The organism is Bradyrhizobium sp. CCBAU 25360 (genome assembly GCF_028128695.1).
Lineage (GTDB): Bacteria > Pseudomonadota > Alphaproteobacteria > Rhizobiales > Xanthobacteraceae > Bradyrhizobium > Bradyrhizobium ottawaense.
The window spans coordinates 57,522-113,842 of record NZ_LBJA01000028.1 but is presented as its reverse complement, the minus strand read 5'-3'; the positions used below and the strand labels follow the sequence as shown (position 1 = coordinate 113,842).

The window sequence follows — 56,321 nt, the reverse complement described above, 5'->3', positions numbered from 1 at the left end:
GGGCATCCAGCTCGTGGTGATGTCGATCGTGTTGGCGTTCATCGACCGCATTTTCATGACGGCCAGGAGACCCATGCCGGCCATTGCGACCAGCAGGAACGCCACGACACTGATGATCTTGGCGCGGATGGAAATGGTGGCAAGCATAATCGGGTCTCTTTGTGCTGGCGCGGTGCGCGTCCGGAGGTATTACGAATCAACCAAAGGGAGCAGCACCAACATCCAACACCAGAGCACCTGCGCAGATGTTAACTACGACTCCGTACGAGTACGGAGCCTCAAAGAGATGAACACGTCGCTAAAAATGCTCTGCGCTCAGCGCATGAGCCTAAGCGCGTCGGAGAAAAATTCAGCGCCGCCGAAGTTTCCGGACTTCAGAGCGAGCAGCATGTCGGCTTGCGCGCCCACCGCATGCAGCACCGGGACACCTGCCGCGATTTCCACTCCGACGAGAAATCCGGGAATCTTCAACCGATCGACCACCGCACCGGAGGTCTCGCCGCCGGCAACGATCAGTCGCCGCACGCCTGATTTTACAAGGCTTTCCGCGATGTCGGCCATGGTCTGCTCGATCGCCTGGCCGGCCGCGTCGCGACCGTGCCGCGCCTGCAGTGCGGCGACCTGATCGGGCGTCGCGCTCGAGGCGATCAGCACCGGCCCCTCCGCAAGCCGCGGTCTCGCCCAGTCCAGCGCACGCTGTGCTTCGCCGCCCCCCGTAATGATACGGTCCGGATCGAGGTGAAGCACCGGCATGACGCGTTCGGCGTTGGCGATCTGCTGAAGCGTCGCCTGAGAGCAGCTCCCGGCGAGGCAGGCCGCCGGTCCGCCGACGGCAATGCCGGTCTCGCCGTTCGCCCCGGCCGATTTGACTTTACCCGTTGACACCAGCGCACACGCGAGCCCGAGGCCGATGCCGGAGGCGCCGACCGACAGCCGATGTTCGGCGGCGACGAGGCCGATGGTCTCGAGGTCGCGGTCGAAGACCGCGTCGATGATGGCAGCGCCAATGCCCTTGCCCGCCAGCTCGGCCAGCCGCGCCCGCACGGCATCTGCGCCGCGCGTGACGGTGGCGAGATCGACGAGACCGATCTGCGTCCCGCTCTGGCGCGCCAGCACGCGCACCAGGTTGGAATCGTGCATCGGGTTGAGCGGATGGTCCTTCAGCGGGCTCTCGTTGAGCGGCACGGCACCGACGAAGAGGTTGCCCTGGTAGACGGTGCGGCCGGTCTCCGGGAAGGCCGGCGTCACCAGCACGGCACCTTCGCCGCTATCGGCACGCAGCGCGTCCATCACCGGGCCGATATTGCCGGCGTCCGTGGAATCGAAGGTCGAGCAGATCTTGAACAGCACGTGGCCGGCGCCGCGGCCGCGCAGCCACTGATCCGCCGCGCGCGAACGCGACACGGCAAGGCCGGCCTCGATCGAGCGGCTCTTCAGCGACACCACGACGGCATCGACCTCGGGCAGTGCGAGATCGTCGGCGGGCACGCCGATGGTCTGCACGGTGCGCAGGCCCGCGCGCGTCAGCGTGTTGGCGAGATCGGAAGCGCCGGTGTAATCGTCGGCGATGCAGCCCAACGCAAGTGTCACGGCTTCACTCCAGCGTAAGGCTTGAACCAGGCAAGGCCATCCGTGGTCTTGCCGCGCGGATTGTACTCGCAGCCGACGAAGCCGGCATAGCCGAGGCGGTCGAGCTCTTCGAACAGGAACGGATAGTTCAGCTCCTCCCCGTCAGGCTCGTTGCGCGAAGGGATGCTGGCGATCTGGATGTGGCCGATGATCGGCATCATCTCGCGCAGCCGCATCGTGACGTCGCCATGGATGATCTGGCAGTGATAGATGTCGAACTGGAGCTTGAGGTTCGGAAGCCTCAGTTCCTGGATCAGATCGCGCGCAAAGCCGAAATCGTTGAGGAAGTAGCCGGGCACGTTGCGCGCATTGATCGGCTCGAGCACGATATCGATGCCGTGCGGGGCGAAGAACTCCGCAGCCCATGCCACCGATTTGTAGAATGCCTCGATCGCGACGCGCTCGCCGCGGTTGGCGATGCCGGCCATCAGGTGCAGGCGCTTGACGCCGGTCGCCTTGGCGTAAGGCAGCGCCGTCTCCAGGCCCGCCTTGAGATCGGAGAAGCGCGAGGGGAGCGCCGCAAAGCCCTTCTCGCCGGCGTTCCAGTCGCCCGGCGGCAGGTTGAACAGCGCCTGGGTCAGGCCGTTGCGCTTGAGGCGGTCGCCGACCGCCTCGGCCGGATGCTCATAGGGAAAGAGAAACTCGACCGCGGTGAAGCCAGCCTGGGCTGCGGCATCGAAGCGATCGAGGAACGGCACCTCGGTGAACATCATCGAGAGATTGGCGGCGAAACGGGGCATTGGCGTCCTCTTCGTTACTTGTCGCCGGGCAGCTTGACGCCGGTGACCTGCGCATACATCCGCGCCACCGAGGCGTCGTCGTCCCGGCCCATGCCCGCGGCCGATGTCATCAGGAACATCTGGAGCGCGGCGGCGGAGACCGGCACCGGGAATCGCGCGCTGCGCGCCATGTCCTGGATGATGCCGAGATCTTTCACGAAGATCTCGACGGCGCTGCGCGGTGTGTAGTCGCCGTCGAGCACGTGCGGCATGCGGTTCTCGAACATCCAGGAATTGCCGGCGGAGGCCGTGATCACCTCATAGACCTTGCGGATGTCGAGGCCCTGCTTGGCGGCGAATGCCATCGCCTCCGAGGCGGCGGCGATGTGCACGCCGGCGAGCAGCTGGTTGATCATCTTGAAGGCGGCGCCCTGGCCGGCGGCATCGCCGAGCTCGTAGAGCTTTGCGGCCATGGCATCGAGCGCAGGCCGCGCCTTCGCGAACGCTGTGGGGCTGCCGGAGGCGAGGATCGTCAGCTCGCCTTGCGCGGCGCGCTGCGCCCCGCCGGAAATCGGTGCATCCAGATAATGCCGGCCGGTCGCCTCCAGCTGCTTGGCAAGGCGTCGTGCCACGTCGGGGTCCATCGTGGCGGAGGATACGAAGACGCTGCCTTCAGGCATGGTCTCGGCGGCCCCATCCTTGCCGAACAGGACGGCTTCCGTCTGCGCGGCATTGACGACGACGCTGACGACGATGTCCGCGCTCTTGGCCGCCTCGGCCGGCGTTTTGGCACCCGCACCGCCATCCTTGACGAAACGCGCCACCGCCTCGGCCGACACGTCGCAGCCGGTGACGGCGTGGCCGGCGCGCTTCAGCGAGGTCGCCATGCCAAACCCCATCGAGCCGAGCCCGATGACCGCGATGCGCTGATTTTGTGACGTGGAGGCGGACATGCAACTAACCCTTGCGAACGTTTCCCGGACGGCCGGCTTTTGCGGCGGCTCGGCGAACCGATATCACGCCTTGGCCGCGCTGCCAAAGCGTGAGACAAGCGGGCATGACGGCCATGAAACCTGAAGCGAGCAACGAGACGCGGCTGCGCGAGGACATCTGCCGCTTCGGACGGTCCCTGTTCGAGCGCGGGCTGACGCCCGGCTCCTCCGGCAATATCAGCGTCAGGCTGGACGGCGGCGGCTGGCTGGTGACGCCGACCAATGCCTCGCTCGGTTTCCTCGATCCTGCGAAGCTGTCGCGGCTGGACGAGAAGGGCCAGCTGGTGTCGGGCGATGCCCCGACCAAGGAAGTTCCGCTGCACACCGCGCTCTATGACACGCGCGGCAGTGCCCGCGCCATCGTGCATCTGCACTCGACACACTCGGTCGCGCTCTCGATGCTGCCCGAGATCGACCCGCGCGCCGCGCTGCCGCCGATGACGGCCTATTATCTGATGAAATGCGGCGCCACCGCGCTCGTGCCGTACTACCGCCCCGGCGATCCCGCGGTCGCGGATGCGATCAAGGGCCTGGCGGGGAAATATTCATCGGTGCTGCTCGCCAATCACGGCCCGGTCGTTGCCGGCGACACGCTGGAAGCCGCGGTGTTCGCGACGGAGGAGCTGGAGGAGACGGCGAAGCTCTATCTGCTGCTGCGGGGGATGAACCCGCGCTATCTGTCACCGGAGCAGGTGGCGGATCTGGTGAAGGTGTTTGGGGTGACGTTGCCGGAGCATGGGCACGGTCATTGAACCACACCCACCGCCGTCATCCTGAGGTACGAGCCTTGCGATGCGATGCATCGCAAGGTGAAGCCTCGAAGGATGGGCTACGGGCGCTCGCGGCTCATCCTTCGAGGCGCGCAAGAGCGCGCACCTCAGGATGACGGCGGAGATTGCGGCGACGGCGTCAACGCCTACAGCCCCAGATACGCCTTTCTCACGTCGGGATTGCCCCTGATCTCAGCCGCGGGCCCCTGCATCAGCACGCGGCCGGTTTGCAGGATGTAGGCGCGGTCGGCGATCTCCAGGCACTCGGCCATGCGCTGCTCGACGATCAGCACGGTCATGCCGGCGTCGCGGATGCGCTTCACCGCCTGGAAAATCTCGTCGACAAGCTTTGGCATGATGCCCTGCGAGGGCTCGTCCAGCATCAACAGACGCGGGCGCGTCATCAACGCGCGGCCGATCGCGAGCATCTGCTGCTCGCCGCCGGAGAGCGTCTCGGCGCGCTGCTCCAGACGCTCGGCCAGGCGGGGAAACAGCTGGAAGACGAGATCGAGCGGCCCCTCGCGGTTCGCGTCACCGCGGTAGAGATAGCTGCCGAGACGCAGATTGTCGCGCACCGACAGGCGCGGGAACAGGCGGCGATTCTCCGGCACATAGGCAATGCCGGTCGCCGTGATGTGGTGCTGCGCCATGCCGTCGAGGCGCTTGCCGTCGAACGTCACCGTGCCGGAACGCGGCCGCTCGGCGCCGGCGATGGATTTGAGCAGCGTCGATTTGCCCGCGCCATTGGCGCCGGCGACGCAGACGATCTCACCCTTCTGGACCTCGATCGAGATCGCGGAGATCGCGACCAGGCCCTGATAGGCGGTCGTGACTTCACGCACGCTGAGCATGACGATCTCCCAGATATGCGCTGATCACCTTGGGATCGCGAACTACATCGGCGGGCTTGCCCTCGACCAGCACCTTGCCCAGATCGAGCACGATGGCGCGATCGACCAAGGGCATCACGATCTCCATGACGTGCTCGACCATCAGCACGGTGATGCCGGCATCGCGCACCTTGCGCACCAAGGCGACGCCGGTCTGCGCTTCGGTCGGCGTCAGGCCGGTGAGGACTTCGTCGAGCAGCAGCAGTTTCGGTTCGGTCGCGAGCGCACGGGCAACTTCAAGACGGCGCTTCTCGGCGGGCACGAGGTCGCTGGCAAGCACGTCGGCGCGCGCGGCAAGGCCGGTGAACTCCAAGACCTCGTGCGCCTTGCGACGGGCCTCGCGCATCACGGTGTTGCGCACCAGCGCGCCAACGATGACATTGTCGATCACCGTCATGGTCTCAAAACTCTTGACGACCTGGAAGGTGCGGCCGACGCCGCGCTGGCAGCGTTCGGCCGCCGGCATGTGGGTGACGTCCTCGCCGTCGAAGAGAATCGAGCCTTGCGTCGGCGGCAGAACGCCTGCGATGAGATTGAACAGCGTCGACTTGCCGGCGCCGTTGGGGCCGATCAGGCCGACGATCTCGCCGCGGCCGACCGAGATCGAGACGTCGCTGTTGGCGACGAGGCCGCCGAACCGCTGCCAGACGCCGCGGGTTTCAAGAAGCGCGGTCATCGTGCGGCCCCCGTCTTCTTCCGGCGTGAAAACAGGCTGAGCAGTCCCCGCGGCAAGGCCAGCGAGATCAGGACGATCAGCGTGCCGTAGACGATGAGGTCGACACCGCGCCCGGAGCCGCCGAACTTGAAGCGGGTCAGCTCCGTCAGCGGGATCAGGATGGCGGCCCCTAACACCGGCCCCCACAGGGTGCCGATGCCGCCGAGCACGGCGGGCAGCGCCATCAAGAGCGAGAACTGGAAGCCCATGACGCTTTCAGGATCGATGTAGGAGACGAACTGGGCATAGAAGCTGCCACCCACCGCGACCAGGAAGGCGGAGACGGCGGCCGCGCCCATCTTGGAATTGAACACGTCGACACCGAGGCTCTCGGCCGCGTCCGGATTGTCCTTCACCGCACGCCACCAGAATCCCCATTTTGAGTTCTCCAGCCACCAGGTGACGAACCAGGCGAGGCAGCACAGCGCCAGCGCGAAATAGAAGTATGGCAGCTTGGTGCGCAGGAACTGGAATTTCAGCCAGCTGTCGCCGCGGATTGGAATGGTGATGCCCATCGCGGCGCCGGCCCATTCCCAGTTGTGGAACAGAAGCAAGCCGATCTCGGCGATGACGATGGTGGCGATCACGAAGTAATGGCCGCGCAGGCGGAAGAAGGGATAACCGAGCCCCATCGCGATCAGCGCCGACACCACGCCGCCTGCCAGCATGCCGAACCAGGGCAGCACGCCGAACTTCGTGAACAGCAGCTCGGTGGTGTAGGCGCCCAGGCCGAAATACAGCGCGTGCCCGAGCGAGATCTGCCCGCAATAGCCGGACAGGATGTTCCAGCTCTGCGACAGGCCCGCATACATCAGCGTCAGGATCAGGATGTTCTGGACGACGACGTCCTTCACGAACAATGGCGTCGCTGCGGCAATCGCGGCGAGCACCGCGGCGATGATGAGGTCGCGGCGGCGCCGCGCTGCAAAATCCTTGTCCATCAGATCGATCCGAACAGGCCGCGCGGCCGGATGAAGACGACCAGCAGATAGACCGCGTAGATGCCGACCGATTTCAGCGACGGCGGCAGCACCAGCGCGGTGGTCGCTTCGACGAGGCCGACGATGATGCCGCCGGCGAAGGCGCCGAACACGCTGCCGAAGCCGCCGAGCGCCACGGTGACATAGGCGATCAAGGCAAAGGACGCGCCGACATCGGGATAGATATAGAAGAAGCTCGCCATGATCGCGCCGGCGAGACCGACCAGCGCGGCACCAAGGCCCCAGCCGAACGCGAACACGCGGTTCTTGTCGATGCCGACCAGCGCGACCGCACCGGGATCTTCGCGAGTGGCTTCCAGCGCGCGGCCGAAATCGGTGCGATGGATGAAGAAGTAGAGGCCGGCAAAGGCGAGGATCGAGACCAGCGCGCCGACCAGCTGCGGCTCCGGCAGGAAAATGCCGGCGACCGAGATGGTTTTGCCGCCGAGCCAGGAATGCGGAATGCTGCGATAGTCGGGCGTGAAGAAGAACTGCGCCAGGCCCCGCATCACGATGGCGAGGCCGAAGGTGGTGAAGATCTGCACCATGCCGGCATTGGCCTTGGCCCGCATGGCAAAACGTACAATGAGCAAGTAGACCACCGCTCCGAAGATAAAGAGCGCCGCGGCGACCAACGGCGCCGACAGCAAGGGGTCGATGGCGAAGAATGCGAACAGGAAGAAGGACAGGTACATCGCGATCATCAGGAACTCGCCATGGGCGAAGTTCGTGACGTCCATCAGGCCGAAGATCAGCGCGAGGCCGACCGCGATCAGTCCGTACAGCAGGCCCATGAGGAGGCCGCTGGCGAGACTCTGGATAATGGCTTGGGCTGTCAAAAGTCTGTCCCCCGAAATAGATCCTCATCCCGAGGAGCGCGCACAAGCGCGCGTCTCGAAGGATGGCCCAGCCCTCGTCCTTCGAGACGCGGGCTGCGCCCGCTCCTCAGGATGAGGGCGGGAGCTGCATCCGAGCTCCCGCGTCCCAGTCTTACTTCATCGGCCAGACCGCCTCGGCGATCGCGGCCTGCGGCGGGAAGATGGTGACGAACTTGCCGCCGATATATTGCAGCAGCACCGGGTCGGCGTCGTTGTTCTGGCCCATCTCGTCGAACTTCACGCGCTTCCAGGGCATGATGGTCTGCTCGCCCGGGATGTCGGTCGCCGCCAGCGCATCGCGGATCTTCTCGCCGTCGGTCGACTTGGCGCGGCTGATGGCGTCGGCGAGGATGATCAGGCCCATGAACTGGCGCGAGGTGAGGTCGTTGAAGTCCTTGCCCGACCGCGTCTTGAACATCTCGTTGATCTTGCCGACCATCGGGCGCTTCTGCGCGAGGTCGAGCGAGAAGGTGCCGCGCGAGATCACGCCTTCGAGCTTGTCGCCGACGGCATCATAGAGCGCCTTCTCGGAGAAGCCGGCGTCCTGCGCCACGATCGCATTCGGCTTGTAGCCGAGCTCGGCCATGGTCTTGACCAGGAGGATGCCGTCGGTGGTGTAGCTCGAGGGCATCAGCACGTCGGCATTCGCGGACTTGAGCTGCTGCACCTCGGCCGAGAGCGAGGGCGAGTTGGCGCGATACTTGATGTCGGTGACGATCTTGTAGGCGCGCTCGCCGGCGATCTTGGCCTGGGCGTTGCCGGAATCGGTACCGAAGATAGTGTCCTCGTGGAACAGCGACAGCGTCTCGATCTTGGTGCCCTTCTTCTTCATGGCGTCGAAGAAGTCGAACATGGCGGCCGAATACATCTCGTCATGCGGCGCGGCGCGGAAATAGTACTTCAGGCCGCGGCGATGCAGGCTGGGCGAGGAATTGTCGGCGGACACAAACGGAACCTGGTAGCGCTCGCAGATCTGGCTCACCGTGACGGCGACGGCGCTCTGATAGGTCCCGATGATGGCTGAGACCTTCTCCTGCGTGATCAGGCGCTCGGCTTCGGCGCGGCCCTTCTGCGGATCGGCCTGGTGATCGGCGAACACGAGGCGGACCTTGGCGCCGCCGAGGCCCGGCAGGCCCTCGCCCTTCGCCAGCGGCAGGTCGAAATCGGTGTCCTTGTTGATGACCTCGAGCGCGGTCTCATAGGCCTTCTGCGCATCGACGCCCTGCTGCGCGCTGCCGCCGGAGAACGGATAGATGACGCCGATCACGACTTCGGAAGTCTGTGCGCGCGCCGCCAGCGGCACCAGTGCGGCAGTCGCGGTGGCTCCCAACAACACGTCGCGGCGAGTGATCGTCATGGCAAAGTCCCCTGTACTGAATTTCGGCTGATCGAATGAAGCGATTGATGGATGCAGTAAAGCCCTAACATGCAGCATACGCTGCCCATTAAATCACGGCCATGGTCCTGTTCTTGAGATCCGTCACCAGCATCAGGCCGGGCGAATGCGTGATCGCGAACGGGAGCTTGGCGGCGTTGATGACGGATTGCGGCGTCACGCCGCAGGCCCAGAACACCGGAATCTCGTCGTCGGCGACCGGCACCGGATCGCCGTAGTCCGGCTTGGCGATGTCCTTGATGCCGATCAGATGCGGATGGCCGAGATGGACGGGCGCGCCGTGCACGGCGGGATAGCGCGAGGTGATCTGCACCGCGCGGATCGCATCCGAAGGCTTGAACGGACGCATCGACACCACCATGGGGCCGGCGAACGGACCGGCCTCGCCGCAGGCGATGTTGGTACGATACATCGGCACGCGCACATTGCGCTCGATGTGCCGGATCGGCATGCCCTCGTCGAGCAAGGCTTCTTCGAACGAGAAGGAGCAGCCGAGCACGAAGGTCACGAGATCGTCGCGCCAATGCTTCGTCACATCGGTCGGCTCGTCGACGACCTCGCCGTCGCGCCAGACGCGGTAGCGCGGCACGTCGGTGCGGATGTCGAGATCGGCGCCGAGCGAAGGGATGTGCGGACTGCCGACATCGGACATGCCGATGATCGGGCACGGCTTCGGATTGAGCTGGCAGAAGCGATGAAAGGCGCTGGCATATTCCGCCGGCAGGATCGCCAGATTGCCCTGGACGAAGCCGGGGGCGACGCCTGCGGTGGAGGCGACCAGCCCTTGCCGGTAGGCAAGCCGCGCCTTGCGGCTCGGAAGGGCGTCGGGCGTTTCAGTTTGCTGCACTGCCACCAAAACAGTCATGTAATCGACCTGCCTATAAACTCGACAAAGACAGCCAACACCAAGCGTGCTATAAAGTCTAATCGTCCTTTCTAATCGATATCGATAAATCTATTTTATCGGCAAGGAAAATCCTTTCAATGCTGGACTTCAGGTCGATCGAGACTTTTCTCTGGGTCGTAAAGCTCGGCAGCTTCCGCGGCGCCGCAGCACGGCTCAATACGACCCAGCCGGCGATCTCCCAGCGCATCGCCCAGCTCGAGCGCGAGATGGGCGTCAAGCTGCTCAACCGCGACCACCGCGTCGCCTCGCCGACGCCGAGCGGCCGGCAGATGATGGTCTATGCGGAGAAGCTGATCGGCCTGCGCGCTCAGATGATGGCGGAGATCGGCGACCGCTCGGCGATGCGCGGCGTGATGCGGCTCGGCGTCGCTGAGACCATCGTGCACACCTGGCTGCCGCGCCTCGTGAAGAGCGTGAACCAGGTCTATCCGAATCTATCGCTCGAGATCGAGGTCGACATCACGCCCAACCTCACCGCGCGCCTGCTCGCGCAGGAGATCGAGCTTGCCTTCGTGGTCGGACCGTTGTCGGCGTCGGGCGTGCATAATCGCGTGCTCGCAGATTACCCGATCGGCTTCCTCGCAAGCCCTTCGCTCGGCCTCGGCAAAGGCCGGGTGACACCGGCGGAGCTTGCGCGGTTTCCGATCATCACCTTCCCGCGCAAGACCAAGCCTTACGAGGTCGTGCGCGAGGTATTCGACCGGCCGGAGCTGCCGCCGATCCGGCTGCACGCGTCCGCATCGCTAGCGACCGTTATCCACATGGCGGTCGAAGGCCTCGGCGTCGCCGTGATCCCCGACGCGATCGTCGAGAACGAGCTCGCCGACGGGCGGTTACAGCTGCTCGACACCGATCTTGCGATCGCACCGCTGACGTTCACCGCTAGCTGGCTCGCCTCGCCCGACGTCGTCGCCGTGGAGCGCGTCGCCGAGCTTGCACGGCAGATTGCGCAGAGCAGCCTCGCAGTTGACGCGCCCGCGCTGGCGCGTCATTGAAAAAGGCGCCGGACAACCTTCAACGTCATTCCGGGGCGATGCGACAGCATCGAACCCGGAATCTCGAGATTCCGGGTTCGGCTCTTCGAGCCGCCCCGGAATGACAACTGAGAGACTGACCGCATGAGCCGAGCCGCCACCAATCTGCAAATCGATTCCGCCCGCCTCTGGGGCTCCATCCACGAGACCGCGCAATTCGGCGCGACGGCCAAAGGCGGTGTGCGGCGGCTAACGCTGAGCAGCGAAGACAAGCAGGTACGCGACTGGTTCCGCCAGGCCTGCGAGGACGCTGGTCTCGAAGTGCACACCGACGCACTCGGCTCACAATTCGGCCTGCGCAAGGGCCGCGACATGTCGAAGCCGCCCGTCGGCATCGGCTCGCATCTCGACACCCAGCCGACCGGCGGCAAGTATGACGGCATTCTGGGCACGCTCGGCGCGCTGGAGGTGATCCGCACGCTGAACGATGCCGGCGTCGAGACCGAAGCGCCGATCTGCGTCGTGAACTGGACCAACGAGGAAGGCTCGCGCTTCGCACCTGCGATGATGGCTTCCGCCGCCTATGTCGGCGACTTCACCACCGACGACATTTTGTCGCGCAAGGACGCCGAGGGCACGACCGTCGGCCAGGCGCTGGACAGCATCGGCTATCGCGGCGACAAGCCGGTCGGCTTCCAGAAGCTCGGCTGCTTCGTCGAATTGCACATCGAGCAGGGCCCGATTTTGGAGGCCGAAGGCAAGACCATCGGCGTGGTCGATTCCGGCCAGGGCGTGCTGTGGTACGACGGCAAGATTTCCGGCTTCGAGAGCCATGCGGGATCGACCCCGATGCCGCTGCGGCGCGACGCGCTGGCGACGCTGTCGGAGATCGTGCTGGCGATGGAGTCCATAGCGAAGAAGCTCGGACCGAACGCGGTCGGCACCATCGGCGAAGCCGTGATCGCAAATCCCTCGCGCAACGTGATTCCCGGCGAGATCGCCTTCACCATGGATTGCCGCAGCGCGGACGGCGCCATCATGGACGCGCTCGATCGCGATCTGCGCGCCGCAATTGCCGAGATCGCCGCGCGCCGCAAGGTCGAAGTCAAGATCGACCTGGTCTGGCGCAAGCCGCCGACGCATTTCGATCCCAAGCTGATCTCGGCGGTCGAGAACGCGGCAAAGACGCTCGGCTATTCCTCGCGCCGCATCACCTCCGGCGCCGGCCACGACGCCTGCAACCTCAACACGATCATGCCGGCGGCGATGGTGTTCGTGCCCTGCAAGGACGGCATCAGCCACAACGAGCTGGAGGATGCGACGCAGCCGGACTGCACTGCTGGCACCAACGTTCTCATGCATACCGTGCTGGCGATCGCCGGCGTCGCGTCCTGACCGGAGAGAGCCATGCGCGGAGTTTTCGTCGACGCCAATGAAGCGCTAGCCGTGATCATGGAACGGCTGGAGAAGCCCGGGGATCCCAAGGTGCGGATCCACCGGGATCCCGACATCAAGCCCGAGCAATATCCTGACATCCTCGATGGCGCCGAGATCGCCATCGTCGATCACACCGCGCTGCCGACCGAGGTGGCGAAGAAGTGCACCGGCCTCAAGCACGTCGTGTTCCTCGGCACCGGCGCGCGCAGCTACATGAACCCTGAGGAGCTGGCGGAACTCGGCATCTCCGTGCATCTGATCAAGGGCTATGGTGATACCGCGGTCGCCGAATCCGCAATCGCGCTGATGTGGGCGTCGGCCCGCGGCATCGCGATGATGGACCGCGAGATGCGCGTCGGCAACTGGCTGCGCGAAGACGGCATGCAGCTCACCGGCAAGACACTCGGCCTGATCGGTTTCGGCGGCATCGCCGCCGAGGTCGCGCGCATTGCGTCCGGCAGCGGCATGAAGGTGATCGCCTGGAATCGCTCGCCGAAGAGCCATCCGGGCGTGGAATTCACCGATCTCGACAGCGTGCTGGCAAGGAGCGACGTCGTGTCGCTGCACCTGCTGCTCAACGACGAGACGCGCGGCATGATCACGCGCGAGAAGATCGCAAAAATGAAGCGTGGTGTCATCCTCATCAACACCGCCCGCGCCGCTGTCGTCGACGAGGCCGCCATGATCGACGCGCTGAAATCCGGCCACATCCGCCATGCCGGCCTCGACGTCTTCAACATCGAGCCGCTGCCCGGCGATCATCCGCTCACAAAACTGCCGAATGTGACGCTGTCGGCGCATTCGGCGTTCCGTACACCGGAGGCGAGCGAGAACCTGATTGGCGCGGCGTGGGAGCACTGCCGCCGGATCGTGAATTCGTAGGGTGGGTTAGCCCTGCAGTACGCGAAGCGCATCTGCAGGGCCTAACCCACCTCTGTCTATTCCGCGGAGACTGAAGAGGCGGGTTACGGCTTCGCCTAACCCACCCTACGTCCTCCCCCCGCCAAATTGTGAAGGGATAAGAGCAATAACAATGGCCGACTATCGCACCATCAAGGCAGAGCCGCTCACCAACGCCATTCGTGCCATCGTCAAGGCGGGCGGGTCTTCGGACCGCGAAGCCGAGCTCGTGGCCACCAATCTGGTCGAGGCCAACCTCAAGGGCCATGACTCCCATGGCGTCGGCATGATCCCGCGCTATGTCCAGAGCGTCACCAATGGTGGCCTCGCGGTGAACGCGCACGTCAAGATCGTGCTCGACACCGGTCCGCTCCTCACTCTCGACGGCCTCACCGGCTACGGGCAGGTGATCGGTCATGAAGCAATGGAGCTGGCAGCCGAACGCGCTAAGCGAAACGGGGTGTGCCTCGTCGGCCTCTCCAATTCGCATCACATCGGTCGCATCGGCCACTGGGCTGAGCAGTGCATCGACCACGGACTGGTCTCGATCCACTTCGTCAACGTCATTTCCCGCCCGATCGTGGCGCCCTGGGGCGGCAGCGATGCGCGCCACGGCACCAACCCGTTCTGCGTCGGCATCCCGCGCGCCGGCAAGGACCCGATCGTGCTCGACTTCGCCACCAGCAGGATCGCACAAGGCAAGACCCGCGTCGCCCACAACAAGGGTGTCGCGCTCGAGCCTGGCACCATCATCGACAATGAAGGCAAGCCCACCACCAACCCGCGCTACACCGTGATCCCGCCGCACGGCGCCATCCTCCCCTTCGGCGAGCACAAGGGCTCCGGCCTCGCGCTGGTCTGCGAAATCCTCGGCGGCGCGCTCTCCGGCGGGCAGGTGGTCAAGGGCCCCTCCGACGGCAAGTACAACGTCCTCAACGGCATGCTCTCGATCGTCATCGATCCCGGCAAGCTCGGCACCGGCGAAAACCTCGCGCGCGAAGTCGAGAGTTTTGTTGCCTGGCAAACCGGCTCGCCGCCTGCCCCCGGCGTCGACAAGGTCAGAATCGCCGGCGAGCCCGAGCGCGAGACCAAGAAGAAGCGCCTTGCCGAAGGCATTCCGGTCGATCCGACAACCTGGCAGGAGATCATCGAGGCCGGGAAGAAATTCGGGCTGGATCAGACGGCGATCGAGGACATCGCTGGCTGATCGAGAACGAAATAGAAATCGTAGGGTGGGTTAGCCGCAGGCATAACCCACCACCTTCTTCGCCGAGAGGTGGGTTACGCCAAGCAGATGCGCTTTGCGCATCTGCAGGGCTAACCCGCCCTGCGCATTCTCCGTCAATCCACCATATCCGCGACGGCCTTGCCGCAGGCCGTGGTGTCGGCGTTGCCGCCGAGGTCCTTGGTGCGGAGCGTGCGTTCGGCCAGCGTGCGCTCGATCGCCTCGACGATCGATTGGCCGGCTTCCTTCTCGCCGAGATGCTCGAGCATCATGGCGCCCGACCAGATCGCACCGATCGGGTTGGCGATGCCTTGGCCGGCGATATCAGGCGCCGAGCCGTGCACCGGCTCGAACACCGAGGGGAAATCGCCCTCGGGGTTGATGTTGCCTGACGGCGCGATGCCGATCGTGCCGGTGCAGGCCGGACCGAGGTCGGAGAGGATATCGCCGAACAAATTGGAGCCGACCACGACGTCGAACCAATCCGGATGCAGCACGAAGTTCGCGGTGAGAATGTCGATGTGGTACTTGTCCCACTTCACCCCCGGAAACTTCTTGGCCATCGCCTCCACGCGCTCGTCCCAATAGGGCATGGTGATGGAGATGCCGTTGGACTTGGTCGCCGAGGTCAAATGCTTCTTCGGCCGCGACTGCGCGAGCTCGAAGGCGAACTTCAGGATGCGGTCGACGCCGGTGCGGGTCATCACCGTCTGCTGGGTGACGAACTCGCGGTCGGTGTCGGGGAACATGCGGCCACCGACGGAGGAATATTCACCTTCGGTGTTCTCGCGCACCACCCAGAAATCGATATCGCCGGGCTTGCGGCCCGCCAGCGGCGACGGCACGCCGGGCATCAGCCGCACCGGGCGCAGGTTCACATACTGGTCGAACTCCCTGCGGAATTTGATCAGCGAGCCCCACAGCGAGACGTGGTCCGGAATCTTGGCCGGCCAGCCGACCGCACCGAAATAGATCGCATCGTGCTTGCCGATCTTGTCCTTCCAGTCATCGGGCATCATCTGGCCGTGCTTCTCGTAATAGTCCCACGACGAGAAGTCGAAATGGTCGAAATGCAGGGAGACCCCGTGCTTCTTCGCCGCCGATTCCAGGACGCGCAGGCCCTCAGGCATCACTTCCTTGCCGATGCCGTCACCGGGAATGACCGCGATCCGGTATTGTTTCTTGCTCATCGAGAACGTCCTTGGTTGGTCCGGCAGCCGCCGCCTTTTGACCGCACTGCAATGGACCAAACGCAGCGGCAGCGCAACGCTGCACTGCAATGTTGACCATGGCGCGGCCAAGCGCCTACTGATTTTATCCTGTTCCTATCCTGCGAGTAACCTCATGGATCTGCATCTGCGTGGCAAGCGCGTCCTGATCACGGGCGCGTCCAAGGGCATTGGCGCCGCAGCCGCCGAAGCGTTTGCCGAGGAAGGCGCACACCTCCTGCTCGCCGCCCGCGACGGCGACCAGCTCAAGGCGCTGGCCGAGCGCCTGCGCTCCGCCCACCAGATCGATGCCGCAACGAGCATCGTCGATCTTCGCAAGGCTGAGGATCTGGCGCGGCTCGCGAAGGAAGCGGCCGACATCGACGTGCTCGTCAACAATGCGGGCGACATCCCCGGCGGCTCGATCGACAAGATCGACGAGGCGACCTGGCGTCACGCCTGGGAATTGAAAGTGTTCGGCTATATCAACCTGACGCGGCAGATCTACGCGCAGATGAAGGCGAAGGGCGGCGGCGTCATCGTCAACGATATCGGCGCGGCCGGCGAAAAATTCGACGCCAACTACATCTGCGGCAGCGCCGGCAATGCCGCGCTGATGGCCTTCACCCGCGCGCTCGGGGGAAAAAGTCTCGCCGACAACATCCGCGTGGTCGGCATCAATCCCGGCCCCGTCGGCACCGATCGCCACGTCACCCTGCTGAAGACGCGGGCCAAGCACCAGTTCGGCGACGAGAACCGCTACAAGGAATTCCAGAAGAGCCTGCCGCTCGGCCGTCCCGCGCATGCGCGCGAGATCGGCGACCTCATGGCGTTCCTGGCGTCGGACCGCGCCGGGTATACGTCGGGTGTGATCTACACGGTCGACGGCGGCATCAGCGCTGGATGGGGTTAACTGACCTCGGGGACCGTCGTTCCGGGGCGATGCAAAGCATCGAACTATGGTGCGCGATTGCGCACCTGAGAACCTCGAGATTCCGGGTTCGCCCTTCGGGCGCACCGGAATGACAATCTAGAGCTAGGAGTACAATAATTGTCTCAAGACCTGATCCGTGAAACCGCCTGCGCCGTCGTCGACAAGCTGCGGTCCGGCGATGTCTCGCCGCTCGAACTGCTGGATGTCGTGGAGAAGCGCATCAGTGAAGTCGACGGCAAGGTGAACGCGCTGCCGATCCTGTGTTTCCAGCGCGCGCGGGACAGCGCCAAGGCCTTGATGCGGAAACCCGCCGGCGCGCGGGGGCTGCTCGCGGGCCTGCCGGTGCCGATCAAGGATCTGACCGACGTTGCGGGCGTACTGAACACGCAGGGCTCGCCGATCTTCAAGGACAATATCCCTGCCAAGTCCGACCTCATGGTCGAGAACCTCGAGGCCAACGGGGCGGTCGTCTACGCCAAATCCAACACGCCGGAATTCGGCGCCGGCGCCAACACCTTCAACGAGGTGTTCGGCGCGACCCTCAATCCCTGGGATACTTCAAAATCCGCGGCGGGCTCTTCCGGCGGCGCGGCCGTGGCGCTGGCCACCGGCATGGCCTGGCTGGCGCAGGGCTCCGACATGGGCGGCAGCTTGCGCAGCCCCGCGGCTTTCTGCGGCGTCGTCGGCATGCGCCCGAGCATCGGCCGCGTCGCGCATACCCCCAAATCCGGCATCGATCGCAATCTCGGCGTGGTCGGCCCGATGGCGCGCAACGTCGAGGATCTCGCGCTGCTGCTGGATGCGATGAGCGGCGACTACGCGGACGATCCGCTGTCGCTGCCGGCGCCCACGACCTCATTCCTGTCGGCGGCTCAGTCCGGCAAGAAGCCGAAGCGCATCGCCTATTCGCCCGATCTCGGCATTACGCCCGTCGATCCCGAGGTGAAGGCGATCACGCGAAAGGCGGCGGAACGCTTTGCCGAGGCCGGCGCCATCGTCGAGGAAGCGCATCCGGACTGGCGCGAGGCGCATGAATGCTTCCACGTGCTGCGCGCCTTCGATTTCGCGATCACCAAGGCCAATCTGCTGCGCACCAAGCGTGACCTGCTCAAGCCCGAGGTGATCTGGAACATCGAGGAAGGCCTCAAGCTCACGGTCGAGCAGCTCGAACGCGCCGAGGCCCAGCGCGTCGGCATGACTGCGCGGGCGGTCGAGTTCTTCAAGACCTACGATTTGTTGCTGACGCCCACCACGATCGTGCCGCCCTTCCCGATCGAACACCGCTATGTCGCCGAATGCGCCGGCAAGAGGTTCGACAATTACGTCGAGTGGCTCGGCATCGTCTACGCCATCACGCTCGCCTGCTGCCCCTCGCTGTCGTTGCCGTGCGGCTTCACGGCGTCTGGCCTGCCGGTCGGCGTGCAGGTCGTTGGCGCACCAAGGGGCGATGCGCAGGTGCTCGCGGGCGCGAAGGTGCTGGAGGATATTCTGGGCCTGCGCGGCACGACGCCGATCGATCCGAAGGTGCAAAAATAATCTCACTCTCGTGCCCCGGACGCAGCGCAGCGCCTCTTCGGCGGTGCGCTGCAGAGCCGGGGCCCATCCTTCCACGACTTCCCGTGCATCTTCTGGGTCCCGGCTCTGCGGCACAGCGCTGATGCGCTGCGCCTTGTCCGGGACACGAGATCCTCACGTTCGACTCGTCGCCTCGAGGCTGCGGCTGTAGCGCGACATTGCGAAGCAGAAGATGAAATAGATCGAGGCGACGAAGATGTAGACCTCGACCGAGAACTGCTGCCAGGCGGGATCGATGATCGCCGTCTTCGCCGTCGTCAGCAGATCGAAGATGCCGATGATCAGGACGAGGCTGGTGTCCTTGAAGAAAGCGATGAAGGTGTTGACCAGCGGCGGAATGACATGGCGGATCGCCTGCGGCAGGATGATCAGCCGGTTCTTGCGCCAATAGGACAGCCCCAGCGCATCGGCAGCCTCGTATTGCCCGCGCGGCACGGCCTGAAGGCCGCCGCGGATGACTTCGGCGAGATAGGCACCCGCAAACAGGATGATCGCGATCTGTGCGCGGAGCAGCTTGTCGATATTGAATCCACTGGGCATGAACAGCGGAAACATCACGCTTGCCATGAACAGCAGGCTCACCAGCGGCACGCCGCGGATCAGCTCGACATAGAGCACGCTGAGCGAGCGGATCGCCGGCAGCTTCGAACGCCGGCCGAGCGCGACGAGAATGCCGAGCGGAAACCCGAATGCAAGGCCAAACGTCGCCAGGATCAGCGTGACCGGCAGGCCGCCCCAACGATCCTGCGAAACGAAGGAAAGGCCGAGCACGCCGCCCCACATCAGTACGCTGATCAGCGCGAGCGCTCCGACCCAGAGAAGGACCAGCTCGCGCCGCCACAAAGCGCGGCGGGTGGAGAGGTAGAACAGCGCGATGAACAGCAATACCGACAGCGCCGGCCGCCACTGCTCGTCGAACGGATAGGTGCCGAACAGGATGAAGCGGTACTTTTCGGGAATGATCGCCCAGCAGGCGCCGAGGCCACGCACCGCGCGGCAGGCACTGGAATCGTTCGCCGGGGTCAGCCACACGGCGTTGGCGATGCCCCACTGCACGAAACTGAAGATGCCCTTGGCGAGGATCGCCAGCAGCACGACGGTGAGGATACCGTTCGGGATCGACGAGAACAGATTGGTGCGCAGCCAGCGCAACGCCGGATTTCCCGTCTGCGGGCGGCGGGCGGCGCGCGGCACTTCCGGCATGTCGGCGATCGCGGTCATGTTCAGCGCTCCACCAGCGCGATGCGCGAATTGTACCAGTTCATGAAGAAGCTGATGGAAAGGCTGATGGTCAGGAACACCGCCATGATCAGCGCGATCGCCTCGATCGCCTGCCCGGTCTGGTTCAGCGTGGTGTTGGCGATCGAGACCACGTCCTGGTAGCCGATCGCGACCGCGAGCGAGGAATTCTTGGTCAGGTTGAGATACTGGCTCGTCATCGGCGGCACGATGACGCGCAGCGCCTGCGGCAGGATGATCTGTCGCAGCATGAAGCTGCGGCGCAGGCCAAGCGCGTTGGCGGCATCCCACTGTCCGCGCGGCACCGACTGGATGCCGCTGCGCACGATCTCGGCAATGAAGGCCGAGGTGTAGGTGACGAGCGCGATCAGCAGCGCGAAATATTCCGGGGCAAGCGTCAGCCCGCCGACGAAATTGAAGCCGCGCAGCTCCGGCCATTCGATTGTCCAGGACACGCGAAGCAGTACTGACACCAGCACGGGCAACGCGAGGATGAAGCTCACCGCAAAGGGCCATACCGGCCGCGGCTTGCCGTCGCGCATCTGCTGCGCGATCAGCCATCGCCGGATGAGATAGACCACGGCAAGGCCGAACACCGCCGTGCCGAGCACCCAAAGCTGCGGCGGGCCAAGCGGAATGGCCGGCAGGATCAGGCCGCGATTTGACAGGAACACGCCCTCGATCGGCCGCCATGCCGCGCGCGCGGCCGGCAGCGCCTGCATCAGCACGTACCAGAACAGGAGCTGAAGCAGCAGCGGGATGTCGCGGAGCGTTTCGACATAGACGGCGGCGAGTCGTGACAGCAGCCAGTTGGCCGACAAGCGCGAGATGCCGATCAGCGTGCCCAGGATGGTCGCGAGCACGATGCCGATCACGGCGACGCGCAAGGTGTTGCCGACGCCGACGACGAAGGCCCAGAGATAGGTGTCTCTCGGATTATAGGCGAGCAGGCTGTCGGCGATCGGCATGCCGGCCTCGCGGCCGAGGAAGGCAAAGCCGGTGGTGATGCGGCGCGCCGAGAGGTTGGTGACGGTGTTGGACCAGAGAAACGCGATGACCGCGACCGCGATCCCGACCACCAGCACCTGCCAGAACAGGCCCTGCAGCTCGCGGCGTCCCCATGCGCCGAACAGGCGGCGGCGCGGCGGTCTCCGAGCGTCCGTGGTCACAGCGCAAAAATCCTTCTTGAAGAGCGACGATTTCCGGCCAGCGCACGTCAACTGTTGCACCAATCTATAATTCGTGCAACAAATGTTTCATGGCCGAGCCCGCGAAATCCTCGCCGCTGAGCGAACTGCGCATTGCATTGCCATCGCTGCCGATGCGGCTGCAGGAAGTCGGGCGCTTCGTCGCCGCCAACGATTATGACGCCACCACCCGTTCGATGCGCGACCTCGCGGCCGAAGCCGGTGCCGATCCCGCCGCGTTCACGCGGCTCGCCAAGGCGATCGGTTATTCGGGCTGGGACGAATTGCGCGCGGCGCTGACCGAGGCGCGGCGACCATCGCAGACTTCGCCCTTCTCCGGCCGCGCCAGAAGCCGCCGGCCCGGCCCGAATGCCGATGTCGCGCTGGTCACCGACAAGCTCGAGGCCGAGGCCGCCGGCCTTCCGCGCATTCCGGCGCAGCCGATTGCGGAGGCCGCGCGCTCCCTGCATGAGGCCAAGCGGATCTGGATCGCCGGCTATCGCAGCTGCCGCAGTGTCGCTGAGTTGCTGAACTACGAGCTGCGGCTGTTCCGCCCCGAGCAGGTGCAACTCGTCGGCGTATCCGGTCCCGACGATCTCGATCTCGGCGCCTTCCGGCCCGGCGAGGCCGTCATCGTCATCGGCTTCCTGCCTTACACGCATGCGAGCGTCCGCGTCGCGCAAGCCGCCCATCACAGCGGCGCAACGCTGATTGCCATCGCGGACAGCCTCTCTGCGCCGATGGCCGAGGGCGCCGACCACGTGCTGCTGTTCGAGGCGGCCTCCTCTCCCGGCTTCTTCCCGAGTCTCACCGGCGCCATCGCGATCGCGCAGTCGCTCGCCGCGGTGACGTTCTCGCTCGGCGGCGTGGCTGCGAAGAAGCGCCTGGAGACTACCGAGGCGCGGCTCACTGCTCCCTCCATCTACGTCTCGGAGAAAGGTTGACCCATGGCCCCTCGCACCAGCCGCGTGCTGCACCGCTCGCTCCGCGAGACGCCGCCCAAGGCGATCGGCGGCGAAGGCGTCTATCTCTTTGCCGAGGACGGACGCCGCGTGATCGACGCTTCCGGCGGCGCAGCGGTCTCCTGCCTCGGCCATCAGCATCCACGCGTGATCGCGGCGATGGCGAAGCAGGCCTCGACGCTAGCCTATGCGCATACTGCTTTCTTCTCGTCCGAGCCGGCCGAGGCGCTCGCCGAGACGCTGGTCGGCCACGAGCCCGGCGGTCTCGCTTACGCCTACTTCGTCAGCGGCGGGTCCGAGGCGATCGAAGCCAGCATCAAGCTCGCGAGGCAATATTTCATCGAGCGCGGCGAGCCGCAGCGGCAACATTTCATCGCACGGCGGCAGAGCTACCACGGCAACACGCTGGGCGCCCTTGCGGCCGGCGGCAATGCCTGGCGCCGCGCGCCCTATGCGCCGCTGCTCTCGGCCGCCTTCAGTCATGTGACGCCGGCGTTTGCCTATCACGAGAAGCGCGACGGTGAATCCGATGCGCAGTTCGTGGCGCGCCTGGCGGCGGAGCTCGAAGCGGAATTTCAGCGGCTCGGTCCCAACACGGTCGCGGCGTTCCTCGCCGAGCCCGTCGTCGGCGCCACCGCCGGCGCGGTGACGGCACCGGACGGCTACTTCAGGGCGGTGCGTGAGATCTGCGACCGGCACGGCGCACTGCTCGTCCTCGACGAAGTCATGTGCGGCATGGGCCGCACCGGCACCACGCATGCCTGGGAGCAGGAAGGCGTCGCGCCGGACATCCAGGCGATCGCCAAGGGCCTCGGTGGCGGCTACCAGCCGATTGGGGCGATGCTCGCGAGCGGCAGGATCATCGACACCATCCGCGCGGGCTCAGGTGCCTTTCAGCACGGCCACACTTATCTGGCACATCCCCTCGCCTGCGCCGCCGCACTTGCGGTGCAAGAGGTGATCCGCGAGGACGGCCTGCTCGAGCGCGTGAAGGAGCGCGGCAAGCAGCTCGAACAGCGCCTGACCGAGCGCTTCGGCAATCACCGCCATGTCGGCGATATCAGGGGCCGTGGCCTGTTCTGGGCGATCGAGCTCGTCGCCGATCGCGCCAGCCGCGCCTCGTTCGATCCCGCGCTCAAGCTCAATCAGAAGATCAAGGCGGAGGCCTTCGCTAACGGGCTCGGCTGCTATCCCGGCGGAGGCACCGTGGATGGCGTGCGCGGCGACCACGTGCTGCTGGCACCGCCCTATATCGCCTCGGCCGACGAGATCGACCTGATCGTCGACAAGCTCGGCTCGGCCGTCGACAACGTGTTGCGTAGTGTCAATCACTGAGGGGAGTAGCATGATGAGGAAAGTGGTTATCGCAGCGAGCGTCCTCGCTGCATCGACGGTTGTCGCATCCGCCGCGACGCTCGATACGGTGAAGAGCCGTGGCACGCTGGTGTGCGGCGTCAGCGCCGGCTTTGCCGGCTTCTCGGCGCCCGACTCGCAAGGCAATTACAAAGGTCTCGACGTCGATTATTGCCGCGCGCTCGCTGCTGGCGTGCTCGGTGATGCCAGCAAGGTGCGCTACGTCTCGCTGACGGCGCAGAACCGCTTCACCGCCCTGCAATCGGGCGAGATCGACGTGCTCTACCGCAACTCGACGCAGACCTATCTGCGCGGTGTGACGCTGGGCCTGCGGCAGGGCCCGGTCAACTTCTACGACGGCCAGGGCTTTGTCGTGAAGAAGGACCTGGGCGTCAAGGACATCAAGGATCTCAAAGGCGCCACCGTCTGCGTGGCTCAAGGTACCACGCACGAAGTCACGCTCGGCGATTACGGCCGCGCCAACGGCATCGACTGGAAGCCGCTGGTATTCGACCGCGTCGACACCATGTACCAGACCTTCTTCGGCGGCCGCTGTGATGCCATGACCCAGGACGCCTCCGCACTCGCCGGCGCCGTGACCACCGCGGCGCCGAACCCGGCCGACTACGTCGTGCTGCCGCAGACGATCAGCAAGGAGCCGCTCGGGCCCTTCACCCGCAACGGCGACGAGGTCTGGAGCGACATCGTCACCTGGCTGCATTACGGCCTGATCGAGGCCGAGGAGCTCGGCGTGACGCAGGCCAATGTCGACGAGATGGCGAAGTCGCAGACGCCCGCGATCCAGCGCCTGCTGGGCGCCTCCGGCGACCTCGGCTCGCGGCTCGGGCTCGACAACAAATGGCTGGTCACCGCGATCAAGGTCACCGGCAATTACGGCGAGATCTACGAGCGCAATGTCGGCAAAGCAAGCCCGCTCAAGCTGGACCGCGGCCTCAATGGCCTTTGGAGCAAGGGCGGCTTGATGTACGCGGTGCCGTTCAAGTAGGGAGTTCACCTCTCCCCGCCTGCGGGGAGAGGTCGACCGCGCAGCGGTCGGGTGAGGGGGACTCTCCGCGAGTCCAACTCTCACCGTCCCCGCGGAGACTCCCCCTCACCCCGACCCTCTCCCCGCAAGCGGGGCGAGGGAGACGAGACATCCCATGCGCATCGCCCTGATCCACGCCCTCAAGCATTCCATCGCCCCGATCGAAGCCGCGTTTGCAAAAGCGTGGCCGGAGGCGCGGCTGATGAACCTGCTCGACGACAGCCTGTCGGCGGATCTTGCCCGGGACGGTGCGCTCAACGATGCCATGACCGATCGCTTCCTCGCACTCGGCGATTATGCGGCGGCGACCGGGGCGAACGGGATCCTGTTCACCTGCTCGGCCTTCGGCCCCTGTATCGAGGCGGTCGCACGCGCGCATGCGCCGATGCCGGTGCTCAAGCCCAACGAAGCCATGATCGAGCGCGCGGCGACGATGGGCAGGCGCATCGGCCTGTTGTCCACTTTCCCCCCGACCCTTGTGTCGATGCCGCCGGAGTTTCCGGCCTCCGTCCAAATCGTGTCGAAGCTTGCCGAGGGCGCGCTGGCGGCGCTCGACCGCGGGGACCGCGCCACCCACGACCGGCTGATCGTCGAAGCGTCAAAGGACCTGCGAGATTGCGACGTCATCGCGCTGGCGCAGTTCAGCATCGCAGCAACGGCACCGCTGGTCTCGGAAGCGACTGGCCGTCCCGTCGTGACCACGCCTGACAGCGCGGTCGACAAGCTGATGAAGCTGCTGAAAGCGAAGGCTTAGGCACCTGTCGCTTTCCGACGCCGCACGTCCTTGATGGCAGCGGCGAGCGCGGCCTTCGTTTCGCTGACGAAATCCTCGACCAGTTCCTCGCGGGTGGCATGCGCGGCCTCGCCGGTGAACAGGCCCTGCTCGGCCAGCATCACCACGCCGTGCAACGCCGCCCAGATCTTGAGCGCCTGGCGCTCGCGCAAATAGCCGACGGCGGGCACTTCCAGGGCTTCGATCACGAGCGAAAAGGTCTCGCGCGTAGCCTCGTGCAGCTCGCTGCCCTTGGCGGCCCATGCCACCGTGCGGGACGCGAACATCAGGCGGTAGATGCCGTTCCGTCGCAATCCGAATTCGAGCATGGCCTGCGCCAGCCGCGACAGTTTAGATTGCGTTGACGGTTTCGCCATCGCCTCCCGAAAGATCGCGCTGAGCTGCCGGAATGCCTCCGCCGTCACCGCCGCGAGCAATGCCTCGCGATCGGCGAAATGCCGGTACGGCGCCGGCTGCGAGACGCCGAGCTGCTTCGCCAGCGCCTTGATGCTGATCGCCTCGGCACCGCCCTGCTCCGCCTCACGCAATGCGGCCTTGATCAGAGCATCGCGAAGGTCGCCATGATGGTAGGTGTTCGCAGGCTTGCGGGCGAGTTGTGAGCGCATGGTGTGGCGAACCTATAAGTTTGCGCTTGACAGGGAAAGCCTGCCGCGAATGTAATAGCATATAACTTAAAGCCCACGGCAAATGCCGCGGACAAAAATCGACATGAGGAACGCGCCGCCCTGCGGGCCCCGCGCATACGACCGAGGATGCCGCCATGACAGAGCGACTGAGGGTTCACGTGGATCCCGACAAATGCCAGGGCCACGCGCGCTGCAAGGCACTCGCGCCGGAACTTTTCGAGCTGGACGAATACGGCAACGCCCACGAAGCCCGCGACGGCACGGTCCCGCCGGGACTCGAGGACAAGGCGTGGCTTGCCAAATCCAACTGCCCGGAAATCGCGATCGATGTGATCGAGGAGTAGTGCGGCCTTTGCCGCCCCGCGTCCTTTCAGCGAACACGAGCCAAGGGATTCCCTGCCATGTCCGACGCCAGTCCGCCCGCCGCCCATCCGCCCGTCACCGACTGGGTCCATGATTTCGACCATACCGATCCGCAATGGACGGAGGATCCCTTCCCGATCTGGGACGAGCTGCGCGCAGCGAGCCCGGTTGTGCACACCGAGCGTTTCCTCGGCTGCTACATGCCGACGACCTATGAGGCGGTACGCGAGATCGCCAACGACACCGAGCATTTCTCCTCGCGCCGCATCATCGTGCGCGACGTCCGTCCCGAGGTGGCGAGGAACGCCGCACCGCCGATCACTTCGGACCCGCCCGTGCACAAGCCGGCCAAGCAGCTGCTGCTGCCGCCTTTCACGCCGGACGCGATGAAGAAGCTGGAACCGCGGATGCGCGCGATCTGCAACGAGCTGATCGACGGCTTCAGCGCCGATGGCAAGGTCGACGCCGCCGCACGCTACGCCAAATATATCCCGGTTCGGGCCATCGCCCACATGCTCGGGATCCCCGAGAGCGACAGCGATGTCTTCATCAACTGGATCCACATGATCCTCGAGCTGGGCATCAAGGACGAGAGCAAGCTGCTGCAGGCCGTGCAGGAGATGAGCGCCTATTTCAGCGCGCATATCGAGGCGCGCAAGGACAAGCCGACCGACGATCTCATCTCCTACCTGATGAACGCCAAGGACAAGGAGGGCAACCCGCTCGAAGACTCGCACGTCCTGGGCTCGCTGCGCCTGCTCCTGATCGCCGGCATCGACACCACCTGGAGCGCGATCGGTTCCTCGCTCTGGCATCTTGCGAAGACGCCGGCCGACCGCGAGCGGCTGATCGCCGAGCCCGCATTGATCCCGACTGCGGTGGAGGAGCTGCTGCGCGCCTATTCTCCGGTGACGATGGCCCGCGAGGTGGTCAAGGAGACCACGATCTCGGGCTGCCCGGTCAAGGCGGGCAACATGGTGCTGCTGTCCTTCCCGGCCGCAAATCGCGACCCCAAGATGTTTCCGGACGCTGACAAAGTCGTGATCGACCGTCGCGAAAACCGGCACGCCGCCTTCGGCCTCGGCATTCACCGCTGCGTCGGTTCCAACCTGGCGCGCATGGAGATGCAGGTTGGGCTGGAGGAATGGCTAAAACGCATTCCAGATTTCCGACTCGATCCGGCAGGCGCCGTGACCTGGTCACAGGGCACGGTGCGGGGCCCCCGCCAGTTGCCATTCTTGCTCGGAAAGGCGATGTAGGCCTTTCCAGACAACGGAGAGGCCGGGCATGACCGAACAAGCAATCGAGCCGGCCTCCGACTACATCGACATCGCCGACGCCAAGCGGCGGATCAAGGCAATCTTCATCGGCTCCATCGGCAATCTGGTCGAATGGTACGATTTCTACGCCTATACGGCGTTCGCGCTCTATTTCGCTCCCGCCTTCTTCCCTGGCAACGACCCCGTCGTGCAGCAATTGAACGTCGCCGTCGTCTTTGCGGCGACGTTCCTGATGCGCCCCCTGGGCGGATGGTTCTTCGGCTATCTCGCCGACCATTTCGGACGGCGCATCTCGCTCACGCTCTCTGTCGTCTTCATGTGCTTCGGTTCGCTGATCATCGCGCTGACGCCGACCTATGCCACGATCGGATTCGCCGCGCCGGTCATCCTCGCGCTTGCACGCGTCATCGAGGGCCTGAGCCTCGGCGGCGAATATGGCGCCAGCGCCACCTATCTCAGCGAGGTCGCAGATCCCAAGCACCGCGGCTTCTATTCGAGCTTTCAATACGTCACCCTGATCGGCGGCCAGCTCACCGCGATCATCGTGCTGCTGCTCCTGCAAAAGGTCTTCCTCACCCCACAGGAGCTGAAGGACTGGGGGTGGCGTATCCCCTTCGCGATCGGCGCAGCGCTGGCGATCTTCGCAGCGGTGATGCGGCGCGGCCTGCACGAGACGGAGGCGTTCGAGGAGGCCAAGAAGGTGGTGAAGCCGACCGGCTCGATCACCAATCTGCTGCGTTATCCGCGCGAGCTCCTACTCGTGGTCGGCCTCACCGCCGGTGGCACCGCAGCGTTCTACACCTTCACCACCTACATGCAGACCTTCGTCAAGCTTTCGGTCGGGCTGACCGAGGACCAGACCACTTTCGTGATCTTCGGCACCTTGGTCTTCGCGACCATCCTCCAGCCGATCTACGGCGCGATCTCCGACAAGATCGGGCGCAAGCCGCTGCTGATCTTCTTCGGTGTCGCCGGCACGCTCGCGACCGTACCGCTGTTGATGACGCTGAAGGAGACCAAGTCGCCCTTCGTCGCGTTCGTCCTGATCTGCTGTGCCTGGCTGTTCGTCGCCGGTTACACCTCGATCAACGCCGTGGTGAAGGCCGAGCTGTTCCCGACCAATGTCCGCGCGCTCGGCGTCGGCCTGCCCTATGCCATCACGGTGTCGGTCTTCGGCGGCACCGCGCCGGCGATCGCGCTCTATTTCAAGAGCATCGGGCACGAGGAATGGTTCTACTTCTACCTCAGCGGCATCATCTGCCTGTCCTTGATCATCTATGCTACCATGCGCGACACCAAGCACACTTCGGCAATGCATCGGCACGAATAGACCATGGCTGACGAGACGCCATCCGACAGCAAGCTGACGCGCACCAAGGAGAAATGGGCGCGCGAGGGCCGCTTCCTCACAGGGAAGATCACGCGGCCGGAGGACCAACGGCTGCCGCCCGGCCAGCACCTCACCAAGGACTGGCCTGTGCTCGATCTCGGGGTCGTGCCGCCGGTGTCACGCGAGCGCTGGCGGCTCGACGTCTACGGCGCGATCGAGAGCCCCGTGTTCTGGACCTTCGACGAATTCATCGCGCAGAAGCAGGCCCGGTTCACCTCCGACATCCATTGCGTCACCACCTGGTCGCGCTACGACAATGAGTGGGAAGGGCTTGCCACGCGCGAGCTGCTCGCGGCCTGCCAGCCGCGCGAGGATGCACGCTTCGTGACGCTGCATTCCCATGACGGCTACACCACCAACCTCGCGCTGGAAGACTTTGCCGCCGATGCGCTGCTCGCCCATAGCTGGTCCGGCCAGCCGCTGACGGAGGAGCATGGCGGCCCGGTGCGGCTGGTCGTGCCGCATCTCTATTTCTGGAAGAGCGCGAAATGGCTCCAGGCCATCGAATTCCTGACCGCGGACGCGCCGGGCTTCTGGGAGGTCCGCGGCTATCATAATCGCGGCGACCCCTGGGCCGAGCAACGCTATTCCGACGATTAGAATTCAAGCAGGAACGAGGGGAAGCCCATGTCGACGGAGCGCTTTCAATTCACGGGCGAAGGCGGACATCAGCTTGCCGCCGCGCTGGAGTTGCCGGACGGCGAGCCCGCGGCCTACGCGCTGTTTGCGCACTGCTTCACCTGCGGCAAGGATACGCTCGCCGCCAAGCGCATCTCGGTCGCGCTGGCAGCCAAAGGCATCGCGGTCCTCCGCTTCGACTTCACCGGGCTCGGCTCGAGCGAAGGCGATTTCGCCAATTCGACGTTTTCGTCCAACGTCGCCGATCTCGTCCGCGCAGCCGACCATCTGCGCAACGCCCGCAAGGCGCCGTCGCTCCTGATCGGCCACAGCCTCGGCGGCGCTGCGATCCTCGCGGCAGCCGAACATATCCCGGAAGCCAGGGCAGTTGTGACCATCGCGGCGCCATCCGATCCGGCGCACGTGACCGGCCTCTTCAGGGAGCATCTCGACAACATCCGCGCGCAGGGCGAGGTCGAGGTCTCGCTCGCAGGACGCCCGTTCCGGATCAAGCGCGAGTTCCTCGACGACATCGCCGAGCACGAGCTGATGAAGGACATCACGGGGCTGCACAAGGCGCTGCTGGTGATGCACTCGCCGGTCGACGACACCGTCGGCATCGACAATGCGACCAAGATCTTCGTTGCCGCCAGGCACCCCAAGAGCTTCGTCTCGCTCGACCATGCCGATCATCTGCTCGCCAAGCCCGCCGACGCGCTCTATGCGGCCGATCTGATCGCGGCCTGGTCGAGCCGCTACATCGACACGGCAAAGCCCGCGAAGGCGATGGATCTGCCTGAGGCGCCGCGCCAGGTCGTGGTACGGGAGACCCGCAAGAGCAAGTTCAACCAGGTCATCAGCGTCGGCCCGCATCGGCTTGTGGCGGACGAGCCGGTGGCTGCCGGCGGCGAGGACGCCGGCCCCGGGCCCTACGATTTCCTGCTCGCCGGCTTGGGCGCGTGCACTTCCATGACCATGCGTCTCTATGCCGACCGCAAATCGCTGCCGCTCGACCGCGTCACCGTTACGCTGAAGCATTCGAAAATCTACGCCAAGGATTGCGCGGAGTGCGACACGCGCGAGGGCATGCTCGACCAGATCGAGCGCGACATCGCAATCGACGGCGCGCTGGATGCCGAGCAGCGCAAGAAGCTGATGGAGATCGCCGACAAGTGCCCGGTGCATCGGACACTGACCTCGGAGATCCGCATCGTGACGAAGGCCGTGGGCTAGCGCGACTGCGCTAGAAGCACGATGCCATCGTCCGCAATGCCGCGCTGATCTCGTTCTCACGCCAGGCCGCAAAACCGAGCAGCAGGCCATGATCCCGCGGCCGGTCCAGCGCCAGGCTGGACAGCGCCCGCGTTTCAACGCCCGCGGCAGCCAGTCGTTTGACTGCCGCCCGATCGGCGGTGCCGCGTTTGAGACGGGCGACGAGCTGGATGCCGCCCGCAGGCACTTCGACCGAGAGCATCTCGCCCAGATGGCGCTCCAGTCCTGCAACGAGGTGGTCGCGGCGCGCGTGATAGAGCCGGCGCATCCGGCGCAGATGCGCGAGGAAATGCCCGTCGGCGATGAACTCGGCCAGCGCTTCCTGGATGTGGCTCGCGGCAATCAACCCGATGTGCCGCTGCGCGATTTCCAACGTGCTGACCAATGCCGACGGCACGACGAGATAGCCGAGTCGGATATCCGATGTCATCACCTTCGAGAAGGTACCGACATAGAACACGCGGCCATGGGCATCGAGGCCTTGCAAGGCCGGCACCGGCCGGCTGTCATAGTGGAATTCGCCGTCATAATCGTCCTCCACGATCCAGGTCTTGCCGGGCATGCACAGCCCGAGAAATTCGGTGCGGCGCGCCAGTGACATCATCCGTCCGGTGGGATGCTGGTGCGATGGCGTCATGAAGATCAATTTCGGAGCCGCGAGACCCGGCATCCGCTGCATGCCCTCCGTGTCCAGCCTCATGCCGGTCACGCGCGCGCCGGAGGCGCGGAAAGCGGCGGCCGCGCCGGGATAGCCGGGATCCTCGACCCAGACCTCGTCGCCGGGGGAGATGAGAACTGCCGCGATCAAGGTCAGCGCGGTCTGCGCGCTCGGCAGGATCATGACCTGCTCTGCCGTGGCGCGAACGCCTCTGCTCGCGGCCAGATAATGCGCGAGCGCCTCGCGCAGGCGCGTTCGGTTGACGGGTCCGAGCTCGCGTTTGGCCGCACGCACGGCGCTGCGGCGCAGGCAGCGAGCCCAGATCTCGTTCGGAAACTCCCGCGCATCTCCAAGCCCTGGCCGCAACGGTCTGAGCGGCACCTGATAGGACATCGGCCAGTCGGTCTGCTTGAGCTGCGAGGCCCAGGGTGAAAGCCGCGGCTTGCCGGTGCGCACGCGCGCCGCAACGGCCTCCGCTCCTTGACGCCGTTCGCCGCCGTCGACGGTGACCACCGGACGGCGGCCGTGCGACGCCGCGAGATATCCCTCCGCGGCGAGCTGCTCGAACGCATAGGTGACGGTGTTGCGGGAAACGCCGAGATCGCTGGCGAGCCGGCGGCTTGAGGGGAGCGTGCGGCCTTTGCCGAGGCGGCCGGTCGCGATCAAGCCTCGGAGCTGGCTCGTCAGTTGAGCCACCAGCCCGTCGTCGCCGGTCCGCTTCAGGTCGATCAGGGCCGAGATCATATCGTCCGAAACTGGCACCTTGTTCCTTTCCGATCTGGCGCTTTTGTGGGTACCAGTGCGGATGCTATCGGCCGGACCGGACTGCTTCAAGGATCTTGCGATGAACTCCCTGTCCTCCCGCGCGGCCGTCGGCCTGTTCCTCATCGTCGTGCTGGCCTGGGGCGTGAACTGGTCGGTGACGAAGCAATTGGTGCAGCTCGTCCCGCCGCTGTGGAGCTCGGCGATCCGGAGCTGGATCGCGCTGGCAGGATTGTTTGTCATCCTCGGACTGAGCAACAATCTCGTGATTCCGGAGCGGCGCGACGTGCCGGTGGTCCTCAGCGTCGCGCTGCTGCACATGACGCTCTTCTCCATTCTGGTCGCGGCCGGCCTGCGCTTCCTGCCCGCGAGCAAGGGCATCGTGCTCGGCTACACCACGCCGCTCTGGGTCGCGATTGCGGCGCCCCTGCTCGGGAAGGACACGCTGACCGCACCCAAGCTTGCCGGCGCCCTGCTCGGACTGATCGGCCTTGCCGTGATCCTGAATCCGTCCTCAATAGACTGGGGCAATGCCAACGTCGTGCTCGGCGCCGGCATGGTCATCCTGGCCGCGATCTCGTGGGCTGCGAATATCATCTACATCCGCGCGCATCGCTGGATCGCCTCCCCGCTTCAGCTCCTGATCTGGCAGGTGCTCGTGGCCACGGTGATACTCTCGACCCTGGCGATGGTCATCGACGGGCTGCCGCACGTGGAATGGTCGTGGCGGCTGGCTATGCTGTTCCTGTACTCCGGCCTGATCGGAACCGCGCTGGCCTATTGGGCGATGTCGATGGTCAACAAGAGCATCTCGGCGCTGACGACGTCGCTTGGCACCACCGGGACGCCGCTCGTCGGTATCGCCAGTGCCGCGATCCTGCTGGGCGAGCCCCTCGACTTGAGCCTTGCTGTCGCGGCCGGATTGATCGTCACCGGCATAGGACTTGCGACGCTCGGCGACCGGCTGTTGCGCGGTCAGGCCATCGCGAGCGGCTGAACCCGCAGCACGCCACGCAGACCTGCGGTCGTGCCGAGCAGGATGCCGGCGAGCGCGACGAACGAGCCCAGCGCCAGCGTCGACACGCCCGTGAGCCCCTGCCCGATCGAGCAGCCGAATGCCATCACGCCGCCGATGCCCATCAGCGCGGCGCCGCTGCCGGAGCGCAGCATGTGGCGCGGCGAGGAATAGCCCTCAAGCTTGAAGCGGCCCGTGGCGAGTGCGGTGATCAGGCTGCCGGTGAAGACGCCGGCGACCGTCGCAATACCGAAATTGAGCGTCAGGCCGGTCGAGAGCATGGCGTATTGCAGCGCGTCCGCGATCGGCGCGATGAAGGTGAGCGAGGTCACCGGCACCGGATTGAAGTCGTCGGCACCGAGATAGCCGGTGACGAGCCAGCCCGCGGCAACGAGCAGGCCGACGATGATTCCCGCTGCGATCTGACCGGGCGAGCGGCGGAAGGCCGGATGCGCGAAGGCAAACAGGATCAGCACGACGACGAGCACGGCGGCAGCCAGCGCGCGCGAAAGAGCTTCAGCTGGGCCAAGCGTCGCCAGCAGCGACGGCAGCGAATTGGCGCTGACGGTGGTTTGCGAGGCCTGAACCAGCGCGATGCGCGCCGGTGCGATCAGACCCTTGAGGGTCATCTGCGCAGCGATGGCGAGCACGATCACGACGACGAAGGAGCGGAGATTGCCGCGGCCGAGCAGCACCAGGGCGCGCGAGCCGCAGCCGTTCGACAGCACCATGCCGTAACCAAACAGCACCCCGCCGAGGAACAGCACCGGCGCCGAGAACGTCTGCTGCAGGTAGATCGACTTGCCCAAATCGGCCATGCCGTTGCCGGCAAGGAACTGGCTGGCGGCGATCGCGACGGCGATCGCCAGCGCATAGGTCCGCGCCAGCCGCCCGTCTCCTTGCGCGAGCCAGCCGCGCATGCTGCTCATCAGGCAGAAGCCGCTGAGCAAACCGACGGCGCCGTAGACAAGGCCGATGGCGAGGCCGGCGAAGATGACGAGTGCTGCGGACGAATCCATGATTACGGCTTCAGGACCACGCGATCCCGCGAAGAGCCGGCGACCGCGACATACGCCTCCTTGGCGCGCTCCAGCGGATAGACGGCATTCGCCTTGATCGGGAACGGCTTCAGCTGGCCGCTCGCAAAGCCCGCGCCGAGATCGCGCAGCACCGCGCCAGTCGCGGCCGACGACAGGCCGAGCGTGTCGATGCCGACATAGGTGTGCTGGCCCCGGTAGAATTCGAGGATGTTGAACTGCACGATGCGGTCGATCGCGGCGATCAGGATCTGGCGGCCACGCAATGCGAGCGATTTGTGCGCGGCCTGGAAATAGGGATCTCCGACGGTATTGAAGACGATGTCGGCGCCCTTGCCGCCGGTCAATTCGCGCACGCGCGTGGCGACGTCGGTCGCGGACGCGTCGATCACCTCGATGGGGGCATTGGTGTGGCCTTCGTAAGCCTCTGCCTTGCGTACCACGCCGATGACGCGCGCGCCCTGCCAGGTCGCGATCTGCACCGCGGCCTGGCCGACCTTGCCATTGACGCCGAACACCAAAACATTCTCGCCGTTCTTCGGCACGCCCGCGCGGCGAAAACCTTCCATCGCGGTGACGAAGGGCACGCCGATGCCGGCGGCCTCCTCCCAGGACACCGTCTTCGGCTTATCGACGACGGCGTCAGCTTCGACGACGAGATGGGTTGCGTGAGTGCCGTCGCGGCGGATGCCGAGATCCCCGGAGGAGCCGAACACCTCGCGGCCGACCGTGCCGGCCGGCCCGTCGATCACCACGCCGGAATAGTCGCGGCCCGGCGTGCGCGGGAATACGGCATAGGGCATCGACCCGGTCGCGGCCTTCACGTCGGAGGGATTGACGGCGGCGGCCTTCACCTCGATCAGGAGATCATTGGGGCCGCGCGTCAGCGTGTGACGCTCGACCACCGGCGCAACCGCCGCGGCGTTCTCGGCCTTGGCATTGAGGCGCACACAGCGCGCTTCGATGGTTTTGGTATCGGCTGGCGACATGAAAAGACCCGCGATTTCTCGCGGGCCTTGTCGCCTTTGGGGCCGATCAAGTCAATCGGTCAAGTCCGGTCAAATCAGTCCTTGGGCCGCTTATCGTAGAGGCGTTTGGCCTTGCCCAGCGAGCGTTCCAGCGTGGCGGGCGCGACCACCTGCACTCTGGAGGTGATGCCGATGGTGTTCTTGATGTGCGTCGAAATCCGGTCGGCATGGTCGAGAAGACCGCGGCCGTCCCAGCTTTCGGATCGCGCCTCCGCGATGATGGTCAGCTCGTCCATACGGCCTTCGCGGGTCAGTTCCAGGATGAAGTGGCCGCCGCACCAATCGGTCGCGAGCAGCACCTCCTCGATCTGGGTCGGGAACAGGTTGACGCCGCGCAGGATGATCATGTCGTCCGAGCGGCCCGTCACCTTCTCCATCCGCCGCATGCCCGGCCGCGCCGTACCCGGCAGCAGCCGCGTCAGGTCGCGGGTGCGATATCGGATCACCGGAAAGGCTTCCTTGGTGAGCGAGGTGAAGACCAACTCGCCCTTTTCCCCGTCGGGCAGCACGGCACCGGTCTCGGGATCGATCACCTCGGGGTAGAAATGATCCTCCCAGATGTGCAAGCCATCCTTGGTCTCGATGCATTCCTGGGCGACGCCGGGGCCGATCACTTCGGACAGACCATAGATATCGGTCGCGTCCATGTCGAAGGCCTCTTCGATCTCACCGCGCATCGCATTGGTCCAGGGCTCGGCGCCGAAGATGCCGACCTTGAGCGAGCATTGGCGCGGGTCGAGCTTCTGACGCTTGAACTCGTCGAGGATCGCCAGCATGTAGCTCGGCGTCACCGTGATGATGTCGGGCCTGAAATCGTTAATGAGCTGCACCTGCCGCTCGGTCATGCCGCCGGAGATCGGCACCACGGTGCAGCCGAGTTTTTCGGCGCCGTAATGCACGCCAAGGCCGCCGGTGAAGAGGCCATAGCCGTAGGCGTTGTGGATGATCATGCCGGTGCGGCCGCCGGCGGCGCGGATCGAGCGCGCCATCACGTCCGACCAGGTGTCGATGTCTCCTTGCGTATACCCCACCACGATCGGCTTGCCGGTCGTGCCGGAGGACGCATGCACGCGCACCAGCTTTTCGCGCGGCACGGCGAACATGTTGAAGGGATAGTTGTCGCGTAGATCCGTTTTCACCGTGAACGGGAATTTCGCGAGATCGGAGAGCTCGCGAAAATCGGACGGATGCACGCCGGCCTCGTCGAAGGCCTTGCGATAATGCGCGACGTTGTCATAGGCGTGCTTCAGCGACCAGGTCAGCCGCTGCTTCTGCAGCGCCATGATCTCGTCGCGCGAGGCGCGCTCATGCGCATCCATCTCGGCGCTGTAGGCGCTGCCGCCTTCCTTGAGCCTCGTCAGAGCCATCCTCGTTTCCCATCATTGATTAGTTTTTTCTTGATTGATTATCGGTTCTGCGTCGGCAGCCACGTGCCGGGAATGACGCGCGAGTGTCCGCGGAATTCGGCGATGACGGTATCGCCTGCGGTAACTCGCACGTCATAGATGCCGGAGCGGCCGCCGCGGGTGACCTCGCACGCCTTCGCAACAAGGCGATCGCCGAGCCTGCCCGGCTTGATGAAGGTGATCTGCCCCTGCGCTGCGACCACGCGTTCGTTGTGCGAGTTGCAGGCAAAGGCGAAGGCGGAATCGGCGAGTGTGAAGATGAAGCCGCCATGGGCGATGCGCTGGCCGTTGACCATATCCGGCCGCACCGTCATCGCGAGCGTTGCATAGCCGGGGCCAATCTCCACGATCTCCATGCCGAGCCCTTTGGAGGCATCGTCCTCCGCCCACATCGCCTCAGCGCAGGCGCGGGCAACATCCTCGGGCGACAGGGCAGCTTTGACGTTCACGCGCTTCTCCCGGCCAGATGGTTTTCCATGATGTTCTGCTGGTTGGCCAAAACTGTCAAATAATGCGACGCATTTGCATCGCCGGCGTCTGAAGCACCTGCTCAGACATGGTCATAATCGACCACGACACGCTCCGACGACGGTTTCGCCTGGCAGGTCAGGACGAACCCGGCCTTCAACTCCCAGGGCTCCAGCGAATAGTTGATGTCCATCGGCGCCTCACCTTCGACCAGCTTGGCGCGGCAGGTCGAGCACATGCCGCCCTTGCAGGCGAAGGGCAGATCGACGCCGGCGCGTAGCGCCGCATCGAGGATCGCCTCGTCCTCGGCGACCGGAACGTCGCGGCGCTTGCCGTCGATGATCAGCGAGGCGATCGCCTTCGGCGGCGCGTCGGGCGCGACCACCTTCTTCGGCCGCGGCTTGCCGCCGAACTCGGAGACGAAGCGCTCGACGTGGATACGCTCTTCCGCGATGCCGAGCTCGCGGCAGGTGGTCTCGATGTCCTCGCTCATGCCGAGAGGGCCACAGATGTAGAGATGATCGACGCTAGCCGCCGGCACCAGCGAGCGCAGCAGCACCCTCACCTTGTCGCCGTCGAGCCGGCCATGCAGGATCGGGATGTCCTGCTCTTCGCCGGAGATAACGTGGAAGATGGAGAGGCGGTCGATGAAGCGATCCTTGAGCTCCTCGAGAGCCTCGAGAAACATGATGTTATCGGTCGTGCGGTTTCCGTAGAACAGGAAGAAGCGACTGCCTTGCTCACGCGCGAGCACGCCCTTCACGATCGACAGGATCGGCGTGATGCCGGAGCCCGCGGCAAAGCCGACATGGATGCGTGCAATATCCGCCGGCGGGACTGCACCGAAGCGCCCGGTCGGCGTCATCACGTCAAGCTCGTCGCCGCATTTGAGATCTTCGGCCGCCCAGTTCGAAAACGCGCCACCGTCGATCTTCTTCACGGCGATACGAATCTCGCCGTCATCAGGGCCGGAACAGATCGAATAGGAGCGGCGCACCTCCTCTCCGTCGAGCGTGGTGCGGAGCGTGAGGTACTGGCCGGGCGTGAAAGCGTAATCGCCGGCGAGATCGCCGGGGATGGCGAAGGTCATCGAGACGGCGTCGGACGCCTCGCGACGAAGGTCGCTGACGGCCAGGCGATGGAAGCGCGGTGCGGCTGCTGACATGATCAATGACACTTGAAATAGTCGAAGGGTTCGCGGCAGGACTTGCAGCGCCACAGCGCCTTGCAGGAGGTCGAGCCGAATTCAGACAGCAGCTCAGTGTTTTCCGAGCCGCATTGCGGGCAGCCCACCGCCTGTTCACCAAACAGCGCCCGGCGTGAGCTTGATGCCTGCGGCGGCGCGATGCCGTAGGCGCGCAGCTTTTGGCGGCCCTCCTCGCTCATCCAGTCGGTCGTCCAGGCCGGCGACAGCACGGTGCGGACTTTTGACCGGCGAAAACCGGCGCGCTCCAGCGCCAGCTCGATTTCCAGCGCGATCATGTTCATCGCCGGACAGCCGGAATAGGTCGGCGTGATCGCGACCTCGACGTGATCGCCGTCGAGGGAAACCTCGCGCAGCACGCCGAGATCGGCGATGGTCAGCACCGGAATTTCGGGATCGACCACGCTCGCCGCAGCGTCCCAGGCGCGCCGGCGCAGTTCGCTGTCATGATCGAGCAGGCTCACCATGTCAGGCCCGGAAAGGTGCGCTGCATCGATTGCAGCTCGGACAGGAGATGGCCGAGATGTTCGCTGTGCCGGCCCACGCGGCCGCCTTGCTGCATCCAGTCATTCTGCGGCAATACCAGCGTGGCTTCGCTGACGACATCGGAAAGCGTCTGCAACCAGCGACCACGCAAGGTGCCGGGATCGATCGCGATACCAGCATGGATCAGCGCGCGCTCGCCGTCGTCGACGGCAAACATCTCGCCGGTGAAGGCCCAGAGATGATCGATCGCGGCTTGCGCGCGGGCATGACTCTCATCGGTGCCGTCGCCGAGCCGGATGAGCCACTCCGAGGCGTGGCGCAAATGATAGGCGCTCTCCTTCTCCGACTTGGCGGCAATCGCTGCCAGTGTCGTGTCGCGCGAATTCATCATCGCGCGCCAGTAGAGGTCGGCGAACGCGGAATAGAAGAACTGCCGCACCAAAGTCTGGGAAAAATCGCCGTTGGGCTGCTCCACCAGCAGCAGATTGCGGTACTGCCTGACGTCGCGCAGATAAGCGAGCTTGTCCTCGTCGTTATCCCTGCCCTCGGCCTTGGCAGCGTAGGTGTAGAGTTCGCGCGCCTGACCGATCAGGTCGAGCGCGATGTTGGAGAGCGCCATATCCTCTTCCAGCATCGGCGCATGCCCGCACCATTCCGACAGCCTGTGGCCGAGGATCAGCGCATCGTCGGCGCGGCGCAGCGCGTAGAGCACCAGCGGCGTTTCGGAGACATCGATGTTGGCGACCGGCATCACATATGTCCCACTTCTTCCGGCACCTCGTAGAACGTCGGATGCCGGTAGATCTTCGATTCCGCCGGTTCGAACATCATGGCCTTCTCGGCGGGATCGCTCGCAGTGATCGCGGTCGACGGCACGACCCAGATCGACAGGCCCTCGCCGCGGCGGGTGTAGATGTCGCGGGCGGCTTGCAGCGCCATGGTGGCATCGCTCGCGTGCAGCGATCCCACATGCTTGTGCGCGAGCCCATTGCGGCTACGAATGAAGACTTCCCACAGCGGCGTGTTCGGAGTGGCCATGTTGATCTCCCTATTCCGCGGCTTGTGCGGTCTGGCGATGCGTGCGCTTGGCGGCGTAGGCGGCGGCGGCTTCGCGTACCCAGGCCCCCTCCGCATGCGCCTTGCGGCGCGCGGCCATGCGGTCGCGATTGCAGGGGCCGTTGCCGGCGAGCACCTGCTTGAACTCGGTCCAGTCGATCTCGCTGTAACGCCAGTGCCCGTCGGCATCCTGAATCATGCCGGGATCGGGGATGGTGAGGCCGAGATATTGCGCCTGCGGCACCGTGGCATCGACGAACTTCTGGCGCAGCTCGTCGTTGGAGAAACGCTTGATCTTCCACTTGGTCGAGGTGTCGCTATGCTGGCTCGTGCTATCTGGCGGGCCGAACATCATCAGCACCGGCCACCACCAGCGGTTCAGCGCATCCTGCGCCATCGCCTTCTGCTCGTCCGAGCCGCGGCACAGCGTCAGCATGATCTCGTAGCCCTGGCGCTGATGGAACGACTCCTCCTTGCAGACCCGGATCATCGCGCGCGCATAGGGGCCGTAGGAGCAGCGGCACAGCGGGATCTGGTTCATGATCGCGGCGCCGTCGACCAGCCAGCCGATGGTGCCGATATCAGCCCAGGTCAGCGTCGGATAGTTGAAGATCGAGGAGTACTTGGCTTTGCCCGCGAGCATGGCATCGACCAGCTCCTCGCGCGATGAGCCGAGCGTCTCGGCCGCAGCATAGAGATAGAGCCCGTGGCCGCACTCGTCCTGCACCTTGGCGAGCAGCGCGGCCTTGCGGCGCAGGGTCGGCGCACGGGTGATCCAGTTGCCCTCAGGCAGCATGCCGACGATTTCGGAATGGGCGTGCTGGGAAATCTGGCGTGTGAGCGTCTTGCGATAGGCCGCCGGCATCCAGTCGTTCGGCTCGATGCGCTCCTCGGCATCGACGCGGGCCTGGAACTGCGCAGCCTTGGCTGCGTCCTCAAGACCGCGGTCGTCGGTCTCGGCCGTATTCAGCGCCTGGGTATACATGCGCATCCTCCCGATTTATTGGGAGGCAATATATAACAAAAGTTACGTCATGCAAGATATTTCTGTAACATAAAACTCAGGCCTCGAACCTCCTTTCCAGAAGCTTCCGCGCCGGCGGCAATGGCCCTTTCTCGTTGGTTCCATGTCCATCAAGCCATTGTTCGGAGGAGGCAAGCAGCGCGCGATAGATTTCGCCGCACAGGTTCCGTGCCGCCCTGCCCGGCCAGTTGGTCGGCAGCAGGCTTTCGGGCAATAGCGGATCGCGCAGCACGACGCGGCGATAGTAGTGGATCAGGAGGATGCGCGCGGTAAACGCGTCGGCCTCGGACAAATCGGTGCCGCGGCCGATCGCGGCGCCCAGCGGCTCGAACGTCTTCATGAATTTCAGATAGGCATCCGCGGTGCGGTCCAGCGGCCAACTCGCACTGAGCAGGCGACGCCCGCTGTCATCCTCAGCCGAGACTTCGAGACGGATCGCGCCCCCGGCTTCATCCGGCACCGGCAGGCCCGACGGCGCGACCCAAACCCCCGGCAGCGGACTGCCGAAGCCGGCGTTACGGAGCGCTTCGCGCGAGACGTCGCGATCTCCGCCATTGCCGATCAGGAGCAGCTCGAAGCGTCCGGTCCAGTCGGATGGCGGCGGATCGTAGATGTGGCGTGTCGCGGCCTCGAAGGTCTGGCGGCCCTTCTCGGCAAGCCGATAGAAGCTGTTGCGGCCGACCTTTTCCCGCGTGAGCCAGCCATCGGCCGCAAGCCGCGACATCGTGGTGCGCACCACGCCGCTGTCGATGTCGAGACCGTCGAAGAATTCGAGCAGCGTGCCGAGCCACACCGAACCGCCGCGGGGCACGATGGCATCGCCGAACACGGTGATGACGATGGAACCGGTGCGCGACGGTTCACGCTTGAGCTGGTCGATGATGCGGGAGAGCGGATGCGCCATGTGCGAGGCATAGCGCGTTTGATGCGGGCGCGACAATGGACGGGTGCGACGCCTTCTCTTCTCCTTCCCCCGCTTGCGTGGCCGCGACGAGCTTCGCTCGCGCTGAGAAGGTCGGGATGAGGGGGAGGCTCCGCGGGGACGGAGGGAGACGGACTCGCGGCGTACTCACAGCGTCATGGCCGGCCTGTCCCGGCCATCCACGAGCCTTTCACGCAGTACAAGAACGTGGATGCCCGGGACAAGCCCGGGCATGACGGCCTCTGCTCAATGTTCAAATCCGATTGCCCTGCCGCACGCGGAAAGAGGCGAAGATCACCGATGCGGATCGGGATAGGCCAAGCTGCGCCAGCCGCTGCGGTCGAATGGCCGCCAGTGGCCTTCCTTTTGCGCGAGCCGGTCGGCCACGGCATAGACCGCGGCCGGGTGATGGCCCATGCCGCAATGGCTGCTCTCGATCTCGATGCTCTCGGTCTGCCCGCCCGACTTCTCCATGCAGCCCTGCCAGGCGCAGACGCCGTCAGTGCGGCTGAAGATGGCGGTGGTCGGCACCGGCGGTGGTGCCGCGAGATCGCCGCCGAACCGCGGATCGACCTCGTCCGACTTCCGACCGCTCGCCCATTCATAGACGCGCCAGGCATTGGTTGAACGGGGATCGCCGGCGAAGGGGCTGCCAAGCGTGATCACCTGCCGCACGCGCTCGGGCATCATCTTGGCGAGCTGCCGCGCATAGAGGCCGCCAAGGCTCCAACCGACCAGGCTGATCTTGCGGCCATGGGTTTCGCTGAGCTCCTCGACCAGATCGACCATGGCATGCTGCACGCCCTCGCGAAGGCCATAGTTGCGGCCCTGGCGCCAGCCGCTCACCGCATATCCCTTACTGGTCAGAAACGTGCGCAACGCACGCGTGGAAGCATCGGAGGCCACGAGGCCCGGCAGCACCAGCACCGGGTGCCCATCACCGCGCGGCGCAAGGCTCAGCAGCGGCAGTGCGCCGAGAAATGCGCCGAACTCGTGGATCGCGCGCCCTTCCATAAACATCAGAGTTCTCGACGGCGGACGCAGCGTCTGGGCAGTAGCGGTCATCAATGTTTCCCCTGAGAAGGCGCCGGGCGCGATACCGGCAAATGGGCATGAATTCCAATACGCCGGCTTCTTGATCGTTCCGCAGCGCAGCATGAATCAGCTAGGCGGCCGGTTCCGACATTCAAGCGGGAGAGTCGCGGGGCGACAATAGGCCCGCGCGTTAATGCTAACGTCCGTGGCGCAAAAGTCACAGCAATCGGAGCAGGAATTCTACGGAGTAGAGCGCGAGCCCGGCGAGCCCACCGATCAGCGAACCGTTGAAACGGATGTATTGCAGGTCGCGCCCGATGTTGATTTCGATCAGCGAAATCAACTGCGCCATATCCCATGCCTTGACCTGGTCGGAGATGAAGATGGAGACGCCGCTCTTCTGGTCGGCGACGAAGCTGCGCAGCACCGTCACCAGCCCCTTGTTGATCTCGTCGCGCAGCTCGGCATCGCCGGCGAGCGCATCGCCGGCGGAAACGAACATGCCGGCGAGATGATGCTGTAGCACCTGCGTCTCGCCGCTCGCGCTGCGTTCGATGAAGGAGCGTGTGTTGGCCCAGACGGTGCGTGCGAGATCGGCAAGCTCGGGCCGCGCGAGGAGGTCGCGCTTCAAGCCGGCGATGCGGTCGATATAGACCTGGTCAGTGCCGAGCCGGTCGACGAAGCTCAGCACCATGCGGTCGAACTCGCCGCGGAAGGGATGCTTGGGATCGCTGCGCACCTCGTTGAAGAAGGCGGTCGCGGACGCCACGATCTTGTTCACCAGAAACTTGTCGGCTCGGTAGAGCCGCAGCAGGGTCGGCAATTCCGCGCGCACCTTCTCGCGGATCATCCCCATCGTCTCTTTCTGGTTCAGCGTCTCGTGCATCACGCGCAGGAGATCGTCGAACAGGATCTGATGGCGCCCCTCCGCCACGAAACCGCGCAGCGTGCCGGCGGCGAGTGGCGCAAGGTCGATCGCCTGGAGCTGCGATGACATGCGGCGGATGATGAAGGTCATCAGACCCGAGCTCTCCGTCGCCGAGACGGCCTCCGGCAACAGGCGGAGCGCGAAGCGCGCGAGATCGTCGCTGCGCTTGCGGTCGCGCAGCCAGTCGGCGACGAAGGAGCCGAAATCGATCTCCTTCAGCTTGGCCTCGACCGGTCCCGCCTCGAGGAAATGCACCTGGATGAATTCGCCGAGCTTGTCGGCGATCCGGGCCTGGTTGCTCTGGATGATCGCGGTATGCGGGATCGGCAGGCCGAGCGGCCGCTTGAACAGCGCGACCACGGCATACCAGTCGGCGAGGCCGCCGATGGTCGCGGCTTCCGCGAAGGCGGCGATGAAGCCGAACACGGGATGCGCGTTCAGCAGCAACTTCGCGACGACGAACAGGGCAAGCGTCGAAGCCAGCACCAGCGTCGCCAGCGCTTTCACGCGGCGCAGCTCGGCCGCGCGTTCGGCATCGCCGGGAGTATCGAAGGAGAAGGCGGCGGGTGGGGTCATTGTAGATACTTAGCGTGTCGATCTCCGCGTGTCCCGGACGCGGTGCAGCGCAGAGCGATGCGCCGCAGAGCCGGGACCCAGCAAGCATCCGATGCAGGATGGCCCCCGGATCAGCAGTGCACCACACCCCTGGTCGATGCTTCGCATCGCCAGGGGCGGCTGCACTGCGTCCGGGGAACGCAAGAGGCAAAAACAAAGGCCCGCCGAAGCGGGCCTCAAATTGAGTTTTGACTCAGGGCGCCGGATCAGGCGGTCTTGTTGTAGACCTTGGCAAAATTGTCCTGAGCGGACTTCGCACCGTTGGCGGCGAGCTGGCCGAAATAGTCGGCGGTCGCCTTGGCGCGCGAGACGAACACTTCGCCGCGGGCGCGGAGCAGGCTCGACTGGATCTCGACGGCTTCGCTGACCGACTTGGCGGAAGCAAGCTTGTCGATGCTGGCGAAGAACGCCTGGGCGTCGTCATAGATCGCCTGCTGGATATTGCGGCTGATCTTGCCGGCCTCGGTGACGGACTCGGTCACCGCGTTCTCGACGGCGGCGGTCACGCGCTCGGAGCCAGCGAACACCTCTGCAGCACGGTCCTTGGCGGTGTTGGCGGTCTTCTTGACGAACTCGCGGGCGGCCTCGGGAACTTCCAGGTTCTGGATGTTCTTGAAAGCGTCCTTGAAGCCCTCGAAAGCGGTGTTGGTTTCAGTGGTCATGGGGTTCTCTCCATCCTCATTGGTTGAGCTATGGGCTCACCCCGTCCTCGATGGCCCGGGGCACGGCTTATATGGCATAGTTAATTGTGCGATGCAATATTATTATTGCACTGCGATATCACGAAACTGTGAACAGCCTTAACAGGAGGCATATGATGCCTCCCTGGCCAAGCAGGTTCCCGGAGAGCGGTCGGACCATCTCCCCAGTGCTGGAGACGGCGGTCCTAGTGCTGGACGGCGCCTGGGAGCCCGTAGGCCTCCATCTGGGCCTGGACCTGCGCGATGTTATGGCCGAGCACGACGATGTCGTGGGTCTTGCCGTCGACGTCCCGGACGTGATCTCGCAGCAACGCTTCGGCCTTGAAACCGAGGCTCTCGAACACGGCGATCGCGGCCTGCTGGTCGACCGTCATCTGAACCGAGAGTTTTTCCAGGCCCGCGCCGAGCGCGAGCGCGAAGGTCTCCTGCGACAGCGCCCGCCCTACCCCCTTCCCGCGCACATCGAGCGAGACGACCATGCGAATCTCGCCGACATGGGGCGACCAGGAGTGCGGATCGCGCACCAGCGTGCCGCAGCCGACGACCTTGCCTTCCCTGACCGCAAGCAGGCTCGTAATCGCGCCACGCTCGATCTCCTTGACCCAGGCCGACAGCACCTTCGGCTCGCTGATATTGCGCGGCAAAAACAACAAATCGTGGGTCGGCAGGCCCTTGCCGAAGGCGAGCACCGCGGCTTCATCCGCAGGCGACATCAAGCGAATCTCGATATCGCCGGCGTCGGTCTTGACGTGACGCGGATACGAACGCTGCTCGCTCATGTCGATCTCTTCCCTAGCCAGGAATCCAGTTTCGGCCATAGCCGCTTCACGGCGTTGGCTCCCGCGACGAGCGAGACGTGACCGCCCTTCAGCATCACCTCTTCCTTGTCCGCAGATCCGATCTTCGCGATCAGGTGCTTGGCGGCGTCATACGGCACGATGTGATCATGCTCGGCGACCGCATGCAGAATCGGCACCTTGATGTTGTCGAGCTTCGCAGGCCGGCCGCCGACCGACATGGTGTCGTTGAACAGCTTGTTGTCCCACATCAGGTCTTTGGTGATGGCGCGGAAATACTCGCCCGCCAGCGGCAGGGTGTCGGTCGCCCAACGGTCGAACATGCGGTAGGACTTGACGAACTCGTCGTTCCAGATGTTTTCCCAGAGCTGGATCTGGCTCACCGTGCGCGAGGCCGGACGCAGCATCTCGAACGAGGACAGGATCATCTCCGGCGGCACGTTGCCGACGCTGTCGACGAGGCGGTCGACGTCGAAATAGCGACGGTCGGAGAAATTCGAGAACAGCTTCATCTCGCGGAAGTCGATCGGCGTGGTGAAGCAGATCAAATTCTTCATCGGCCCATCCTTGTGGATCGCGCCGTAGAGCAGCGACAGCACACCGCCGAAGCAATAGCCGATCACGGAGACGTCCTGCTCGCCGGAATCAGCTTGCACCCGGCGAACACAGTCCGGAATGAAGTCGAGGACATAGTCCTCCATCCGCAGGCTCTTCTCCTCCGGCCGCGGCGCGCTCCAGTCGAGCATATAGACGTCGTAACCGCGCTTGAGCAGGAATTCGATAAAACTCTGGCCGGGGACGAGGTCGAGGATGTAGCCGCGGTTGGTGGTGGCCATCACGATCAGCACCGGCACGCGGTAGATCTCGTCCGACATGGGGCGATAATGATAGAGATTCATGGTGCCGCGCGAATGCAGCACGTCCTTGGGCGTCGATCCAAGTGATGGACCCGAGGTCGAGAAATATTCGACGCCCTTGATGCTGCGCTGGATGGCGCGCTGCACCTCGCTCTGGATGCGTTCCGGGATAGAAGCGAAATCAAGTCCGGGAGCTGCATTCATGCCTGCTCTCCGCCCTCAGACGGCGGGCGCTTGGTGCGCGGCGGCCGCAATGCGGAATCGCCCCCCTGAGACACGCCGGCACTTGCAGCCATCTGGTTCAGCAGCGACTTGATCTCACCGATCTGGATTTCGATAGCTTGCAGCCTTTCGGCAAGGCCTGTGACCTGCTCCCGACTCGGCAGGTTCATGGAGACCAGATACTTCTCCATGAGTTCGCCGAGCTGCTTCTGAGCACCTGCAGCAACTCCCCCCGCACGGTTCATCGCCTGCGAAAACTCGGGCGACGACATGGCCTGGTTGGCGAAGGAGTTGAACCCCTTCTCCATCTCACCAACCATCTTTTGCCACATGGCGACCGGGTCATTGGTCTTGTCGGTCATCGGTGTCCTCCAGATGTCGAGAGCTTCGATGCTCTTCTTTTTCGCCATACCACACCGTTGCGCCGTGCCGGTCAACCGGCAAGCAGCGGCTCGGTGCCGCGCGCGGCTTTCATTGCAACGGGAAACCGTGCGATACAGCATCAGTCAAACGCTTGAGGGAACGCGCCCGTGAACGCCCATCAGCCGCCCCAGACAGTCCGCGCCAATGGCATCGAGATCTGCTACGAGATTTTTGGCAACGACAATGCCGAGCCGCTGCTGCTGATCATGGGATTAGGCGCCCAGATGATCCACTGGGACGATGCGTTCTGCGAGCAGCTTGCCGCACGCGGCTTCCGCGTGATCCGCTTCGACAATCGCGACATCGGCAAGTCGAGCCATCTGACGGGCGGCAAGCGGTTGACCCCGCTCGAGCTGCTTAAGCTGCGATTCTTCAGGATTCCCGTCGCGGCAACCTACAGGCTGATCGACATGGCCAAGGATACGATCGGGCTGATGGATGCGCTCGGCATCAAATCGGCGCATCTTGTCGGTGCCTCCATGGGCGGCATGATCGCGCAGGAGGTCACGCTGTCGTTCCCGCAGCGCGTGCGCTCGCTGACCTCGATCATGTCGACGACGGGCAGTCCGCGCGTGCCGCCGCCGACGCGCGAGGCGGCCGCAATGCTGATGGCGCCGCCGCCGCGCAGCAAGGAGGAGTTCATCGTCCGCTACGGCCAGACCTGGAAGGTGTTGCGCGCCGGGCATTTTCCGGAGGAGGAAGCGCTCGACCCGGAACGCGCCGAGCGCGTGTTCGCGCGCGGGCTCAATCCGGCCGGCGTCGGCCGCCAGCTCCGCGCGGTGCTCGCGTCCGGCAGCCGCAAGGAGCGGCTGCATGCCGTGCAGACGCCGACGCTCGTGATCCACGGTACCGTCGATCCCTTGGTGCGGCCTGAGGGCGGCAAGGACACGGCGGCGTCAATCCCGAACGCAAGATTGTTGATGATCGACGGTATGGGCCATGCACTGCCGATGCGGTTCTGGCCTGAGATCATCGGCGCCATCGACAAGCACGCGCATGGCGCGGCGGCGCAGGCAGCTTAACAGTTCTTCGCCATCCAGATCACATGGCGCGCACCGCCGCCCCTGCCGGTCGCGCGGACATTGACCTCGTTGACGTCGAAACCGGCGCTGCGAAGTCGCTTGGTGAAGGCCGGGTTGGGTCCCGACGACCAGACCGCGAGCATGCCGCCCGGCCGCAGCGCCGTCTTCGCCGCCTTCAGCCCGCTCGAACTATAGAGCGCATCATTGCCCTTGCGGGTCAGTCCCTCCGGCCCGTTGTCGACGTCGAGGAGAATGGCGTCGAAAGCCGACCGCTGCGCCCGGATGATTTCGCCGACATCGGTTTCCCGGATGCTCACCCGGGCATCATCGAGGCTCTCGCCGAACACTTCCGCCATCGGGCCCCGCGCCCAGACGACGACCGCCGGCACCAGCTCGGAGACCACGATCTTCGCCTTGGCGCCAAGCACCGCCAACGCCGCACGCAGCGTAAAGCCCATTCCGAGGCCACCGATCAGGACGACGGGCTTGGACACCTTCTCGATCTGCTTCGCTGCGAGCGTTGCGAGCGCGGCTTCCGAGCCCGACAGGCGGTTGTTCATCAGCTCGTTGGTGCCGAGCTTGATGGAGAACTCCTTGCCTCGCCGCATCAGGCGAAGCTCTTCGTCGGAGCCGGGGATTTTGGCGGTGTCGATTTTTTCCCAGGGAATCATGAGGGACGTTTAGCATGATCGGGATTCGCAGGGTGGGTTAGCCGAAGGCGTAACCCACCTCTTTACTTTCCACGGGATCAGAAGCGGTGGATTACGCCGGCGGACTGCGCTGCGCGCAGCCGCGGGCTAATCCACCCTACGATCTCTGCCTACCCTCCCGCCCAGACGTCCAGCACATAGCGGTTCTTCGTCCCCATCTCCTCGATCCAGCGCGCACTGACGGCGGCGTCGCTGCCGCTCTTCTCGCGGTGGATCGCGACCAGTGCCGCTTTCACGTCCGGCTCCATCTTGCCGCCGTCGCCGCAGACATAGACGATCGCGCCCTGCTCGATCAGCGGCCAGACCTTGTCCTTCTGCGCGGCGAGCAGGTGCTGCACATAGATCTTCGGACCGTCCGCGCGCGAAAACGCAGTGAAGAGTTCCGTGATGCCGCTCGCCGCCAACGCCTTCAGCTCGTCCGCGTAGAGAAAATCCTGGTCGGGATGGCGGCAGCCGAAAAACAGCATCGCGGGTCCGAGGCTGGCGCCCTTCGCCTTGCGTGCGGCCCGTTCCTGAAGGAAGCCGCGGAACGGCGCAAGGCCCGTGCCGGGGCCGATCATGATGATAGGCACCAAGGGATCGTCGGGAAGCCGGAAGCCGGCCTTGGTCTCGCGTACGGTGGCGTAGATCGCATCGCCCGCGCGACGGTTGGCGAGATAGTTCGAACAGATGCCCTTGTAGGTGCCGCGGCCGGAGGCGGCCGGCCCTTCGACCACGCCGACCGTGACACTGCAGCGCGCCGGGTCGACCGACGGCGAGGACGAGATTGAGTAATAGCGCGGCGCCAGCAACGAGAGCATTTCGAGATAGACATGGAACGGCAACTCGCAGGCCGGATATTCGAGCAGAAGATCGAACACCGATTTGCGCCTGGCCAGGATCTCGCCCCGGTAACGCTCGAGCGGCTCAGCTTCCTCGCCGACGAAAGCCAGCAGCTTCGGCTTGGTGACCGGACAGCGGGTGTGCTCGGCCATGATCTGGATCTGCTTGCGCGTCGCCACCTGCTGCAGCTCGACGAACTCGCTGAGCAGGCGGCCGACGGACACGGCATCCCCCACCGGCAATTGCGCGCGGCGGCCCTCGGCGACCTGCAGCCTGATCTGGTCGGCGGGCAGGAAGCCGAAGCGGCGCGCGACCGAATCCACCAGCGTGGGATCGTTGCGTGGCACGACACTCAAATGATCGCCGACGCGGTAGCTGGCGTTGGACGGCAGTTGCACCTCGATGTGGCGCGTCGAACGCTCGGAGGGATTGGACCCGCCCTTGTTCTGAAGCTCGTCATTGACCAGCACTTTCATCGCCACCGCGCCGCCCTGGGCCACGATGGTGTTGACGGCGCTCACCGCCACCGGCTCGATCGCATAGAGCGGATCGTCCTCGGCGGTGCGGGTGAAGTTCCAGTCGATGCCGAATTCCTTGGTCGCGACCTGTGCCGCCGCCGGAAACCATTTCTGGAACTGGCCGTCGAGATCGCTGCGCGCATCGCCCTCGCCGCGCGGATAGACCGCGCGCGCGCCATGCGCCGACAATTGCTCGTCGATCAGACGCGGCACCGATTGATAGGTCGCGGCCCAGTCGCTGTTGCCGCAGCCGAACACGGCGTAGCGCACGCCGGCAAAGGCATCCTTCGGCAGGTCGCCGCCGAGCCATTTGACGAACTGCGTCGCGTTATCAGGCGGCGCGCCGTTATAGGAGGCGCAGATGATCAGAACGCCGCCCTCCTGCGGCAGCTTGCCGACGTAATCGTCGAGCGGGCCGAGATGCACGGCAAAGCCATTGATCTCGGCGAGATCAGCCATGCGCGTCGCCAGCTCCTCGGCGGTGCCGAGATTGGAGCCGTAAAGCACCAGCATCGGCGTGTTGTGGCCGGGCCGGGCGGTCGGCTGGCGCGGCGCCTTCGGCGCCGAAGTAGCGGCCGCGACTGGCCCGCCATAGGCGCCACGCTCGCGATCGACGCGCGGGCGCACCTTGATCTTGAAGCCTTCCGGCTTCATCGTCAGGGTTTCCTTCAGATGCATCTGGTAGCGCTGGTGGTCGATCAGCTTGAAGCGCTGCAGGATCATGCCGAGCGCGAGCGCGGCCTCGTGCATGGCAAAGCCGCGGCCAATGCAGGCGCGCTGGCCGTTGCCGAACGGCTTCCAGGCATTGACCGGCCGCTTGGCTTCCGCCTCGCGGCTGAAATTATCGGGATCGAACGCATCCGGATTCGGTCCCCAGACGCTGGGATCGCGATGCAGCGCGGTTACCAGAATGGTGGTGAAGGTGCCCTTGCGAAGCTTGTACTTGCCGCCGCCGAGCGTCTCGTCCTTGAGCGGCGAGATGCCATAGGCCGGCGCCGGCGGCCACAGCCGCAGCGCCTCTTTCAGGATCTGCGTGATGTAGGTGAGCTGCGTCACCTGCTGGTAGGTCGGCTTCGCGTTGACGTCGGGGCCGAAGACGCGGTCGACCTCGTCATAGGCCTTCTTGAGGATGTCCGGATGCTTGAGCAGCGCATAGAGCGTGTAGGACAACAGGCCGCTGGTGGTCTCGTGGCCGGCGATCAGGAACGTGTTGATCTGGTAGCGGATGTTGACGTCGTCGAGCTGCTCGCCGGTCGAACGATCGACGCCGGTCATCATCGCGGCGAGCATGTCCTTCTTGTCGTCGATCCCCTCCGCGCTCTTGCGGCGCTCGGCAATGATCTCGTCGACCATCTTGTTCATGAAGGCGACGTCTTCGGCGAGCGTCTTGCGCCGCTTCTGCATCCAGATCTGCTCGAACGGCAGGCCGCGTGTCATCATGATGGTTTCGAGCGAGCGCACCAGCGACTCGACGAAGGGATGGTAGTCGCGCCGGTAGAACGAATTGAAGCGATACTCGAAACCGCACAGGCCGATCGTATCCAGCGTCAGCGCCGTCATGTCGTGGACGACGTCGATCTCGTCGTCGGCGTTCAGCCGCTCCCATTTCTGGACGAGCTGCTCGGCGATATCGACCATGCTCGGATGGTAGGACTGCATGGCCCGGTTGCCGAACGGCTGGAGCAGGATGTTGTGCGCCTTGCTCCAATTCGGCTCTTTGGTGTCCGCCGTGAACAGCCCGTCGCCGCCAACCGCGCGTACGCGCCGCAGCGCACCGCGCACGGTCTTGTCGAAGCGCTTCTCATCAGACAGTTCATCGACGAGATCGTGGCCCGAGACGACCACGATCGGCGAGCCCATCATGTCGAGCCAAAAGATCGGACCGAGCTCCTTGGCGAGCCGCGTCAAATGCTGCACGGGGGCGGCCGAGTCCAGCGAAAGCATGTTGCCGACCACCGGCTTGGTCGGCGGATGCGGGATCGGGTCCAGACGGTTCTTGGATGACATTGACGTGCGTTTCCCCTGCCTTGCGTCATTCCGGGATGGTCCGAAGGACCAGACCCGGAATCTCGAGATCCCGGGTTCGACGCTACGCATCGCCCCAGGATGACGACTGCGTCGTCACCCAAACCGCCTTCTACGCCATTCGATCAGCTTGGCGCTGACCTCCTCCGGCTTCTCCTGCTGCGTCCAATGGCCACTGTCGCGGACCAGATATTTTTCGAGATCGGGGATCAGCTTGTCCATGCCATCGGCGGAAGACGGCGGCAACACCGCGTCGTTCTCGGCCATGATCATCAACGACGGCACCCGCACCGTATGATCGAGCCCTTCGGCGCGCGTCCAGTTGCGCGACATGTTGCGGTACCAGTTGATGCCTCCGGTAAAGCCGGTTCTGGTGAAATTGTCGACGAACACCTTCTTCTCTTCCGGCGACAGGATCGGCGTACGCGGATCATGCTTTGCGTCATAGCTGGCGATCATCTGCGGAAACGCCAGATTGACCCGCGGAGAAGCGCCGACGCCGGCAACCACCTCCTCTGCCGGCGCGTCGGCCGGGCGCGGCGCCGGCTTGCGCATGAACGCGTCAAAAGTCTGTTCGACGCGACTTCCGAAAATCCTGTCGGGCTCACGCGCCGGGTCCTGGAACTGCACGATGTACATCTTGTCGCCGAAGCGGGCGCGTAGGAGCTCGATCGGATCGGCCCAGGCACGGTTGGTATGCGGCGTGTTGATGCCGACCACGCCCGCCACCCGGTCGATGTGCCGCAACGGCATCTGCCAGACGATGAAGCCGCCCCAGTCGTGACCGACGAAGACCGCCTTGTCGATCTGCAAATGGTCGAGCAGCCCGACGAGATCACCGGTCAGGTGCTCGATGTCGTAATCCTCGACCGCCTCGGGCCGGTCGGTCGCGCCATAGCCGCGTTGGTCGGGCGCGATCACGCGGATGCCGGCCTCGCTCAGCGCTTTGATCTGGTGGCGCCAGGAGAAGGCCAGCTCGGGCCAGCCATGGCACAGCACGATCGGCGGCGTGTCCGTGATCGGGCCCGCCTCGTAATATCCCATGCGGATTCCGTTCGTGTGCACGAACTTGAGCTGTGGCATTTCAATCATCGAACCATTCCTATTCCGCAGCGCCCTTGATGTCGGTCGCCGGCGGCGCGTAGGCCGCCTCCAGCGCGGCGAACTCCTCCGGCAGCATGTCGCACATCACCTGCACATGTGGAATGATGTTGGCGCCGACGATGAAGCCGAAATCGAGCTGGTCGCGATAGCTCTGCACGGTAATGTTGAGCGCCTGCCCGTGCGTCGAGATCGACACCGGGAAGATGTGCAATAGCTCCGCGCCGGCAGCGTAAAGCGTCTGCCGCGGCCCCGGCACGTTGGACACGGTGATGTTGGCGGCTGGCGGCAGCACGTCCGACAGGTTCGAGCGGCTGTAGAGCAACGCCAGGATCTGCACCATGATCGGCGCGCCCAGCATCGAGATGTTGGAGACCTGGGGCATCAGCGCGCGCAAGGGGTGCGACATCTCCTTGGACTTGGTCGATTGCGCGATGATGGCTTCGAGCCGCGCCTTGGGATCGTCGATGTTGGTCGCGATCGCGCAGATCATGCCGAACACCTGGTTGTTGGCCTCGGTGTTGCCCTCCTCGCGCAGCGAGATCGGTACCGCCGCGGTCAGCGATTTCGCCGGCAGCGTGCTGTACTCCTTCAGGTAACGCCGGACCACGCCGGAGGCGAGCGCCAGCACGACGTCGTTTAGCTTGCCGCCGGCCTGCTTGGCCAGCGCCTTCGCGCGAGACAGCGGGATCGACACACCGGCGAAGCTTCGCTCCGACGAGATGGTCTTGTTCAGCATGGTCGGCGGCGACACCATGCTGGCAAGGCTCTCGCGCGATTTGGGATCGGCGACCTTGCCGAGCACATCGGAGACGCTCTTGACCATGGTCGGGATATTGCCCGCGAAGCGCACCGCGCTCTCGATCTGGTACATCGCGTTGTCGAACAGGATCGAGCCGATGTCGCTCTTGCCGGTGCGCGGCAATTGCAGGTTCTGAGCGGCCTTGCCGGCGTCGAGCGGCTGGTTGAAAAGCTGCTGGTAGGAATCCAGCAGGTTCGCCGCGATGTCGCGCGGCTCCTGTCCGGGCTTGCTGCCAGCCGCCGGCGGATCGACCTTCCGCGGGATCGGCGAGATGTCGTAGATCATGTTGGTCAGAGCCGCACCAGCACCGCCGTCGATGGCGGCATGGTGCATCTTGGAATAAAGCCCGACCTCGTTGTCCTTCATGCCCTCGAACACGTAGAACTCCCAGAGCGGACGAGCCCGGTTCAGGAGCTTGGCATGCATCCAGCCGACGATGCGCTCCAGCGTGGCGCGGTCACGCGGCTGCGGCAGGCTGGCACGGAAGATGTGACGGTCGATGTCGAACTGATCGTCCTCGACCCAGGAGGGATGATCGATGTCGAGCGGCGCCTTCTCCAGCCGCGCCTTCAGGATCGGCGCGATATGCAGGCGCGAGACGATCATCGCCTTGAAGTCTTCGAAGAAGTCGCCCTTGTAATCGTCGGGCAGGCGAAAGATCGCCATGCTCCCGACATGCATCGGCATCTCCGGCGTTTCCAGATAGAGAAACGACGCGTCCAGCGACGACAGCTTTTTACCGTCAGCCATAATTCCCTCCCGCAACAATTTGACGGGCGCCTTCTGGCGCTTCTCGTCAGGCCGATATTGCCTGTTCCGGCGGGGCATATGCAATGGCAAACGGCCCGGCCCGGTCAAATGGCGAGAATTCCCCTTCCGGTTGCGCCAGCCGGTCCGCCACGGCCCATAGCGCCGCGGGGTTCACCCCGAGCCCGATATGGCTCGCCAGGAGCACTTCGATGTTCTCGGCACGATCGGAGGGACGGAGCAGGCAGGTCCGCCAGTTCACGACCCCGTCGGCTCGCGAATAGATCGACGTCGCCGGCACCGGCAGATCGCCGGCGATCGCCTCGCGCGCCTCAGCAAGATCCTCGACCCGTTCGCCGGACAGCGCCTCGTAGAGCCGCGTCGCGTTGGTCGCCCGCACGTCATTGGCAAACGGGCTGCCGAGCGTGATGACATAGCGAACCATGTCGGGCGCCTGGAGCGCGAGATCGCGGGCATAGACGCCGCCAAGGCTCCATCCGACCAGGCTGACCTTGCGTCCGCTCGCAGCATGGATTTCGGCAAGACGGGCGCGCAGCGACTCCCGCATCCGCCCGAGGCCGCCGAGATTACGGCCCATCCGCCAAGCCTGTGCCTCATAGCCGAGCTCGCTGAGATAGCGCCGCATCGGGGCCATCGAGAGGTCGCTGGCGAGAAAGCCCGGCAGCGCCAGCACCGGATGGCCATCGCCCCTCGGCGCTCGCATCAGGATCGGCGACAGCAACAGGCTTGCATTGAACTCGAACAGGCCGCGCGCTTCTGCAAGCAGCAGGGCGAGACCCGGCGGACGAAGCCCGCCCGGGGCCTGCCGCCCGTCTGGCCCGGACGGCATTATTTCTTCTTGTCGCTGCTGCGCGTGCCGCCGAGGCCCGCCATCGTGACGAACATGTCCTGAAACCGCTCCGCGATCTTGGGATCGAAGGTGAACCAGCTCTGGATCAGCGATTCCGGCGAGACCTTCTCGATGTTGCTGAGCACCTGCTGCTGCAGCTTGTCCATCACCGCCGTCTGCATCGGTCCCACGTCAGGCAAACCGAAGAACTGGCGGGCCTCGAGGGGGGTGCAGTCGATTTCGATATTAACTTTCATGTCCCCTCCGGATGAGATTCGAGCGGCCTGCCGGCAGTATCGCCGCGAGTTGTGGTGCGACGCAAGCGACCTGATGCAGGCGCGACATGCCCCGTCCCGCAATCCGCCGATATAGTCAACCAAAGTCGAAAGACGCGGTCCTCCATGCCGGACGGCACGGTCAGCATTGCTGCACAGCGGTGCAACTTGGCGCGTTCCTTGCTGGAATGGCGCTTGCACCGGTCGAGAACTCTGGGCAACATGGATCAATCAGCCCTGCCGAACAATCAAAAATCATCGGCACGGCAGAGTGGAGAGGGTCAAGAATGTCAGTCGGTCGAAGTCTGTTTGCGGCGACGCTCGCCGGTGCGCTTGCGTTGACGGTCGCGCCTGCGTCGAGCCAGACGCTGCGTTATGCCAACCAGGGTGACCTGAAATCCCTCGATCCCTATACGCTCAACGAAAGCACCACCCACGCCCATCTCGGTCACGTCTATCAAGGCCTCACCGCACGCGACAAGGACCTCAAGATCATTCCGGCGTTGGCGGAAAGCTGGGAAACTCCGGAGCCGACCCGCTGGCGCTTC

At 64.8% G+C, this 56,321-nt stretch carries 56 protein-coding genes (2 of these 56 cut by a window edge); 19 read left to right on the top strand and 37 right to left on the bottom strand.

What is annotated here, in order from left to right; genetic code table 11:
• The 4 genes from XH81_RS06455 to ltnD form a co-directional block, all read right to left on the bottom strand.
• Positions 1 to 147: part of an MCP four helix bundle domain-containing protein coding region (locus XH81_RS06455; protein WP_271596086.1), annotated on the bottom strand (this coding region is incomplete at its 3' end). The annotated region extends 1,053 nt beyond the left edge of the window; the window shows 147 of its 1,200 annotated nt.
• A 168-nt stretch (positions 148 to 315) separates the two neighbouring features.
• Entirely contained in the window at positions 316 to 1,590 is a 1,275-nt protein-coding gene (gene otnK / locus XH81_RS06450; RefSeq protein WP_028143384.1) for a 3-oxo-tetronate kinase, read from the bottom strand.
• On the bottom strand, positions 1,587 to 2,369 hold the full coding sequence (otnI, locus tag XH81_RS06445) for a 2-oxo-tetronate isomerase (protein ID WP_028143385.1): 783 nt from the start codon (positions 2,367 to 2,369) through the stop codon (positions 1,587 to 1,589). The genes otnK and otnI overlap by 4 nt, the downstream gene beginning before the upstream one ends.
• A gap of 14 nt (positions 2,370 to 2,383) precedes the next feature.
• A complete protein-coding gene (gene ltnD, locus XH81_RS06440; protein WP_028143386.1) occupies positions 2,384 to 3,301 on the bottom strand; it encodes an L-threonate dehydrogenase in 918 nt (305 codons plus the stop codon).
• 104 nt (positions 3,302 to 3,405) lie between these two features.
• On the opposite strand from ltnD, the gene otnC reads away from it, so the two are divergent.
• A complete protein-coding gene (gene otnC / locus XH81_RS06435; protein ID WP_028143387.1) occupies positions 3,406 to 4,092 on the top strand; it encodes a 3-oxo-tetronate 4-phosphate decarboxylase in 687 nt (228 codons plus the stop codon).
• A 164-nt stretch (positions 4,093 to 4,256) separates the two neighbouring features.
• Here otnC and XH81_RS06430 read toward each other — a convergent pair whose 3' ends face one another.
• The 6 genes from XH81_RS06430 to XH81_RS06405 form a co-directional block, all read right to left on the bottom strand.
• The gene (locus tag XH81_RS06430; RefSeq protein WP_028143388.1) at positions 4,257 to 4,961 is read right to left on the bottom strand and encodes an ABC transporter ATP-binding protein; all 705 of its coding nucleotides are present in this window, start codon (positions 4,959 to 4,961) and stop codon (positions 4,257 to 4,259) included.
• On the bottom strand, positions 4,945 to 5,676 hold the full coding sequence (locus XH81_RS06425) for an ABC transporter ATP-binding protein (protein ID WP_028143389.1): 732 nt from the start codon (positions 5,674 to 5,676) through the stop codon (positions 4,945 to 4,947). Before XH81_RS06425 ends, XH81_RS06430 begins: the two co-directional genes overlap by 17 nt.
• Positions 5,673 to 6,656 carry a branched-chain amino acid ABC transporter permease gene (locus XH81_RS06420; protein ID WP_028143390.1) on the bottom strand — a complete coding sequence of 328 codons (984 nt, stop codon included), beginning with the start codon at positions 6,654 to 6,656 and terminating at the stop codon, positions 5,673 to 5,675. Before XH81_RS06420 ends, XH81_RS06425 begins: the two co-directional genes overlap by 4 nt.
• Positions 6,656 to 7,489: a branched-chain amino acid ABC transporter permease gene (locus tag XH81_RS06415; protein WP_244439133.1), complete on the bottom strand. Its 834-nt coding sequence runs from the start codon at positions 7,487 to 7,489 to the stop codon at positions 6,656 to 6,658. Before XH81_RS06415 ends, XH81_RS06420 begins: the two co-directional genes overlap by 1 nt.
• 196 nt (positions 7,490 to 7,685) lie before the next feature.
• Positions 7,686 to 8,930 (bottom strand): ABC transporter substrate-binding protein, encoded by a 1,245-nt coding sequence (locus XH81_RS06410; RefSeq protein ID WP_026201530.1) that lies wholly within the window; start codon positions 8,928 to 8,930, stop codon positions 7,686 to 7,688.
• Positions 8,931 to 9,018: 88 nt separating this feature from the next.
• Complete coding sequence (locus XH81_RS06405) at positions 9,019 to 9,834, bottom strand: putative hydro-lyase (RefSeq protein WP_028143392.1); 816 nt, start codon at positions 9,832 to 9,834, stop codon at positions 9,019 to 9,021.
• Positions 9,835 to 9,953: 119 nt separating this feature from the next.
• On the opposite strand from XH81_RS06405, the gene XH81_RS06400 reads away from it, so the two are divergent.
• From XH81_RS06400 to XH81_RS06385, 4 genes are all read left to right on the top strand, one after another.
• Positions 9,954 to 10,871: a LysR family transcriptional regulator gene (locus XH81_RS06400; RefSeq protein WP_018315615.1), complete on the top strand. Its 918-nt coding sequence runs from the start codon at positions 9,954 to 9,956 to the stop codon at positions 10,869 to 10,871.
• Between the two features lie 123 nt (positions 10,872 to 10,994).
• Entirely contained in the window at positions 10,995 to 12,245 is a 1,251-nt protein-coding gene (locus XH81_RS06395) for a Zn-dependent hydrolase (RefSeq protein WP_028143393.1), read from the top strand.
• A gap of 12 nt (positions 12,246 to 12,257) precedes the next feature.
• Positions 12,258 to 13,169, top strand: coding sequence for an NAD(P)-dependent oxidoreductase (locus XH81_RS06390; protein WP_028143394.1), 912 nt, complete (start codon positions 12,258 to 12,260; stop codon positions 13,167 to 13,169).
• A gap of 151 nt (positions 13,170 to 13,320) precedes the next feature.
• A complete protein-coding gene (locus XH81_RS06385; protein ID WP_028143395.1) occupies positions 13,321 to 14,394 on the top strand; it encodes a malate/lactate/ureidoglycolate dehydrogenase in 1,074 nt (357 codons plus the stop codon).
• A 134-nt stretch (positions 14,395 to 14,528) separates the two neighbouring features.
• On the opposite strand, the gene XH81_RS06380 is transcribed toward XH81_RS06385, so the two are convergent.
• Positions 14,529 to 15,602 carry a tartrate dehydrogenase gene (locus XH81_RS06380; protein ID WP_028143396.1) on the bottom strand — a complete coding sequence of 358 codons (1,074 nt, stop codon included), beginning with the start codon at positions 15,600 to 15,602 and terminating at the stop codon, positions 14,529 to 14,531.
• A 154-nt stretch (positions 15,603 to 15,756) separates the two neighbouring features.
• Here XH81_RS06380 and XH81_RS06375 point away from each other — a divergent pair, with 154 nt between their 5' ends.
• Both XH81_RS06375 and XH81_RS06370 read left to right on the top strand, forming a co-directional pair.
• Positions 15,757 to 16,533 carry an SDR family oxidoreductase gene (locus XH81_RS06375; protein ID WP_028143397.1) on the top strand — a complete coding sequence of 259 codons (777 nt, stop codon included), beginning with the start codon at positions 15,757 to 15,759 and terminating at the stop codon, positions 16,531 to 16,533.
• Between the two features lie 138 nt (positions 16,534 to 16,671).
• The gene (locus XH81_RS06370) at positions 16,672 to 18,090 is read left to right on the top strand and encodes an amidase (protein ID WP_028143398.1); all 1,419 of its coding nucleotides are present in this window, start codon (positions 16,672 to 16,674) and stop codon (positions 18,088 to 18,090) included.
• Positions 18,091 to 18,243: 153 nt separating this feature from the next.
• Here the strand turns inward: XH81_RS06370 and XH81_RS06365 are convergent, their stop codons facing one another.
• Both XH81_RS06365 and XH81_RS06360 read right to left on the bottom strand, forming a co-directional pair.
• Positions 18,244 to 19,350, bottom strand: a complete 1,107-nt coding sequence (locus XH81_RS06365) for an amino acid ABC transporter permease (protein WP_028143399.1) — start codon at positions 19,348 to 19,350, stop codon at positions 18,244 to 18,246.
• Positions 19,351 to 19,352: 2 nt separating this feature from the next.
• Positions 19,353 to 20,537, bottom strand: coding sequence for an amino acid ABC transporter permease (locus tag XH81_RS06360; RefSeq protein WP_028143400.1), 1,185 nt, complete (start codon positions 20,535 to 20,537; stop codon positions 19,353 to 19,355).
• Between the two features lie 89 nt (positions 20,538 to 20,626).
• Here XH81_RS06360 and XH81_RS06355 point away from each other — a divergent pair, with 89 nt between their 5' ends.
• The 4 genes from XH81_RS06355 (at position 20,627) to XH81_RS06340 (ending at position 24,669) form a co-directional block, all read left to right on the top strand.
• Entirely contained in the window at positions 20,627 to 21,499 is an 873-nt protein-coding gene (locus XH81_RS06355) for a MurR/RpiR family transcriptional regulator (protein WP_271596085.1), read from the top strand.
• Positions 21,500 to 21,502: 3 nt separating this feature from the next.
• On the top strand, positions 21,503 to 22,852 hold the full coding sequence (locus XH81_RS06350) for an aspartate aminotransferase family protein (protein WP_028143402.1): 1,350 nt from the start codon (positions 21,503 to 21,505) through the stop codon (positions 22,850 to 22,852).
• Positions 22,853 to 22,862: 10 nt separating this feature from the next.
• Positions 22,863 to 23,876, top strand: coding sequence for an amino acid ABC transporter substrate-binding protein (locus tag XH81_RS06345; protein ID WP_028143403.1), 1,014 nt, complete (start codon positions 22,863 to 22,865; stop codon positions 23,874 to 23,876).
• Between the two features lie 154 nt (positions 23,877 to 24,030).
• Positions 24,031 to 24,669 (top strand): aspartate/glutamate racemase family protein, encoded by a 639-nt coding sequence (locus tag XH81_RS06340; protein ID WP_028143404.1) that lies wholly within the window; start codon positions 24,031 to 24,033, stop codon positions 24,667 to 24,669.
• Here the strand turns inward: XH81_RS06340 and XH81_RS06335 are convergent.
• Complete coding sequence (locus tag XH81_RS06335) at positions 24,666 to 25,313, bottom strand: TetR/AcrR family transcriptional regulator (RefSeq protein ID WP_028143405.1); 648 nt, start codon at positions 25,311 to 25,313, stop codon at positions 24,666 to 24,668. The genes XH81_RS06340 and XH81_RS06335 overlap by 4 nt on opposite strands.
• Before the next feature lie 155 nt (positions 25,314 to 25,468).
• Here XH81_RS06335 and XH81_RS06330 point away from each other — a divergent pair, with 155 nt between their 5' ends.
• Genes XH81_RS06330 through XH81_RS06310 form a run of 5 tightly spaced genes read left to right on the top strand, consistent with a single transcriptional unit; the run spans position 25,469 to position 30,218 of the window.
• On the top strand, positions 25,469 to 25,678 hold the full coding sequence (locus tag XH81_RS06330) for a ferredoxin (protein ID WP_028143406.1): 210 nt from the start codon (positions 25,469 to 25,471) through the stop codon (positions 25,676 to 25,678).
• Between the two features lie 57 nt (positions 25,679 to 25,735).
• Complete coding sequence (locus XH81_RS06325) at positions 25,736 to 26,956, top strand: cytochrome P450 (RefSeq protein ID WP_028143407.1); 1,221 nt, start codon at positions 25,736 to 25,738, stop codon at positions 26,954 to 26,956.
• 28 nt (positions 26,957 to 26,984) lie between these two features.
• Positions 26,985 to 28,307: an MFS transporter gene (locus XH81_RS06320; RefSeq protein ID WP_028143408.1), complete on the top strand. Its 1,323-nt coding sequence runs from the start codon at positions 26,985 to 26,987 to the stop codon at positions 28,305 to 28,307.
• 3 nt (positions 28,308 to 28,310) lie between these two features.
• On the top strand, positions 28,311 to 28,967 hold the full coding sequence (locus XH81_RS06315; protein WP_028143409.1) for a sulfite oxidase-like oxidoreductase: 657 nt from the start codon (positions 28,311 to 28,313) through the stop codon (positions 28,965 to 28,967).
• 27 nt (positions 28,968 to 28,994) lie between these two features.
• Positions 28,995 to 30,218: a bifunctional alpha/beta hydrolase/OsmC family protein gene (locus XH81_RS06310; protein ID WP_028143410.1), complete on the top strand. Its 1,224-nt coding sequence runs from the start codon at positions 28,995 to 28,997 to the stop codon at positions 30,216 to 30,218.
• Positions 30,219 to 30,228: 10 nt separating this feature from the next.
• Here XH81_RS06310 and pdxR read toward each other — a convergent pair whose 3' ends face one another.
• Positions 30,229 to 31,659 (bottom strand): MocR-like pyridoxine biosynthesis transcription factor PdxR, encoded by a 1,431-nt coding sequence (pdxR, locus tag XH81_RS06305; RefSeq protein ID WP_038974289.1) that lies wholly within the window; start codon positions 31,657 to 31,659, stop codon positions 30,229 to 30,231.
• 100 nt (positions 31,660 to 31,759) lie between these two features.
• On the opposite strand from pdxR, the gene XH81_RS06300 reads away from it, so the two are divergent.
• Entirely contained in the window at positions 31,760 to 32,674 is a 915-nt protein-coding gene (locus XH81_RS06300; RefSeq protein WP_028143412.1) for a DMT family transporter, read from the top strand.
• On the opposite strand, the gene XH81_RS06295 is transcribed toward XH81_RS06300, so the two are convergent.
• From XH81_RS06295 to XH81_RS06220, 16 genes are all read right to left on the bottom strand, one after another.
• A complete protein-coding gene (locus tag XH81_RS06295) occupies positions 32,653 to 33,711 on the bottom strand; it encodes a YeeE/YedE family protein (RefSeq protein ID WP_028143413.1) in 1,059 nt (352 codons plus the stop codon). The two genes, XH81_RS06300 and XH81_RS06295, sit on opposite strands and share 22 nt — an antisense overlap.
• A gap of 2 nt (positions 33,712 to 33,713) precedes the next feature.
• A complete protein-coding gene (locus tag XH81_RS06290; RefSeq protein WP_028143414.1) occupies positions 33,714 to 34,718 on the bottom strand; it encodes a quinone oxidoreductase family protein in 1,005 nt (334 codons plus the stop codon).
• 74 nt (positions 34,719 to 34,792) lie between these two features.
• Entirely contained in the window at positions 34,793 to 36,124 is a 1,332-nt protein-coding gene (gene paaK / locus XH81_RS06285; RefSeq protein ID WP_028143415.1) for a phenylacetate--CoA ligase PaaK, read from the bottom strand.
• Positions 36,125 to 36,162: 38 nt separating this feature from the next.
• Positions 36,163 to 36,612, bottom strand: coding sequence for a hydroxyphenylacetyl-CoA thioesterase PaaI (gene paaI / locus XH81_RS06280; protein ID WP_028143416.1), 450 nt, complete (start codon positions 36,610 to 36,612; stop codon positions 36,163 to 36,165).
• A gap of 101 nt (positions 36,613 to 36,713) precedes the next feature.
• Positions 36,714 to 37,796, bottom strand: coding sequence for a 1,2-phenylacetyl-CoA epoxidase subunit PaaE (paaE, locus tag XH81_RS06275; RefSeq protein WP_028143417.1), 1,083 nt, complete (start codon positions 37,794 to 37,796; stop codon positions 36,714 to 36,716).
• 2 nt (positions 37,797 to 37,798) lie between these two features.
• Positions 37,799 to 38,302, bottom strand: a complete 504-nt coding sequence (gene paaD, locus XH81_RS06270) for a 1,2-phenylacetyl-CoA epoxidase subunit PaaD (RefSeq protein ID WP_028143418.1) — start codon at positions 38,300 to 38,302, stop codon at positions 37,799 to 37,801.
• Positions 38,296 to 39,072, bottom strand: a complete 777-nt coding sequence (gene paaC, locus XH81_RS06265) for a 1,2-phenylacetyl-CoA epoxidase subunit PaaC (protein WP_028143419.1) — start codon at positions 39,070 to 39,072, stop codon at positions 38,296 to 38,298. Before paaC ends, paaD begins: the two co-directional genes overlap by 7 nt.
• Entirely contained in the window at positions 39,072 to 39,359 is a 288-nt protein-coding gene (paaB, locus tag XH81_RS06260; protein WP_028143420.1) for a 1,2-phenylacetyl-CoA epoxidase subunit PaaB, read from the bottom strand. Before paaB ends, paaC begins: the two co-directional genes overlap by 1 nt.
• Before the next feature lie 10 nt (positions 39,360 to 39,369).
• Positions 39,370 to 40,362, bottom strand: a complete 993-nt coding sequence (paaA, locus tag XH81_RS06255; protein WP_028143421.1) for a 1,2-phenylacetyl-CoA epoxidase subunit PaaA — start codon at positions 40,360 to 40,362, stop codon at positions 39,370 to 39,372.
• A 76-nt stretch (positions 40,363 to 40,438) separates the two neighbouring features.
• The gene (paaX, locus tag XH81_RS06250) at positions 40,439 to 41,305 is read right to left on the bottom strand and encodes a phenylacetic acid degradation operon negative regulatory protein PaaX (protein ID WP_028143422.1); all 867 of its coding nucleotides are present in this window, start codon (positions 41,303 to 41,305) and stop codon (positions 40,439 to 40,441) included.
• Between the two features lie 312 nt (positions 41,306 to 41,617).
• On the bottom strand, positions 41,618 to 42,388 hold the full coding sequence (locus tag XH81_RS06245; RefSeq protein ID WP_028143423.1) for an esterase/lipase family protein: 771 nt from the start codon (positions 42,386 to 42,388) through the stop codon (positions 41,618 to 41,620).
• Positions 42,389 to 42,575: 187 nt separating this feature from the next.
• Positions 42,576 to 43,862: a DUF445 domain-containing protein gene (locus tag XH81_RS06240; RefSeq protein ID WP_028143424.1), complete on the bottom strand. Its 1,287-nt coding sequence runs from the start codon at positions 43,860 to 43,862 to the stop codon at positions 42,576 to 42,578.
• Between the two features lie 245 nt (positions 43,863 to 44,107).
• Positions 44,108 to 44,563: a phasin gene (locus tag XH81_RS06235; protein ID WP_028143425.1), complete on the bottom strand. Its 456-nt coding sequence runs from the start codon at positions 44,561 to 44,563 to the stop codon at positions 44,108 to 44,110.
• A gap of 224 nt (positions 44,564 to 44,787) precedes the next feature.
• A complete protein-coding gene (locus XH81_RS06230) occupies positions 44,788 to 45,381 on the bottom strand; it encodes a GNAT family N-acetyltransferase (protein ID WP_028143426.1) in 594 nt (197 codons plus the stop codon).
• On the bottom strand, positions 45,378 to 46,460 hold the full coding sequence (locus tag XH81_RS06225) for a PHA/PHB synthase family protein (protein ID WP_028143427.1): 1,083 nt from the start codon (positions 46,458 to 46,460) through the stop codon (positions 45,378 to 45,380). Before XH81_RS06225 ends, XH81_RS06230 begins: the two co-directional genes overlap by 4 nt.
• Positions 46,457 to 46,840 (bottom strand): hypothetical protein, encoded by a 384-nt coding sequence (locus tag XH81_RS06220; protein WP_028143428.1) that lies wholly within the window; start codon positions 46,838 to 46,840, stop codon positions 46,457 to 46,459. Before XH81_RS06220 ends, XH81_RS06225 begins: the two co-directional genes overlap by 4 nt.
• A 168-nt stretch (positions 46,841 to 47,008) precedes the next feature.
• Here XH81_RS06220 and XH81_RS06215 point away from each other — a divergent pair, with 168 nt between their 5' ends.
• Positions 47,009 to 47,923 (top strand): alpha/beta fold hydrolase, encoded by a 915-nt coding sequence (locus XH81_RS06215; RefSeq protein ID WP_028143429.1) that lies wholly within the window; start codon positions 47,009 to 47,011, stop codon positions 47,921 to 47,923.
• Here XH81_RS06215 and XH81_RS06210 read toward each other — a convergent pair.
• From XH81_RS06210 to XH81_RS06185, 6 genes are all read right to left on the bottom strand, one after another.
• The gene (locus XH81_RS06210) at positions 47,920 to 48,594 is read right to left on the bottom strand and encodes a spermidine synthase (protein ID WP_028143430.1); all 675 of its coding nucleotides are present in this window, start codon (positions 48,592 to 48,594) and stop codon (positions 47,920 to 47,922) included. The two genes, XH81_RS06215 and XH81_RS06210, sit on opposite strands and share 4 nt — an antisense overlap.
• Positions 48,595 to 48,743: 149 nt before the next feature.
• Complete coding sequence (locus XH81_RS06205) at positions 48,744 to 51,980, bottom strand: bifunctional cytochrome P450/NADPH--P450 reductase (protein ID WP_028143431.1); 3,237 nt, start codon at positions 51,978 to 51,980, stop codon at positions 48,744 to 48,746.
• 114 nt (positions 51,981 to 52,094) lie between these two features.
• Positions 52,095 to 53,090, bottom strand: a complete 996-nt coding sequence (locus XH81_RS06200) for an alpha/beta fold hydrolase (protein WP_028143432.1) — start codon at positions 53,088 to 53,090, stop codon at positions 52,095 to 52,097.
• Positions 53,091 to 53,100: 10 nt separating this feature from the next.
• Positions 53,101 to 54,651, bottom strand: a complete 1,551-nt coding sequence (locus XH81_RS06195; RefSeq protein ID WP_028143433.1) for a WS/DGAT/MGAT family O-acyltransferase — start codon at positions 54,649 to 54,651, stop codon at positions 53,101 to 53,103.
• Positions 54,652 to 54,697: 46 nt separating this feature from the next.
• Entirely contained in the window at positions 54,698 to 55,498 is an 801-nt protein-coding gene (locus tag XH81_RS06190; protein ID WP_028143434.1) for an esterase/lipase family protein, read from the bottom strand.
• On the bottom strand, positions 55,498 to 55,755 hold the full coding sequence (locus XH81_RS06185; protein WP_028135213.1) for a DUF6489 family protein: 258 nt from the start codon (positions 55,753 to 55,755) through the stop codon (positions 55,498 to 55,500). Before XH81_RS06185 ends, XH81_RS06190 begins: the two co-directional genes overlap by 1 nt.
• 305 nt (positions 55,756 to 56,060) lie before the next feature.
• On the opposite strand from XH81_RS06185, the gene XH81_RS06180 reads away from it, so the two are divergent.
• A protein-coding gene (locus tag XH81_RS06180; protein WP_028143435.1) for an ABC transporter substrate-binding protein crosses the window boundary here: on the top strand, positions 56,061 to 56,321 show its beginning. 1,335 nt of this gene lie beyond the right edge of the window; 261 of the gene's 1,596 nt are visible here — the first part of the coding sequence; its start codon is at positions 56,061 to 56,063; its stop codon lies beyond the right edge, outside the window.

Coding starts and splice junctions, on each gene's coding strand:
- otnI (WP_028143385.1), bottom strand. CDS start 2,369: ATGCCCCGTTTCGCCGCCAATCTCTCGATGATGTTCACCGAGGTGCCG.
- ltnD (WP_028143386.1), bottom strand. CDS start 3,301: ATGTCCGCCTCCACGTCACAAAATCAGCGCATCGCGGTCATCGGGCTC.
- otnC (WP_028143387.1), top strand. CDS start 3,406: ATGACGGCCATGAAACCTGAAGCGAGCAACGAGACGCGGCTGCGCGAG.
- XH81_RS06430 (WP_028143388.1), bottom strand. CDS start 4,961: ATGCTCAGCGTGCGTGAAGTCACGACCGCCTATCAGGGCCTGGTCGCG.
- XH81_RS06425 (WP_028143389.1), bottom strand. CDS start 5,676: ATGACCGCGCTTCTTGAAACCCGCGGCGTCTGGCAGCGGTTCGGCGGC.
- XH81_RS06420 (WP_028143390.1), bottom strand. CDS start 6,656: ATGGACAAGGATTTTGCAGCGCGGCGCCGCCGCGACCTCATCATCGCC.
- XH81_RS06415 (WP_244439133.1), bottom strand. CDS start 7,489: ATGGGCCTGCTGTACGGACTGATCGCGGTCGGCCTCGCGCTGATCTTC.
- XH81_RS06410 (WP_026201530.1), bottom strand. CDS start 8,930: ATGACGATCACTCGCCGCGACGTGTTGTTGGGAGCCACCGCGACTGCC.
- XH81_RS06405 (WP_028143392.1), bottom strand. CDS start 9,834: ATGACTGTTTTGGTGGCAGTGCAGCAAACTGAAACGCCCGACGCCCTT.
- XH81_RS06400 (WP_018315615.1), top strand. CDS start 9,954: ATGCTGGACTTCAGGTCGATCGAGACTTTTCTCTGGGTCGTAAAGCTC.
- XH81_RS06395 (WP_028143393.1), top strand. CDS start 10,995: ATGAGCCGAGCCGCCACCAATCTGCAAATCGATTCCGCCCGCCTCTGG.
- XH81_RS06390 (WP_028143394.1), top strand. CDS start 12,258: ATGCGCGGAGTTTTCGTCGACGCCAATGAAGCGCTAGCCGTGATCATG.
- XH81_RS06385 (WP_028143395.1), top strand. CDS start 13,321: ATGGCCGACTATCGCACCATCAAGGCAGAGCCGCTCACCAACGCCATT.
- XH81_RS06380 (WP_028143396.1), bottom strand. CDS start 15,602: ATGAGCAAGAAACAATACCGGATCGCGGTCATTCCCGGTGACGGCATC.
- XH81_RS06375 (WP_028143397.1), top strand. CDS start 15,757: ATGGATCTGCATCTGCGTGGCAAGCGCGTCCTGATCACGGGCGCGTCC.
- XH81_RS06365 (WP_028143399.1), bottom strand. CDS start 19,350: ATGACCGCGATCGCCGACATGCCGGAAGTGCCGCGCGCCGCCCGCCGC.
- XH81_RS06355 (WP_271596085.1), top strand. CDS start 20,627: ATGGCCGAGCCCGCGAAATCCTCGCCGCTGAGCGAACTGCGCATTGCA.
- XH81_RS06350 (WP_028143402.1), top strand. CDS start 21,503: ATGGCCCCTCGCACCAGCCGCGTGCTGCACCGCTCGCTCCGCGAGACG.
- XH81_RS06345 (WP_028143403.1), top strand. CDS start 22,863: ATGATGAGGAAAGTGGTTATCGCAGCGAGCGTCCTCGCTGCATCGACG.
- XH81_RS06340 (WP_028143404.1), top strand. CDS start 24,031: ATGCGCATCGCCCTGATCCACGCCCTCAAGCATTCCATCGCCCCGATC.
- XH81_RS06335 (WP_028143405.1), bottom strand. CDS start 25,313: ATGCGCTCACAACTCGCCCGCAAGCCTGCGAACACCTACCATCATGGC.
- XH81_RS06330 (WP_028143406.1), top strand. CDS start 25,469: ATGACAGAGCGACTGAGGGTTCACGTGGATCCCGACAAATGCCAGGGC.
- XH81_RS06325 (WP_028143407.1), top strand. CDS start 25,736: ATGTCCGACGCCAGTCCGCCCGCCGCCCATCCGCCCGTCACCGACTGG.
- XH81_RS06320 (WP_028143408.1), top strand. CDS start 26,985: ATGACCGAACAAGCAATCGAGCCGGCCTCCGACTACATCGACATCGCC.
- XH81_RS06315 (WP_028143409.1), top strand. CDS start 28,311: ATGGCTGACGAGACGCCATCCGACAGCAAGCTGACGCGCACCAAGGAG.
- XH81_RS06310 (WP_028143410.1), top strand. CDS start 28,995: ATGTCGACGGAGCGCTTTCAATTCACGGGCGAAGGCGGACATCAGCTT.
- pdxR (WP_038974289.1), bottom strand. CDS start 31,659: ATGATCTCGGCCCTGATCGACCTGAAGCGGACCGGCGACGACGGGCTG.
- XH81_RS06300 (WP_028143412.1), top strand. CDS start 31,760: ATGAACTCCCTGTCCTCCCGCGCGGCCGTCGGCCTGTTCCTCATCGTC.
- XH81_RS06295 (WP_028143413.1), bottom strand. CDS start 33,711: ATGGATTCGTCCGCAGCACTCGTCATCTTCGCCGGCCTCGCCATCGGC.
- XH81_RS06290 (WP_028143414.1), bottom strand. CDS start 34,718: ATGTCGCCAGCCGATACCAAAACCATCGAAGCGCGCTGTGTGCGCCTC.
- paaK (WP_028143415.1), bottom strand. CDS start 36,124: ATGGCTCTGACGAGGCTCAAGGAAGGCGGCAGCGCCTACAGCGCCGAG.
- paaE (WP_028143417.1), bottom strand. CDS start 37,796: ATGTCAGCAGCCGCACCGCGCTTCCATCGCCTGGCCGTCAGCGACCTT.
- paaD (WP_028143418.1), bottom strand. CDS start 38,302: ATGGTGAGCCTGCTCGATCATGACAGCGAACTGCGCCGGCGCGCCTGG.
- paaC (WP_028143419.1), bottom strand. CDS start 39,072: ATGCCGGTCGCCAACATCGATGTCTCCGAAACGCCGCTGGTGCTCTAC.
- paaB (WP_028143420.1), bottom strand. CDS start 39,359: ATGGCCACTCCGAACACGCCGCTGTGGGAAGTCTTCATTCGTAGCCGC.
- paaA (WP_028143421.1), bottom strand. CDS start 40,362: ATGTATACCCAGGCGCTGAATACGGCCGAGACCGACGACCGCGGTCTT.
- paaX (WP_028143422.1), bottom strand. CDS start 41,305: ATGGCGCATCCGCTCTCCCGCATCATCGACCAGCTCAAGCGTGAACCG.
- XH81_RS06245 (WP_028143423.1), bottom strand. CDS start 42,388: ATGACCGCTACTGCCCAGACGCTGCGTCCGCCGTCGAGAACTCTGATG.
- XH81_RS06240 (WP_028143424.1), bottom strand. CDS start 43,862: ATGACCCCACCCGCCGCCTTCTCCTTCGATACTCCCGGCGATGCCGAA.
- XH81_RS06235 (WP_028143425.1), bottom strand. CDS start 44,563: ATGACCACTGAAACCAACACCGCTTTCGAGGGCTTCAAGGACGCTTTC.
- XH81_RS06230 (WP_028143426.1), bottom strand. CDS start 45,381: ATGAGCGAGCAGCGTTCGTATCCGCGTCACGTCAAGACCGACGCCGGC.
- XH81_RS06225 (WP_028143427.1), bottom strand. CDS start 46,460: ATGAATGCAGCTCCCGGACTTGATTTCGCTTCTATCCCGGAACGCATC.
- XH81_RS06220 (WP_028143428.1), bottom strand. CDS start 46,840: ATGACCGACAAGACCAATGACCCGGTCGCCATGTGGCAAAAGATGGTT.
- XH81_RS06210 (WP_028143430.1), bottom strand. CDS start 48,594: ATGATTCCCTGGGAAAAAATCGACACCGCCAAAATCCCCGGCTCCGAC.
- XH81_RS06205 (WP_028143431.1), bottom strand. CDS start 51,980: ATGTCATCCAAGAACCGTCTGGACCCGATCCCGCATCCGCCGACCAAG.
- XH81_RS06200 (WP_028143432.1), bottom strand. CDS start 53,090: ATGATTGAAATGCCACAGCTCAAGTTCGTGCACACGAACGGAATCCGC.
- XH81_RS06195 (WP_028143433.1), bottom strand. CDS start 54,651: ATGGCTGACGGTAAAAAGCTGTCGTCGCTGGACGCGTCGTTTCTCTAT.
- XH81_RS06190 (WP_028143434.1), bottom strand. CDS start 55,498: ATGCCGTCCGGGCCAGACGGGCGGCAGGCCCCGGGCGGGCTTCGTCCG.
- XH81_RS06185 (WP_028135213.1), bottom strand. CDS start 55,755: ATGAAAGTTAATATCGAAATCGACTGCACCCCCCTCGAGGCCCGCCAG.